Source organism: Methanomethylovorans sp., from assembly GCF_041447285.1.
Lineage (GTDB): Archaea > Halobacteriota > Methanosarcinia > Methanosarcinales > Methanosarcinaceae > Methanomethylovorans.
The window spans coordinates 57,672-115,342 of sequence record NZ_JBGMEB010000005.1 but is presented as its reverse complement, the minus strand read 5'-3'; the positions used below and the strand labels follow the sequence as shown (position 1 = coordinate 115,342).

Below are 57,671 nucleotides of genomic sequence, written 5' to 3'. Positions count from 1 at the left end.
AGAGATCAATTCTCAAAGTACCTCAATCCGGATGCACAAAGGATATGCACTGTATGAAATGGAAGAATATGACGAAGCAAATCAAGTGTTTGAGAAGGTTATAGAAATAAATCCTCAACATTTCGATGCATGGTATAGCAAAGGAAATGCACTAAGAGAGATGGGACAAACTGACTCGGCTATACAAGCATATGACAAAGCTATTGAAATTAATCCGAATTACGCTTTAGCCTGGTATAATAAAGGCATAGCTCTTGACCAAGCTGGAAAATATACCGAAGCAGCTTCATGTTATGCTAAAGCCAAAGAACTAGGATATGAAGGAGCCTAAGACACGGTCATAGAAACCGTGATCTTTTTTATTATTCCTTAAACAGCATATTTCTCTGAAATCGCAAGCCAGTATCCATGAAGCTGTTTTTCAAGAGTTTTGTGCTCATGGAATTTTGCCTGCACTATTTTCTTAAACCTGGGTCCGTGATTCATTTCTATTAAATGTACCATCTCATGGAATACAACATACTCTATCAGCTTTTCAGGCAAATATTTCAAATGGGTATTCAGATTGATGTTCCCTTTTGAACTACAGCTACCCCATTTAGTGCGCATCTGTCTGAATGCCACCTTCCTAGGAAACACACCTAGTTCATTTCCAATAGGAACTATTAATGACTCAACATATTCTTGCAATTGCCCTTCAGTCCTTCCTGAATGAAGTTCAAAATCAGCAGTAAATAAAACCCTCTGCTTATGAGCAACAAATCTTCGGTATACCCATGTTTTGTGTTTATTAACCAGCTTTTCATGCTCTTTAAAACCGGCAGGTACTATAAGTTTAAGATGACCATGCCGGTACTCCAGTCTGGGATACTTGATCTTTCTGGATATTACCTCATAAGGTATATCTACATCATTGATTTTAATGGATGATAAAATATTTTTCGTCATTTAACCATCAAGAGCACAGCTGTGCGATAATTCCGTAGGATAAGAACCTCATTCTTTTGGCACAAGTTCTTGCATTACTTCAGCCATGACTCGATGTCTTACAAGATATTCCTGTACTTTCTCAGAGGCTCTGCGCAGTGAGTATGTATCTTCTATCCAAGGGATCTCCATTGGATATTTTACTTCCATCAAAGTGAGACCATAAGATTGAGCCGGTTCCAGTCCTTCTTCATAGGATTCAGGATCAAGCATCTGTTTAAGCCATGACTCATCCCTTACACGACTTCCCACCATTGTAAGGGCAGTAACCATTTTTCGCACCATGTTCCAAAGAAAACTGTTTGCTTCCACATCTATCTTTGTCAGCATTCCGCTTACTCTGACATCAATCCTTTTCACATCACGAACTGTGCCTTTATCCTCGTCTTTGCTGCAAAAATTGGAAAAATCATGTCCCCCAACCAGGATCTTTGAAGCAGACCTGATACGTGAGATATCATACTGTTCTCCACTCAGGATATATCGATATAACCTACTGCTTGCATCTCTTCTTGGATCAAAATAATCCGGAACTTCTGCATGTGCCCATGCCCAAATAGAATTGGGTAATTTAGAATTAATCACCCTTGGAATAGCAAGGTTCGGCTTATCAGTATTAAATGCAACCACCTGTCCTCTTGCATGGACACCAGCATCTGTCCTGCCAGAGCTCTGGAAAGATGCTATTTTTGGATCATCAATTATTTCCAGCTCTTTTAAGGCATTAAAGAGCTCTCCTTCAATGGTAGCAACATCCGGCTGGATCTGTGATCCATGATAGCCTGTTCCCACATATGCGATCTTAAGTGCAACCCTCATTCAGTCTCACAAACACTCATAGAGACTTTTTTCTATAATATATTTCCCTTATTAGCATGAATAATATGACAAACATACAGCCAAAGAAGAACCAAACGCTTACATGCGCTAAAAAATCAGGGGGAATAAGACCCGGAGTGGTACCTGTAAGAGACGTTACGTCTCCAGATGTTGGATACTGTACAGGTGAAATGGTTGCATTCATATCTGTAGCATTCATTCCTGCCATATCCACGTAGGGCGTGGTCAAGCCTTCGGCAGGAGAGATTGAAGAAGTCGCATTCACAATCTGATCTGACACAACATTTCTAGCAGTATCATTAGATATTGTACTGGCCGACATTGGGGAGGCTCCACCGGATGCATTCGCCTGATCAAATGCATTAGCACCATATTCAAGGCTTTCATTAGCGAATCCAGCATATTCACTGGATTTCATAGCAGCTTCTTCAAGAACCACAGGAGAATAATTTGAAGAAGAATAGAAACCCATGCGACGTGTAAGATATTCTATACCAGTTGCAGCAAATACAGCGCCTATGAAAAGGCCTAGGTATTTTTTCAGCATACCCATTATAGATGATCGGTCAACATTCTTCGTTCCTGGAACTACTACTATGAGTTTCTGCACTGGCTCATAGATTTTGATCTCACGGCCTTTTTGACTCCACTTCGTCTCTTTTACTTTTATGAGATCAGCTTCGATAAGACTATCAAGATTATATTTGATAGTAGTAAGAGGCAAACCCATCTTTTCAGATAAAGTAGTAGCAGACATGGGTTTGTCTGCCAGCATCTCTAACATTTTAAGAGCTTTTTCATTAGAGAGGGCTTGTGTCACTTTTTTTGAATCCTCATTTAGAGGTAAGACCAATACTTTATCGGAATTATTGTTTTCATCCTCTGTTTTTTCCATATTTTACTATATTAGCCACGAACTTCATAACTTTTCCGTAAACTACCAAACAATTCGCAGTTATCGAATTATTCCGCAAACTTAAAAAATAGATAGAACAATATAATGTAACTTTTTGGGGCACAACAATGATAGAAAAAAACCAAATCATGAAAATCATCGAAACCTATGATCTGGATAATCTTGCAATTGCAACTGTATGCTCTCACTCGAGCCTTCAGATATTCGACGGTGCAAGAAAGGAAGGTTTCAAGACTATTGGTATCTGCGTCGGCAAACCACCTAAATTTTATAATGCTTTCCCTAAAGCAAAGCCAGACGAGTTCATTGTAGTAGATAACTACCAGGAAATTCCAAGAATAGCGGAACAGCTTGTGAAGAAGAATGCTATCGTTGTGCCACATGGTTCTTTTGTGGAATACCTTGGTACAGAGAAATTCATGGAGTTCCCGGTTCCAACTTTTGGTAACAGGAATGTGCTCGAATGGGAATCTGACAGGAATAAAGAAAGAGAATGGCTAGAAGGTGCGCGAATCCACATGCCCAAATTAGTTAAGCCCGAAGAAATAAACGGGCCTGTTATGGTAAAATACCATGGAGCTAAAGGAGGGCGTGGTTTTTTTGTTGCTAAGAACTATCAGGAGTTCCTAGAAAATGTGGATCAGACCCAGAAGTACAATATTCAGGAATTCATAGTAGGCACAAGGTATTACCTTCATTTCTTCTACTCACCCCTGAAGACAGAAGGCTATGCCCTAAGCACAGGTGTTCTGGAAATGTTAAGCATGGACAGGCGAGTAGAATCAAATGCGGATGAGATCTTCAGGCTGGGTTCCCCACGGGAGCTTGAAGATGCTGGAATCCACCCTACATACGTGGTCACAGGAAATGTTCCACTCGTTGCAAGAGAGTCATTGCTCCCTCTCATATTCGAACTTGGAGAAAGAGTGGTGGAACAATCATTAAAACTGTTTGACGGCATGATAGGCCCCTTCTGCCTTGAAACAGTATTCACGGATAAACTTGAGATAAAGGTCTTTGAGATATCTGCCCGTATAGTCGCAGGCACTAATCTTTATCCGGGAGGTTCTCCATATTCAGACTTCATAGAACCTGGGCTTTCAACAGGAAGACGGATCGCCCAAGAAATATCTCTCGCAAGAAAACTTAAACAACTGGATAAGATTTTATCTTGAGAAAACATACTGCACATTGTTCATATTTGAAAGGATGATGTGCATGACCTCTTCTTTTAACAGGCCTGAATATGATGTAATCATAGTAGGGGCAGGCCCTGCAGGCATGTTTGCTGCCAGAGAACTTGCCGACCATAAATTGAACGTACTGATTATAGACATGGGAAGCGATGTGAAAGACAGGCACTGCTCCCTGGAACCTGAGATGAAATGCACTCACTGTATACCTTGCGATATTATGTGCGGAGTCGGCGGTGCAGGAACTTATTCTGATGGCACTCTGAACCTCAGACCAGATATTGGCGGGGACCTGTCTGCTTTCACAAATGATGAGAACGAGGCTTGGAAACTTGTAGAAGAGGTTGATGAGATATTTTTGGGATATGGTGCCACAACCGAGATTTCCATGCCAGATCAACAAGAAGTTGAGATGTTGCAGCGTAGGGCAGCATCAGTGGGTGCCAAGTTCATAGAAATAAGGCAGAGGCATATAGGATCAGATGACGCGAAAGAGGTCATTTCACGATTCAAGCATGATCTTGATATCAAAGGCATTCGCTTTATGCTAAGAACAAGGGTTGACAATCTAATAATTATAGATTCTACATGCAAAGGAGTAATACTTGAGGATGGAACGCACATCACTTCAAAAAATGTATTACTTTGCCCAGGAAGAGTTGGCTGTGAATGGGTGAGCCAGCTGGTGGCCGAGCATTCTATAAAGGCAGGTTTTAGTGGAGTTGATATTGGAGTAAGGGTAGAGGTCCCTGCAATAATAATGGACCCGGTAACCAGCATAAACCATGACCCTAAATTCCACATCCGTACTTCCAGATATGATGATTTTGTGCGAACTTTTTGCACCAATGAACATGGATTTGTTGTGAAAGAAAATTATCAGGGATTCATCGCTACAAATGGACATTCCATGCATACTATGAGTTCAGATAACACAAATTTTGCTTTTCTGGTACATGTGGAATTAACACATCCGATGGAAAACACAATCAAGTACGCAAAATCAGTGGCAAAACTGGCTACTACCATTGGAGGAGGGAAACCAGTATTGCAGAGAATGGGAGATTTGCGTAGAGGACGCCGCTCCACTGAAGCAAGGATTGCAAAAAATAATGTAAGGAATACCCTAAAGGATATAACTCCCGGCGATATTTCCATGGCTCTGCCTCACCGGATAGTTATGGATATAATAGAAGGCCTGGACACCCTTAATATGATCATTCCCGGAGTCAACTCTGACTCTACGCTCCTGTATGCACCCGAAGTAAAACTTTATGCAATGGAAGTATCCGTAGACAATAATATGCAAACAAGTGTAAAAGGATTATTTGCTGCAGGGGATGGCACTGGTCTTTCCAGGGACTTGGTAAACTCTGCAGCAACGGGACTGCTTGCAGCCAGAGGTATAATTAAACTGAATTCATATAAAATATGAAAACTGAAGGTATTGAGTATAGTGAATAAACAAAATGACCTCCTTTTGATAAGAGAGTGTATATAAAATGACCCTTCTACTTTAGAAGTCATTTTTTGTCTCTATCAATAGTTTTGAAGCTTACTTGGGTAATATACCAGAGGATAAAATAAATATATAAATGCAGTATATTCTCCGTCTATGGATTCTATCTCTGATACTTTTGGAGCAGGCGTTGCCAAAAAACGATATGTTCTTGGAAGAAGAAATAAAGAAGAACAGGGACTTCTAAATCTTGGGAGATATCTTGCACTAGATGGCTCAGCTGGTTCTTATGTAGGATTGGATGCTCTTGGGCCGCATTGTATTCTTATATGTGGCAAAAGAGGATATGGAAAATCTTATACAATGGGTACCCTTATAGAAGAACTCACATTGCTTCCGGATGCTATAAGGAACAATATGGCGTCTCTTGTCATCGATACAATGGGAATATTCTGGACAATGAAAAAAGCCAATGAACCACAGGAAAGCTTACTTAAGCAATGGTCCCTGACCCCAAAAGAATTCGATATCAAAATATTTGTCCCTTTAGGCAGTGTAAAAAAGTACAAGGAACAAAACATAGAAGTTATTCCATTTTCAATACCTATCCATTCAATGGATGGCTATGCATGGTGCAAGATCTTCAAAATAGATGAAGTATCACCTCTTGGAGTACTGCTAATTAGAGTTATCGCAGAACTCAGATCAATGTACAGTAATTTTTCATTTGATGCTATAATGGACAAGGTATTGGAAGATGAAAGAACTGACATTGTGACAAAGAGTGCTGCTGAAAACTATATCAGAACCGCATCTTCATGGGGTGTTTTTACAGAAGAAGGAGTTCATATAAATGATCTTGTGCGCAGAGGTTGCACAGCTATATTGGATGTCAGTACCCTTAAGGATCTGGATATCAGAGCTTCCATAGTAGGGCATATCAGCAAGGAAATATACTACCAACGTTTAGAGGCAAGAAGATCCGAAGAACGCACATTAATGGGGAATGGACATGATAATACAGGCATACCCATGACCTGGATGTTCATAGATGAAGCGCATTTATTTATACCAACCAGAAACAAAACTCTTGCTTCGGAAGTACTTACCAATGAATGGTTACGGCAGGGCCGACAACCGGGGCTTTCGCTTATTCTTGCTACACAACGTCCTTCAGCCCTTGACCCGGAAGTTACTTCACAATCAGACATACTGATATGCCACCGCCTAACAGCAGCTGAAGATATCAATGCTCTTGAATCTTTCAGACCAAACTATATGAAGGAAGATATTGGCGATTCGATCCGAAAAATGGGAATGGAACAAGGAATAGCTTTCATACTTGATGACACCACTGAAGCGGCTCATGTGATAAGAATGCGACCGCGACTTAGCTGGCACGGTGGTAACGAACCAACTGCATTACCCACCCATAAACAGGAAAAAAACAATGAAACTTAATTCTGAGAGAAAATATACACTATTATCCACTTACATTAGTATTATTTAGGATTATTGTATTTAGGTAGTTGATGTCAGTTCAAAATCTGGCAATATTACAATCATAAATATTAGTATATGTCTGGCTGTGATAAATATGAAAGGAAAAGTTTGGAAATTTGGTGATGACGTAGATACCGATGCTGTGATCCCGGGCAGGTATCTTATAATGAACACACCCAAAGAACTTGCAGCACATGCTTTCGAGGGAGTAAGACCAGAATTTCCCAAGAAAGTGCAAGAGAATGATATAATTGTTGCAGGTAACAATTTTGGCTGTGGGTCTTCGAGAGAACATGCACCTTTGGCCCTCAAAGGAACAAAGATCGGCTGCGTAATAGCAAAATCATTTGCACGTATATTTTTCAGGAATGCCATCAACATAGGAGTTCCACTCATGGAATGCCCTGACACGGACAGAATAGATGATGGAGATACCCTTGAGGTGGACCTTGCCACTGGAGTCATAAAGAATATTACAAAGGGTGAACAGTATCAGGCCACACCACTTCCAGATTTTGTAAGAGGAATTGTAAATTCTGGCGGCCTGATAGAGTATGCCAAGAAGATGGTAGAGTAAAAAATAATATCTAGATTTAAAGGAATAAATATGACTCAGTACAAGATTCCAGTAATTCCTGGCGATGGGATAGGACCAGAGATCATTGCCGAAGGAAGAAAAGTAATAGAGACTGCAGGTGAGAAATTCGGATTTGATGTTGATTGGATAGAATTTCCGATGGGTGCTGACCACTACCTGCAAACAGGAGAACTAATTTCCCTTGATACTCTCAAAGAACTTTCAAATTACCCTGTGATATACCTTGGCTCCATAGGGGATCCTCGAGTAGCACCGGGAGTTCTGGAAAAGGGAATTCTTCTGGCGGCAAGGTTCTATTTCGACCAATATGTGAACCTCAGGCCTATAAAATTGCTCGAAGGTGTATGGACACCTATAAAGGATAAAACACCACAGGACATTGACTTTACTGTGGTAAGAGAGAATACCGAGGATTTTTACATAGGTATCGGTGGAAAAGCCCAAAAGGGTGTTAGTAAAAACCTGCTGGAAGTTAAAAGGAATCTTTATTCAGCGAAGTTCGGCCTGGATATTGAGACAGATAGCGAGGAAATTGCTTACCAGATTGGTATGATCTCAAAAGAAGGTACCCGAAGAGTGATCAAATACGCGTTCGACCTTGCTATGAAAAAGAAGAAGCATGTATCTTCAGTGGACAAGGCAAATGTACTTTCTGATATATATGGATTTTGGAGAAGTGAGTTCCAGGACATAGCTTCAAGTTATCCGGAAATATCGACGGACTTTAACTATGTAGATGCCATCACCATGTGGTTTGTGAAAAATCCAGAGTGGTTTGACGTAGTTGTTACTCCTAACATGTTTGGAGATATAATTACAGACCTTGGTGCAATGGTACAGGGCGGACTTGGACTGGCCCCAGGAGGAAATATCAACCCAGAGGGTACAAGTATGTTCGAGCCCATACATGGTTCTGCACCCAAATACAAGGGACAAAATAAAGTAAACCCCATAGCTACTATCTGGGCAGGTTCACTTATGCTGGAACAGCTTGGAGAAAAAGAAGCTGCAGATGCAATTGTTGCTGCTATTGAAAAGAACATTCTTAACAATAATGTGAAGACGTATGATATGGGTGGCACGTCAACAACATCCGATGTGGGCGACGATATTGCGAGAATAGTATCTTCAATGTAAAATGTAGTACCTGCAGCTGCAGGTATTGACATTCATTTATCTCTTTGGAATAATTTATTCCTTTTTCCCGATACAAGATAGTAATTTTTTATATTTTATGTTGTTTTGTTCACTAATAGTGGATTCGTACATATTATTTTTCTTTTTTTATATAATATAGTGGATAGATTATTGATAAACATTCAGCCCTCGACAGATTTAAGTACAACTTGGTTTTTGTCGAATATATTACAATGTTCCTGCTTAATCATAGAGGGATGCAGGAGGTAGTATTGTGCTAAAAACCAATATGGAAAAAACAAAGGACGATATTCTCTTCAGGATCAGGAAGTCCATCAAGGAATTTGATGAAAAGGAAATTAACTCAGCTGTAACAGAAGGGATAGATAAAGGCATAGATCCCGTAATACTTGCTGAAGAGGGATGCATAGCAGCTATGAGAGAAGTAGGAGATATGTTTGAGTCTGATGAAATACTGCTTCTTCAGGTACTTGCTGCATCCAGAGCTATGAAAGCAGGAATGGAGATTCTAGCTCCTGAAATTGAAAAAGCGCATGCTGAACTCAAGCATCATGATAAAGCCGTTATCAGCTCTCAAAAAGAGGATGAGGATTCAATTCGGAAGTCAATTTTAGAAGTAATGTTAATGGTAAACGACTTCGATGTTATAGAACTCACAGAAAACGAATCCATAATAGACTTCATTGAAAAAGATACTACTCTGAATATCCCCACAGACTGTAAAAGGCAACTGGATGAAGTAATACATTCCCATCCAGAAGCTGCAATATTACAACTATGTGAAAGTTAGGATAGAGTTTGCTAAATCCTCTATCCAAGCTTATTTTCTAACTTTTTTTCTTAGTATTTAGAGCTCTATACGCTACTAGCATCAAATACCTCATCATTATGACTATTAGTATATTGTTTTGTATAGAAATCCTTATATAATATATTTTGCTTTTTTCAACTAGAGCTTAAGTGAAAAGATAAGCCGTAATAAAACAAATTCAAAAAACGAAGGAAGCGATCGGCATGGACAAGACAATAACTGATCTTGAAAAGAACCTGGATACCCTCCATGAAATGTTCAAGAAGTATGCTTTAGTATCTCAGCAGTATCAGAAACAGATTTCTGATTCCAACATTAGCGAAGAAAAGAAGGCAGAACTGTTGGAAAAACTGAAGGCTGAAAATGAGAAGGTACTAAGGGCAAAGATGCAGATCCAACAGCTTGAAATGAATCTGGTAGCTTTGAAGGAATCAAGAAACAAAATAGGTTCAGTAACTACTGCAGAAACCGAGAAGAAAACAGAAGACACTGCTTACCTTGTAGCATATTGCTGATTATTTCTTCTCTCCTCCTGTGACAGGGTTCCATCCATTATACGGATAACTCTGTCACAGTGCTTTGCAACTTCCGGGTCATGGGTCACTATAATGATAGTCTGCCCTTGCAAACTTAATTCCTCGAAAATCTCTATGATTTTGTCTCTTGTGCTACTGTCTACCTCTCCAGTAGGCTCATCCGCGAGAATTACGGAAGGATTGTTTGCAATAGCTCTTGCAATGGATACCCTCTGCTGTTCTCCTCCGGAAAGTTCATTTGGCTTGTGATGCAGACGTTTTTCAAGTCCCAATCTCTGCAGCAGCTTTTCTGCTCTTTTAAGCCTCTCTTTTTTAGTAATACCTGAGAATCTCATAGCAAGCTCCACATTTCCAAGAGCCGATAATGCAGGAAGCAAATTATAGTGTTGGAATACAAAACCTATCATTTCCCGCCTGATTTGGGGCAATTCCCTGTCAGGAATAGCAGTTATATCAATACCATTTATCACCACCTTGCCACTCGTAGGTTTTTCAAGACAGCCCACCAGAGCCATCAAAGTAGATTTTCCTGAGCCGCTGGGTCCCATAATAGCAACAAGTTCACCCTTTTTAACGTTGAAAGTGACACCCCTTAATGCATTTACAAGGATCTTTCCTTGCATGTAGGTTTTGCAAAGATCTTCTACTTGCAATATTTGTTCAACCATGCCTCAGAGCCTCCATGGGGCTCATACTCGCTGCTCTATAAGCCGGGTAGGCTCCTGATGCCATCCCTATAAGAGTCGCAAAAAGCATAGCAATGAAAAGTAGCCTGTAAGTTACCGTAAACAAGATTATACCTTTGGCTGCAAGCCATGAATTGAGAGCATACGCTGCCGCAGTTCCAGCAATGATTCCAATAATTCCCCCTATGACACCCAGAAGAGCAGCCTCTCCCAAAGTAAGGAGTATTATGTCCTTTGTCTCTGCGCCCATTGCCTTTAGAATACCGAACTCACGTGTCCTTTCGGCAACAGACATGAGCATAGTATTCATCACACTCAACCCTCCTATAATAGCTGCAAGAATAGCAGAACTTATGGTCACTACGCTGAATATCAGCAAAGATTGCCCTGCCTGCTCCTTCAGTTCATTGGGGGAAATTGTGTTTACTCCTTTTACACTCAGCTCGATCCGTTTTGACAGAAGTTCAGCATCTACCCTTGGTGCTGGCTGGGCGAAGATATATGTGATGGAATTTTCAGCATTGTACACATCTTGAGCCGTATCAAGAGGAATAGTAGCATAGCTGTCAAAGATAGAACCCGTGTATTCCATAATGCCCACCACTGTGAACCTTTTCTCATTTAATACAAGGGTACTGCCTATATCCAGATCGTACTCACCGGCAATGTTCTTTCCCACCACTGCCTGGTATGTATCCCCCGCTGTAAGGAATCTACCCGCTTTGAGCTCCACAGGTTCTAGTACATTTCTCGATTTCCGCGGTGGAACTCCTAGGACCTGCTTGCCACTCATACCGAACTGGTCTTCATCGAACAATGTGACCAGCACCCCATAGGCATCCTCGACTCCTGCCACACGCCGTACATCTGAAACTTTATGCTCGCTCAGACCCCCGCCAAAAATACCGCTTTCTGCAAAGACCCTTATTTTGTCGCTTGTAAGGCTCATAGACTTTTCAAATGTCTGCCCAAAATTCTCGGACATAGCTCCCATTACCACCAGAGCGAATATGCCCAGTGCTATGCCACAAATGGTCAATGTAGTTCTCACCTTGCGTTGAGTAGCATTCTTGATGATGAGATCAAGCATCTTATCACCTTTTGATGCGTAATAGGAGAAAAACAGTCAAGAAAACTGCAATGCTGTTAACAATGTTCAGACCAGATAACTCTTTATTTTGTTCCGTCGGGATTGCAGGCAATTCTGTGATCCTCACGGCAGTCTCATAGCGATCAAGGGTCCTGCCTTCATTATTAATTGCAAGTATTTCCACAGTATAGTTCCCTGCAGGAATATCTTCCCAGAGAAAGCCGACAGTGTCCTCTTTGTTTAATGTGATAACATCGGTTTCTTCATAAAAGGAAATATTAGACTCACCGTTCATCAAATTAATACCTACCTTCCCGTAGAAAGGCACCTGAGACATACCCTGTAGTGTGATACTTGCACCATACTCATCCAATTCTACGTCATCAGATATTATTTCTACATCCTGCTCTGCAGTAAAAGTAGAAATGTAAGCTGATGTGATATCTGGTTCATGACTGTGTATTTTTAGCACCGTAACATACTCTCGTTCATTCTCAAGCAAAATAGGCCACTTTATGCTCTTCTCCATGGACTGGATTACAGAAACATCCTCTAAGGTCTCAGAATAAACTAACTCATTCGCCTTGAAGATCTCAAAGGTTAGATCGACTACAGAAGGGCGATAGACGTTAGTAGGACTGATAACAACCACTGAACCCTTATTATCAGAGTTGAAACCTGCAACTTTGAATTCCAGCAATGCTTCATTGCCATGTACAAATGTGATCTGCTGGCTATCAGCAAGCGCTCCGTTTACAAACACCTGTGCACGTAAAACATAGGTGTTCTCTTCGAGCTCATCATCCCACAAATCAATTCTGGTAATATTTCCTGCATGCACATTACCAAACTCAAGTATTTTGGAATTGATCAGCTGATTACTAGACATCAGATCATATCTTAAAGTTACATTACGTAAATCCTCTGAAAATCCAATAGTAACTTCACATAAATCTCCGTTTGCATATAAGCCTATGATGCGAGCCTCCCCTGATGCCGCAGCAGGAAAGACCAGTGTGATAAAAAAGAAAAAAACTGTAAGAAATATTCTGAGTCTCATAACGACCACAGAAGTTTATCCAATTATACGTGTACCTAGATGAACTCCTTTTTGAGATGCAGAGCCTTCCTTTTCCTGCATAATGACATTTGCTACGTTCTTTGGATCGGCACCGTGCATGACAATAGTATTTATGTTACAACGCTCTATGATCTTAGCTGCCAGAGGATCCACAGGTGATTGAGAACCAGCCTTCATCTCAGTAGAGATTACTATTTTTACAAGCTCTTTGGCAGTCATCGTTTCATACTTGACAGCATTAGGATCTTTCTTGGGATCAGCGGAATATACTCCGTCTACAGAGGTTGCAATAACAATCAGATCAGCTTTAAGGTATTCAGCAACTATGGCAGTTACAGCATCAGTGGTCTGTCCTGGAATTACGCCTCCCATAACAACTATCTTGCCTGAGGACAGAGCTTTCCAGGCTTCTTTGTAATCTATAGGGGGCTCTGGATATGCATCATCTCCAAGTGCAGTAATAAGTAGCTGTGCATTCAAACGGGTTATGGATATACCGATATAATCGGATGCGGCTTCATTAGCTCCCAAGCTTCTTGCAGTCCGGATATAATCCCTGGCAGCAACGCCTCCTCCGACGACAACAATTACTTTGTGTTCTTTCGACAGCTCCTTGAGCATATCGGCATAGGCACGGAAACCCTCAGGACTAAGGTCCTTTGCAAGAATAGACCCTCCAACTGATAATGCAATTAACATGATGATCTTGAGGTTTTAAGTCATTCATGCTTCATATATATAACTAATAATCCAAGAATAAACAAAGTCCAAAGACCCGTAAAACCGGGTATGAATGTACTAATAGACAAAGGAGGACGTTTTATACCCATCTGTTCACTATGCAGGCCACCACCATTGAAAAGGCCAGTTACACTTACTATCTCACCGGGCTTGAGATCAGTTGACCCATAGTAATATACGCGGATCCTTTGGTCACTATCCAGACTTGAAAGATCAACAATATACCCCCCCATTGTTGACTTGATCTCAGTTATATTGCCTGCCACCGTAACATATTTCCCGTTGAACTCTGATGCATTGGAAACAATAGCACTTATGTTTACCTCACCCATCTGTACGATAGGATAATGCATTGTATATTTAGGATAAAACATACTAGTACCCATGGGATCATATAGAAACTGGCCCGTGAGCTTGATACTATCTCCTACATTAAAACCTACAAGTAACTGATCATTAGTGTTGTCCACTTTTAGTTCATAATTATCCTGGTTAATGGTAACTAGATGTTTATCAATCTCAGATATATTTCCAATAACGCTGATCTTGCGATAAGCCATAGTACTATCATATGCTGTTGGATTATTGACAATCTCCGATAGTGGCACTAATTCAAGTTCAAAAATGGTGTTTACTTCCGATGCAACAGCAACTGATATTATCCCCATTGCCAGTAAAACTGTCAAGATGAATAATATCAGACGCGGCATCAGTTCTCACTAGATGTTTCTACGTTCAGAGCTTACCTTGCTTATGCAGGAGTTCAGCATTGAGCACACTAGCACCAGCTGCTCCACGAACAGTGTTGTGCCCCATCAGAACATAGCGTATACCTTCTCTGATACGTCCTACGCTGACGCTCATTCCTCTACCCATATTGCGGTCAAGGCGAGGCTGTGGCCTATCAGGCTCATCTCTTACAATAAGCACCTGCTCTGGTTCAGTGGGCAAGTCTCCCAAATGTGGATTGAAGTTGAGGAATTCCTGCCTTACCTGTGCAGGAGTTGGGTTATCCCTCATGGAGATCCATACACACTCTGTGTGGCCATCCATAACAGGCACCCTGTTACACGAGGCACTCATTTTGAAATCAGCATTTATGATCTCTGATCCATTGAACTCACCCAATAATTTGAGAGGTTCAGTCTCCATCTTTTCTTCTTCACCGCCGATATATGGAACCACGTTATCGAGAATAGCCATTGAAGGCACACCATCATAACCTGCACCAGAGATAGCCTGCATTGTGGCTACGGTTACATTCTGGATACCAAATTTCATAAGAGGTTTGAGTGTAGCTACCAGCATAATTGTGGAGCAGTTCGGATTTGTAATGATATACCCATCCCAGCCCCTGTTATCCTGCTGTACTTCAATGAGGCCAAGATGGTCCGCATTGACTTCGGGAACTACCAAAGGCACATCTTTCTCCATACGATGAGAAGAAGCATTGCTTGCCACAGCAAAACCATTTTTGGCAAAGTCTGCTTCCACAGTAGTTGCAAGACCTGCAGGCAATGCAGAGAAAACAACATCTGCATCAACCTTGGAAGGGTCCACAGGTACGATTTCCATATCTGCAACACTATCCGGAAGTTTTACATCCAGCCTCCAGTTAGCTGCATTTTTGTACTTCTTGCCAGCGCTTTTATCGGATGCAGCGAGGGATGTAATTTCAAACCATGGGTGGTCAGCAAGTGCCTGAATGAATCTCTGCCCGACGGCTCCTGTAGCACCCAAGATTCCAGCTCTGATTGGTTCTGCCATGTTATAACCTCAAATAAAGGATACTATACAAAAAATAGAGGAATAATAGAGACTTATTCCATTGATATAGCACTGGTTGGGCACACATCAACACATGCACCGCAGTCCAGACACTCATTTGCATCTACTACTGCAATGTTCTCACCGTTTAGTGTTATTGCCTCTGCAGGGCACTCATCAATACATGTTCCACAGCCTACACATTCACTGACATTGATTACTGCTACCATATTTCTTACTCTCCGTGCTTTTGTGAAAGTCATTACTATTTAAATAGCAACTATCGAATATACGATAAGCCAACTCAGATAAATACCTATCGATATTCGGGTGCTAATCACCGAAAACACATAAAGTAGTATAACACATAAAGTAGTTCTGAAAATACCAAATAATATTCAAGTTCACATTATTGAAACATCTACATCATGCCTACCTATAATAAGCCAAGTTTGAGCCCTACGAGCAGATACACTTGATGAGCTGGAACTAATTATATCAAAACCATTTTCTTCAAGATATCTTGCCCACTGGTTGGCATACACACTATTTATTTGAACTGTAACATCCACTTTCTCTTGAGGAGTAATGAGATCACTGCTGTTGTGTTCCATAGTTATACTTGTTATTCCATTACCGCCCGTTGAACGGTGGCCGTTGATATTCACCACGCCGATGGTTGTCATGTTGGCATTGTTTAGTTTGCTGGTGTAGATCGGGGGCTTTGATACCATTATTGCTCCTGAGGGAGGCTGTTTTGCCCATATTCCTCCATTTTCATACGTCAATACCTTCTCATCTTTGGTGAATTCAATCTCTCCTGTGTTGTAGAAGAGAGAATGATTTGTTCCATTAGCATAAAAATAGTTGATCAATATTGAAGAACTATCGTCTATAGACAGAGTTGAAGAGTGCAGTTTGATCTTCATTGTTTTCACAGGCACCTGCTCAAATGCAACCCTTTTCATGTCACTTTGCAATACAATGAAACTTTGCTGGGCATTTTCAAACACACTGGATTCAATATGTTTCTGCAGTATTGGATATCCTAATATGTAAATCATGCTCATAGACAATATCACGATGGAGAACATCAAAATAAAACCTACTGTTTCGGTAACAGCAGCATCATTTCTATTTTCTTGAGTCATAGCTGATCCTGTGATTTATAGTACTACTTGAAACAGTACCATTGATGGGTATTGTAGTTGCTATTCCGCTTATAGTAACGCTGGTTTCCTCGCCTGATGCAGACTCCAGTTCAAATATTTGGTCTGTCATAGCAAGGTTGGCATTTATAGTATATGCTTCTCCGCCAACTTCAGCAGGTATCATATAATCAGATTCGATTACACCATTTTCCGGAAGTATCAGGTACATGTCTGTTACCAGAGTGCTCATCATGTTACCAATGTCACTGAAATCATTCTGAATCACTGTTTCTTTCGGCCCATTCATCACTATATCGCCGAAACTCACGTATAACAGAATGAAAAAAGTAATGAATAACATTGAAAAGATGATATATTCCATAGTTACAGAAATAGCATCCTCATTTTTGAACAGATGTCTCATGGTCCCACCTCAATAATCTCTGGTTCGGAAGCGTAGTAGGTCATGCCATTGTTATACGTTATGTTAACCCAAACAGTACCCCCAGCTGAAGAATTGCTTCCAATAGATGTGAGGTTCATTTTGCTGAGGGAAAGAGTTACTTCTTCTCCATGAGCTGCATAAAGTATTGACATCTGTTGTTTATACTGATTAAAGAATGAATTGTAATTGTATTCTATACTCTGATTGTTACTCTGGTTAAGAGCAAGTTTTGTAATGCTCTCACAACTTTCCCTTGTTTGAGATGTAATATCCCTTATCTGCTGTTTAGGGAAATCCAAAACAGCGTTCGATGAATGAAAACCTGTGATCATTGCCTGGTTCACCAGCACTGCAAGAGTTACCAGCGAAATGCAGAGTACAAATCCAGAAAGGATGATCAATTGTCCCGAGGTGTTGTCTCTTAAACCTGCCATACTGTGAGCCTCACCTCCACCACTTGAAGTTCATTGGATTCTATATCCCACGCGCCATTGGCCTCAGCAACCTGAGGCTTTGTCAACATGACTGTTCTACGCGCAACCACAGCATCGTCTGTTGGATAACCGTTGAGAATAGCATTCTTTGTAACAAGGTTGCTATTATTAACATAAGAAAAATCCACATTATAGAGAAGTCCTGGCAACAAAAAGGAGAGTTCACTATCCAAATGAGGCATGCTGTTATGTTTCATGGTAGCTTGATTCATATTCCATCCCGCAACACATTCTGTGAGATTGGCACCCATTACATAAGACGGAGCAACATCCAACAAAGTTAGTACATCGTATGCCATTTGTTCAAGCTGTACATCAAGCATCATTTCATGCTGGGGCGTTATCACTGTGGCACTTTGTGTGATGATCACAACAGTCATTGTGATAAGTAAAGCAGCTCCAAGACCTTCTAGTGTCTGTAATTGAGCCCTATTGTCCATCACCACACCTCCACTACCAGCTGAGCAGATTCGTATATCTTCTGAATGTTATCTCCATAACTGGAATATGGTGAACCCTTTTGAGTAAAGGTCACATTATGGAAATTAAGCCTCACCTGATAAGATTTATTAGAAAGGAAAAGGTCTTTATTAAAATCAATGAGCAGACTATCATTGTTCAACAAGGTGCTTGAACTTGAATATGAACTGAAGTTACCATAAAGATGTCTTCTTAGTACAGTGTAGTCGGAAGAAGATAATGTTGAGCCGTTTATACTAGCATTAACAAACATAGCATTAGAACCGGAATTAAAATTTGTTATCTGGATAGTAAGATTCTCTGTTGCCGGACCGGCAAAATTTATATTTGCATGACCTGAATTATTCGAATCCGTAGTAAGAGACCTGCCATCGAAAACAGAGAAATTGCCCGTTTCTAACAGCACTACACGAATTATTTTTGCCATGTTCTGATCAGGGCGCAAAGGTTTGCCTCTTATCATAGTGTAGTTATCTAACACCAACGGCTGGCCATTCATCAGAAAAGAGATATTGTACTCGTAATTCATCTGTGTGCCTTTGACACTATCAAACAACCCTAGCTTGCGCACAACCTCAGTTTCAGATAATTGCTTGAACTGAATTAGTTTTTCCTTTGATAGCATATTTGGGGTATCTGTGAGTCTTGAATTAACATCATCATCTGCAGCAAGACCGATACGTTGAACACTTCCAGTATGTTCTTCCCAACCAGTGCCACTAGATGTGCTATTGGACCACCAGCCGGGATCCTCGGCAAGGATGCAGGAAGTCCGATATGCAGCATAACCAAGCTTTTCCTCTCCTGCAGAGCCGGAGATAAAAATACCTGGAACAAACTGCACTGTAAAACCTATAGCAATGAGCACCAATGAAACTCCAAGCAGGAAGTCCATGGCAATCTGACCTCTATCATCCATCAAGTATATTATACAAGTCTTTTTATAAAAATATTGTGACTTAAATAGTATTGAACGCTGAGACGGAATATAAACAATTCAAATAATATAGTGATAAGAGGATCGAATAAGTAATCATAGAAATCCTTAAATCAATCACATCCTTTAAGCACTTGAAATAAGGTGGGATAATGAAGAAAGCTATCATTGAGACCGAAAAAGGAAACATTGTTCTAGAATTGTTCGAAAAGGATGCGCCTAAAACTGTAGAAAACTTTGAAAAACTCATTAAACAGGGATTCTACGATGGACTGACATTCCACAGAGTCATTCCTAACTTCGTCATCCAGGGAGGATGTCCAAAGGGAAACGGAACGGGAGGACCAGGATACACCATCAAGTGTGAGACAAAAGGCAACCCACGCAAACATGGAAAAGGAGCACTTTCCATGGCACATGCCGGCAAGGATACTGGTGGAAGCCAGTTCTTCATCACCCATTCACCTCAGCCCCATCTTGATGGAGTACATACGGTTTTTGGCCAGGTAATTGAGGGCATGGATGTTGTCAATAAAATTAAGGCAAAAGACGTGATGAAAAAAGTCACTATCGTTGAAGAATGAGGTTATACCTCATTCCTGTTCTTCTTTTTTGCATGTATAACCAATTGATTGGGAATTACTCCCGGTTTTTCACTAACTTATAACAAAAAAAGCTTCCATCAAAACCTTTATCTATTTGCCTTCTCAAATATGAGATTCGTCTCTAATATGAGATGTGACTATTATGATGTATGCTGCAGAACCTTTAAAGAAATTAGCGCTACTTGGTGCTATTGAAAACCTTATAAAGATATCTTCTGCTGAGTTTGCGCAATATACTACAACCAGTTCCAAAACAGCAGCAAGGCTACTCAAACAACTTGAGGATGACAAATACATAGAACGCCAATTAGTTCCGGGCGGACAGAAAATAATGCTCACTCCCGAAGGCGTGAATCTACTGAGCAAAGAATACGCTGAATACCAACTCATATTCTGCAAAGATGATGCAGATATTAAACTGCATGGTAAGGTCATAGCAGGCCTTGGTGAAGGACAGTACTACATCGCACAAAATGGATACATGTCACAGTTCTCTGAAAAACTTGGATTTCAACCTTTTCCAGGAACTCTGAATGTAAAACTGAATGAAACAAGTATTGCAATACGCCAGCAAATGGATTGTGTAAAGCCAATATGTATACAGGGTTTCAATGACGGAAAACGTACTTTCGGTTCCGGGAAGTGCTATTTAATAAAAATAAACGGAATAAAGAGTGTAGTTATTATTCCGGAAAGAACACATTACCCAACCAATCTGTTGGAGATCATAGCTCCTGTAAACCTGCGGGAAACGCTTCATTTAAAAGATGGAGATGAAGTGAACATATTAGTGGAAAAAACAGGCAAATGCGAGGGATAAAATGATAGGTGAACAAAGATACACCAATAACATAGTAAAGGCCATAGATGCCATAAGGCAGGGTAAGATGTTTCTACTTTTTGATGCAGAAGGCAGAGAGGCCGAAACAGACCTTACAATCCTTGCTCAGGCTGTGACACCTGAAGATGTAAAAATCATGCGCAAGGATGGCGGGGGGCTTATATGTGTGGCACTGGATCCTGTAGCCTGTGAAAAGATGGATTTGCCTTTTATGGCGGATGTGGTTCGTTCCGCACATGAGTGCAGCGGTACCCTTGGAACCACCGTAGAAAGGGGAGGAGACCTAAGATATGATTCACGTTCTTCTTTCTCTATCTGGGTAAATCATAGAAATACTCGTACAGGCATACCGGACAATGACCGGGCCCTTACCATAAAAAAGCTTGGAGATGTTGTGGAAAAAACTCTTGCCGGAGAAAAAGTGAACTTTGGTTCTGAGTTCCGTACTCCTGGCCACGTAGCAACTCTTAGGGCAGCAAAAGGATTGATAAACGAGAGGCTTGGCCAGACTGAACTCTCCATTGCACTCGCAAAGATAGCCAATGTTACTCCAGCTATGGTGGTATGCGAGATGCTGGATGATAATACAGGCAGAGCATTGTCAAAAGAAGATGCCAAAGCCTATGCCGACAAACACGGAATGATATTTGTGGAAGGCTCAGAGGTTATAGAAGCATACAATATTTGGGCTTCGGCCATATCAACCCCATCGGAAAAAGAGATATACTACAATGTACATTAGGGTATGCTTGTCCCTAATGGGGCCGTAGGGTAGCCTGGACCATCCTACTAGACTGGGGGTCTAGTGACTGGAGTTCAAATCTCCACGGCCCCATATATTATAATTTAATTTTTTAGATATATTTGTTTGATTGATTATTTTGTCTGACACATATAAGACAAAATATAGACTTTTTAGAAGCAGCCTGTGACTTGAAGCGACGGCATGACACAAAAAAGAATTAAAGTCATCACGTCAATAGTCTTCAAGGAATCAAAATATCACTTATTGCATGGATGACACCATTGCTGCATTCGATATCTGGCTCTATTATGCTGGCAGTATCTATCAAAATACCACCATTGTGTTTTATTTTCAAGTCTTTACCGCTTATGGTCTTCAAATAATCAATTTTCTGGAGATCCCGGAGCATGTATTTGCCTTCAACTATATGATAATTTATGATTCCCATTAAGTATGGAGTATCAGCAAAGGCCTCTTCTATGACCTCTTCAGGGATAACATCAAAAGCTGATTCCACCGGCGCAAAAATAGTGAAAGGACCAGTATTGCTATATTTATCAGTTAATCCCAATATCTTTGCAGCTTTGAGAAGAGTCTGGAAAGATCTTTTTGCTTCTGCTGTCACAATTAGGTTCTGTAGCTGTGCCATTGTTAGCCCTGTAAGTAAGGAGGAAAGCTTCTGACATAAAGTTTTCGTAATTCAGTATCTCATCGAAAAGCATAAGAAGCTATCTCCCACCTTAATAATAAGGTGGTGAATATAAATTCTATAATCAAAGCAGAGGGGCTTGTGAAAAGATACGGTGCACTCACAGCTGTTGATGGCGTAACTTTTCAAGTGGAAGAAGGAGAGATGTTCGGTTTCCTTGGCCCAAACGGTGCAGGAAAAACAACCACCATGAAAATGATCCAGTGCGTTTCACCCAAGACATCAGGTAAGCTTGAAGTCTTTGAGATGGACGTCTCTGATCACCAACGTGAAATTAAAAAGTTAATGGGCGTGGTACCACAGGAGAATAACCTTGATCCGGATTTCACTGTGTATGAAAACCTTCGGAATTATTCAAGATATTTTGATATTCCGAGAGATGATGCAGAAAGGCGTATCGAAGAACTACTGGATTTTGTTCAGCTTCTCGAAAAAAAGAACGTTATGACTGAATCACTCTCAGGTGGGATGAAACGTCGATTGGTACTTGCCAGATCATTGTTGAACAATCCTAGACTGATAATACTCGATGAACCTACAGTTGGCCTTGATCCCCAGGCCAGGCACCTAATATGGGATAAACTGCGGTCTCTCAAAAAAAGAGGAGTCACTATTGTGCTCACGACCCATTACCTGGATGAAGCCGAGAAATTATGTGACAGGCTTGTGGTTATGGACTATGGAAAAATACTTGTGGAAGGAGAGCCCGGACAGATCATAAAAGACAATATTGGAACCGGAGTAGTGGAAGTAGATAATTATCCTGAGATTGTGGAATGCTTGCAAAAGAACGAAGCGAGCTATGAAGTGATGGGAGACATCATAGTGATATATACTAATGACCCAATGCATATTACGGACCAGCTCAGCCTGGAATGTGCCCTAGATAAAATCACCACACGAAAAGCTACCCTTGAAGATGTATTTCTTAAAATCACTGGGAGAAAGCTAAGGGAGTGAAAATTTGTCCTATTTGCAATATTTCCAAATCCCTGAACTTGACAGAAGACTCCTAAAGGTCTGGTTGAGAAATAAAGATGTTTTCATGAAGAACTTTAAACTTAATTTTCTGCCACCTTTCCTGGAACCTATATTGTACTTGCTGGCAATGGGATTTGGACTTGGTACCTTTGTGGACGAAATTGGCGGCGTTTCCTATGCACAATTTATAGCTCCTGCATTGATAGCAGTGTCTGTAATGTACGCTTCTTTCTTCGAATGTACCTATGGTTCGTATGTAAGAATGTATTACCAAAAAACATTTGATGCGATTATAGCCACTCCGCTGGTCATAGAGGATGTGATTGCAGGTGAACTGTTATGGGGAGCCACACGCAGCACCATAAATGCTTTAGTGATGGTACCTGTGATTGCAGCCTTTGGACTGATAGATCTTAAGTATTCGCTTTTAATAATTCCCTTTGCATTCCTGGGGGGGTTGCTCTTCGCCTGCATAGGTATGTGTTTTACGGCAATCACGCCAAACATCATGGCACTTAACTATCCCGCTCTGTTATTCATTACCCCTATGTTCCTGTTCAGCGGAACATTCTTCCCATTGGATGTGCTGCCAGAACCCATACAGTACTTTGCTCTGGCATTTCTGCCTCTCACTCATATAGTACGGGTGATAAGGACACTTGCTTACGGATATTTAGAGTTTGGCCTGCTTTTAGACCTAGCTTGGATCTTAATGGTATCTGTGCTATTTTTTGTACTATCCATGAATCTCATGAAGAAAAAACTTATAGTCTAGGATACTTGAAAGCGATATATTAAATTAATAATATGATATTTGATATACGATGAATAGACAAATCTTGCTGGTTGCCTGCTTCCTGGCAGTAATTTCCCTCTCAGGGTGCACAGATGTAGCAAAAACCCCTATAGCGCCTAATTCTTCGGTGTATGAATATGATGTATTTCTTAATGGAAGTGAGCTTAACGGCGGTTTTGCAAGGACCAGTACTTTTTATCTGTCTACAAATTCAAGTGTAAAAGTTGTGAACATAATCGATAATGAATCACTAATAGATATCATGCCTTTAGAAGATCTCACAAAAACAGATGCTGAGACATTATCAAACATAGTGGTCATAGGTGACTATGCCAATAATACCAGTTCCTCTATCGATCTTTTCGAGAATTATTCAACACAACAAAATGTATCAGCCCTTAACTACACGATCTCTGAAAAAGTAACGAAGGGACAAAAGCATATTTATCTTAATTTCACTGAGCCCATCAGAGGTTATGTAGCATATACAATGACCTCATCCACGGGTCAGGAATTCCTCCACATCGCACAGACACCATCGGTAGTCCGTGTAGTCCTCCCTGAGAGTTACACCACAGGTAATTTGCTGATCGGCAGAGCAAGACCTAAACCAGATCAAATATACTATGATAATTACGGAAGGATGAATCTGGTATGGAATAATACGAATGCAGACAAAAGCTCTTTAGTAACTATGCTTGAAACCACATTCAACAGAGAGATTCAGACACCTTCCAACACATTAAAGCTCATAGGAGTAAAGTTCTATAAAGAATCAGCACCCAGAAGTCTTCTGATTGTAGGAGTGATATTGGGTTCCCTTGCTTTAATAGTGATAATGGATTCTCTAAACAAGAGGAGAAAATTAAGAAAACTGAGAGAACAAATAGAAGCTCGAGCGAGTGGAAAAAAGCCGCGGATATAATTCAATTTATGACGTATTTGCCTAGAGGTCGATCTTCATTCCATCGAATCCCAATGGCAATTCTTTGGATGCAATCTCGTGTGGTGCAAAATAGTGGCTAAGATGAGTGAAAACAACTCTTTTTGCACCAATTGACTTCGCGAGGTCCAATGCCTCTTCAGAATTCATGTGCTTTTTAACTTCCACAGTTGGAGGCACTATTGCATCGGCGATCAGCAGATCGGGATCCCTGATCAGTTCAAGGCTCCTGGAACAAATATCGCGCTGTGTATCCCCTGTAATAACTACTTTTTTATTACCTTCTTTAATCATTACTCCAACTGGCTTCTTAGCCGGAGGATGCATGACCTCGAATAGTGTGAATTCCAGACCTATCAGAAAAAAAGGACTATACATATTCACTTCATGACGCTGAGGATGCATGAAATGCAGATATTCCAGTATATAATCCAAAGTATCTTTTATTCCATACACATCCACATTGTACTGTACCCTGTGGAACTCAGCAAAACCTGCGAAATGATCATAATGGGTGTGGGTCCAGATTACTCCATCAATATGGCGGATACCAATACCAAGTAACTGGGTGCGCAAATCCGGCCCTGTATCCACAAGTACCTTTCCTTTCTCTGATTCGATAAGGATCGAAAACCTTGTCCTCATGCTGCGTCCGCCGCTGTGGGCATCCATACAGGTTGGGCATGTGCATCCTATAACAGGGGTACCAGGAGCATCACCTGTGCCCAGAAGAGTGATCTTCATATGTGTTAGACCTGATCAGAATATTCGTCGGTTTTCATAACTGCCCTTTCGTTGAAAGAGTCAACCGCATTGAGCATATCCTGTTGGGTGAGTTCAGTTCTTTCTTCGATGAGAGCGGTCAGTACACTTTCCCTGATGACCATCCGCAAATCAGAACCACTGTACCCTTCAGTGAGAGATGCTATCTCAGAATTATCGAATTTTCCAGGTATAGATTTGGTGATTATGTCAAGTATGTGTTTTCTCATTTCCTCATCTGGTAGCGGGAAATTCATAATCTCATCAAATCTTCTCCAGGCTGCAGAATCAAGCATCTTTGGATGGTTCGTAGCTGCCATTAGCAACACTCCATCCCTTGTAAGACTTACATCATCGATAGCCTTGAGCAGAGTATTTACTGCTCTCTTAAGAGCTGCATGCTCGTCTGATGTACGTGTCTTGGCAACAAAATCAAATTCATCAATAAACAGAATGCAGGGGTTCAGCCTTTTTGCAAGGGCGAACACTCGGTCTATGTTCTTTGCAGTTTCCCCCAAGTATTGATCAGTGATCATGGAGAGCTTTACCTCTACAAAGGGTATTGCAAGACGTTCGGACATTGCCCTTGCAACACTTGTCTTGCCAGTTCCCGGCGGACCAACCATAAGTATCTTTCCGATATCATACAGGCCTATTTTGTTAAGATAATCCCTGTACTGAATAGCCTTTACGATCTTCTCTACCTCGCCTTCCTGTTCTTTGGTGAGCACAAGATCTTTCAAAGGCTGGACAATGTCTTCAGGGGCCTTGATCTGGACAAGTTTAAGCATATCCTCGCCCCCTTCCTCAGCAGCAATAGCGTTTACTAAGGATTCGATCCACTCTCTGTCGACTTCCTTAGGCCTGATCTTACTGCGGGCATCAGCATAATTTACACCTTCCAGCTTCTTCTTTTCATAGTAATATGCCAGACATGGATTATGCGCTATCTTTTCAAGGGCCCCTTCCCTTTTCTCAAACCATTCTGCAGCAACTTCAAAAGCCGTGAGACGGACACGAAAATCGCGGTCATTTGCATCTATGAATGGCAGTGATCTTATCTCACCCTTAAGTTCCTTTATCTCAAAGAGTTTTTCAATATCCGAATTAGAAACGGACAGAGGTCTGGAAACTGTTCTTTTTTCCCGGCTCCAGTAATTCTTTCGCACATTTTTTGGAAGATCGTTTATTTCTAGTTCCGGGTATTTGTTATATATATGAGTGGTAAGCAAAAGCTCAACTATATCAAGGGTTATGTCTGCCATGTTTTAACCAATCAAAAGTGTTCTGTATTTTCAGAAGTCCATCGCTTGGACATCTTAGATAAGTGTTCTTTTTAAATAAGCTTTTGTATAATTAAGACTGATTACAAGAAAATCAGACTTTCTTAATTCTCCCTTTTGCAGGAGAATAGACATTTCCGGCTTCCAACAACCTGGCAATAGTCTTCTTAATCACATCCTTATCAATATCTAATGATGCACATTTATTTTCCAATTCGTCAATACTCATTTCACCCTGAGAACTAATGTTCTCAAGTATGATAGAAGCAGGATCTTTACTACGGATTTTTCTGCTAGCTTCGAGTTTAGTTAAACAAATTTCGCCTACAGAACTAATGTTCTCAGGCTTATTACACTGGAAACTCTGTGCATGGACCGCATGAATATGCCGATCTGCTTGTATCTTTGCTTGTATCAAAGTGCGAGCCCTGACAATTTCCTCACGGTCCTCAGAAGTACTTAGCAATTGGAGCTTTCTTACCTGCAACCTGGCACCACACATCTGGCATTGCACAGTCCTGGAAACACCCACTTCTATAATCTGTGCGTGCAGCCTGCATTTGGTACATACTATTACCCCGTACATCGTAAACACTTCGAATGCCAGCTATAAATACTGTACTGTTCATAATGACCGAGGATGCACCTTATACGCAAGGCACAAGAAGAAGACATACCAGGAATAGTTACCATAGAAGAACTGTCATTTCCTATACCCTGGCCAGACTTTCTTTTCAGGGCTAATCTGAGTAATCCTGGTTTTATTGTATATGAAGAACAAAAGGAAATACAGGGATACGCGATACTGGGGGTATTCATAGATAATGCACACCTGCTCAGCATTGCAGTACATCCTGCATATCGAAGACATAGAGTGGGATCATTATTGTTGGAAAAATGTATGCACCTTGCCATCTATTATGGGTATGAGAACATGACACTTGAAGTTAGAGAAAATAACCTGGAAGGACAGGAATTCTACCAGGCACATGGATTCGAGAAAAAAGAAATAATAATGGGTTATTATCTTGATGACAATGCTGTTAGGATGCAGCGCAAAATGTGATCATTTTCCATATCTTCTCTGCCTTTTGCGGAAATCCCGAAGAATTCTTAGCAGATCGATCTTTCTAAAGCCACTCCAATTAACATCTGTAAAGAAAAGTTCTGAATATGCAGATTGCCAGATCATGAAATCCGACAGATGTTTACCCCCAGCTCTTATAACCATATCAGGCTCATGCTTTAACAGAAGGTGGGATTCTATGGTTTTTTCCTCAATTCTTTCAGGGCTAATCTTTTTGTTCTTCACATCTTCAAGTATGTTCCTTACAGCTTTTGTGATCTCGCCGCGCCCACCAAAACCGATAGCTACATAAACCATAAGCAACGAGCCATTTCTGGCCTTGACAGTCTCCCCTGTGGCATCATACATCTCGAACCCAATTTCTTTTGGCAGCTGGTCCATCATCAAACTAAGAGGATCTATCAGGCTGGCCATCGTTGCCAAGCGAAGATACTCTTCAGTATCCAGCACATCTACATAAATACTTATAACTCTGATGTGCAGTTCCAAACACCAGAGAATGTATGTTCTTACTTTATCCATTCCATTTCCATAAAGCAGGTCACTCTCTGATATTACCAAGGTGAGATTCCCAGGAATGGAATCCGGGCTGCGAGATAGCTCTCTTAAGAGATACTTTTCGTACACTGAACTGAATATGCCTATATATTTCATGTATCCAGCTTTTGTTTATTTTATATTGTTACTTTGCCGTGGAGACAATCTTTACTACTGAACCGTCTACAAGCTCATGTTTTTCTCCCAATCTCATCTTTGTCTTTGCATCCACTGCATATAGGAAACCATCTCCAATATCAGAATGGACCTTGTATGCAAGCTGATGAGCATTGGAACCTCTTTTCATAAGAAATGCATCTGGGAGCATTTTTCCATGTTTATCGGTCCATTTACCTTCATCTTCTACAGGATAGACAACAATTAAATCAAGCAATTCGAATACTGCTTTATTAATGCATTCCTGAATACCGGTATTGTGCATTTTGTGCAGGAAGCTGCGAATACTCTCAAGAGCCTTCTGCTGGGCAGGACTTAGATTCTGAGCAACTATAGAAAAATCACTGTCCCCTAGATCATACTTGATTGCTCCAGATTTGGAAGCTGACCGTAAAGCTAGCTCGGCAGCTGCACTTGTAGGTACAACAATTCCACCGATTGCCTTTAAATTATCTAAGTTTTGAACTGGTGCAATATCAGCTTTGTTGGCTGCAATTATCATAGGCTTGCTGATAATTCGTATCTTATCGCACAAATTGATTATTTCTTCATCACTCCATTTGGTGATGTTATGATCAAGCTTTGTCATCATAAGGGCTTCAATTACCTGAGATTCTTCAACACCTGCACCGGCTAACTGCTCTGCCAGCACTCTTTCAATCTTCAGGCCCTCTCCTTGGATCTTACGGGATATTTTCTGCCAATTACGTTTGAGTATACCCACCATCCACATGGTGATCTCATGATTGAGGAAGTTAATATCTTCCAGTGGGTTGTGGGATCCTACCTCAATAGGATTTCCCTCTATATCAGTAGACCCTGCCGCATCTATTACGTGGATGATGGCCTGAGCCTGTCTGAGGTCATCAAGAAATGTGTTTCCAAGACCTTTGCCCATATGTGCATCGGGTACAAGACCCGCAACATCTATGAGCTCGATGGGGACATAGCGCACCCCATCCATACAGTTACCACATCTGTGGTCTCTTTCTGTGCATGGGCATTTAGTCCTTACATAGGTGACCCCTTTGTTAGGATGAATAGTAGTAAACGGGTAGTTTGCTATTTCTACATCTGCGAGAGTGGAAGCTTTAAAGAATGTGGATTTTCCTGAATTGGGTTTTCCTGCAAGTCCTATGGTCATCGACATAATCCACTAAATTCGCTTGTCAGGATTTAACTTTTTTTGATTGAAATAGATTATTACTGTTGAATCAGACATTATCCACCAACAAACTTTTATCTCAATAATGCGTTAGACATGAAACCAGGTGTCCCGATAGGGTAGTGGATATCCTTGAGGCCTGCGGAGCCTTAGACCCGAGTTCAAATCTCGGTCGGGACGTAAATACTTCACTTCGCCATGTTTGATAGAAATTCAAAATGGTGGAGTGACTCTTTTTGTTTTTTCTGTTTCCAGATATACTAGGTATAACATACATGAATAATGTTGATCCAATTAGGGAGATATAATGAAGATCAATATCATATTCTATAGTCTTTATGGACATGTCTACAGAATGGCAGAAGCTGCAGCTGCAGGTGCAAGAGAGGTAGAGGGAGCAGAAGTAGAACTTTATCAGATACAGGAAACTTTTACCCCCGAGATACTGGAAAAAATGGGAGCCACTGACGCAAAAAAGTCATTTGCCCATATACCTGTGGCAACAGTTGATAAACTCGCAGAAGCTGATGGTATCATTTTTGGCGTCCCTACGCGTTTTGGAATGATACCTGCCCAAATGCAGGCTTTCATAGACAGGACAGGAGGTTTATGGTCAAAGGGTGCCCTTGTGGATAAAGTCGGTAGCATATTCACATCCTCAGCAACCCAACACGGTGGCCAGGAATCAACGATACTGGGATTCTCTACGGTGCTTTTTCACCATGGCATGATTATTGTAGGTGTTCCATATACTTACCCTGGGATAAGCGTACAGAATGAGATAAGCGGAGGTGGACCTTACGGCTCTTCAAGCATAGCCGGTAATGGAATCGGAAAACTTCCCACTGATAATGAACTCGCTACAGTACGTTTCCAGGGAAGACGCGTGGCCGAAATTACAAAAAAGATGATATGTAAATAATTGCCATATAATTCTGGAAATTCACTCATCAAAGAAATGAGATCAAAATATCCTCAATACATTATTGATCTGCTCAATAGCAGAGATTAAATCTTCAATGTGTTCTTTTCCAATCTTTCCTTGGTCATGCAAATCAGCAAATTCCAAGATGGTAACTTCAAGATTGTCAAATGCAGAACTTACATCAAGATCATTGTCCATGTGCCTGCTGAACGTGGGAACTATTTCCTTTATTAATTCTGAGGCGTGATGATTTTCTAAACCCTTTTCCAAGGAGGAATGTTTTAGTTTTTTAATTATTCCAAGGAGACTTTGCAAACGTTGAGTCCTTTGGTCCATCGCTTTGTGTGTAAAGTTCAAACGCTTACGGTAATGACCGTATATAAGGAAAAAGCGAATCTCTTTTCCAGAATAACCATTAGCAAGTAAATTATCGGGATATATGACGTTGCCTCTGCTCTTAGACATTTTCTTTCCTTCAACTAGCAGATGAGCACCGTGGAGCCAGAAACAAGAAAGTGTTTTTCCTGTTGCAGACTCCATTACTGCGATATTATAATCGTGATGCCTTACCAGATTGTCTTCACCTCCGCACCAGATATCTACTGTGGGACCCAGGGTATCACATAACATAGCTGGGTCCTGGATGTTCCATGAGGGCCTGCCCCTTCCTAAGGATGAATCCCAGGAAAAACCCTCTTCATTCCGATGTCCATGCCAAAGAACAAAATCACCTATGTTCCAGTTACTACCTGGATATGTGTCCTTGTGGAAGCGCCTTATCTTTGCAGGCCAGTCAGATTTATTAAGATGCCCTAGCTTTCCAAAATCTTTGAAAGAACGAATATCGAAGTATACATTTCCTTTGTACCAGTAAGCATGACCGTTATGAAGTAGCTTTTCTATAATTTTCACAGCCACGGCTACGGAAGTGGAAGACCTGGGATTGTAGTTGGGCTTTTTGATTTCAAGAAGATCAATGTCAGCAAAAAATTTTGCAGCACAACTGTTAGTAAGACTGAAAATATCAGTCAAATTCTTCTTTGCCTCACTTATGGTCTTGTCTTCGACATCAGTGAAATTGAGAGTTCTTTCTACATGATATCCGGAATATTCCAAATAGCGTACAAGAATGTCCTCAAAAAGAAATGTGCGATAATTACCAAGGTGTGCGGGCTGATAGATAGAAGGACCACATGTGAACATCTTTACTTTTCTCTTTTCTTTTGGTTCAAATACCTCAAGATCTAGTGTCATACTATTATATAATCTAAGCAAAGATGATCACCTGCATATTCTTTATTTTGGCATGAACTTATAAAGAATTATGCAGGACATGAACAGGAAAATGCGATAAATACATTACATGTTAAGCTGAAACAAAAAACGAGAAGATATAGTATAATATACATATATAACCGAATATGTCATTCTTTTTAGTTTACTCACTCTATTATTATAATGATACTCATATCATTTACTATGCATATCTTTATATAGCATCCTGAGAGATGAACATCTCTCCTTTTAAGAGAGGAGCATTAAAAACTAACTAAGTGGTATTTATCATGCAAAAACAGACCTCTACTTCTGTTGTACTTCCGGTCGCTCCAGTCGCATTGATGTTTTCAGAAAGCGATCTTATGTACCATCTCCCCATGGGTGAAAATGATTCACCAACCTCTAGCGTGATTTTTGGTGGTAGTGTATTACTGTCCGCAAACACAAGGGACTCATACTATACAAAATTGGCCAAGATCGTTAGCAAGATAACCGGAACTAGAGATGAAATTGCTGGTGAAACCGCTGAGACTGAGGTACGTAAATGCAACTCAAGTTAAGTGGACCAATTTGTTTTGGGCTTGCGTTATTTTGTATGATAATAATCGCAGGAATAGGATCAGCGGAAGAACTTAATGTTAACTTTGCTGGCCAATTTGATGAAAATACTTATGATGCTGCCGTTATTACAAACGCTTTGTTAACAGATGGACAGGACATTACCAGTCACTTTGGAGGAAGTATCTCCAGTGTTGTGGTAGTTGGAAATTACGCATATCTGGCACAAGGACAGGATATGCTAGTGATCGATATTGCTGATCCTTCTATTCCTTCAAGTGTTGGAAGCGTCACAACGCCAGCATTGATCAACAATATTGCAGTAGCAGGAAATTATGCATACATAGCCGATGGTGAGAATGGACTTGTAATAGTAGATATTACAAATAAGGCAACACCAACTATAAGAGGAACTTACGCTACAGATTCTGCTTATGGCGTTGCAGTAGCAGAAAATTATGCATATGTAGCTGATGGTGACAGTGGGCTTATAATTGTAGATATATCAAACCCAGATGCTCCAAACCTTAAAGGAACACGTAATACTGATGGACACTCGGCCAGCGTTACATTGTCAGGCAATCATGCATATGTAGCTGACGGGGTTGATGGCCTTGTGGTTATAGATATCACAAACCCAGCAAATCCAACAATTGCAGGAACTTGTGACACCAATGGAAACGCAGTAGATGTTGCGATATCAGGAAACTATACATACGTAGCTGATGAGTCCAATGGACTTGTAGTCATAGATACTATAAATCCAGCAAATCCAACAATTGCAGGAAATGTTAACACTGGAGACACTGCTCTTGGTGTTGCAGTATCAGGAAACTATGCATATGTAGCTAACAATAATGGTGGTCTTGTAGTAGTGAACGTTGCAAATAAAGATTCACCAACTATTGCAGCAGTATATACTGGCACTGCCGGATATGCATACGATGTTGCAATTGAGGGAAATTATGCATACACAGCATTTACCAGAAGCGGCCTTACAGTAGTTGATATCACGAACCCAAAATCACCAACCACAGAAGGAATCTATGATGTTGCAGGTTTTGCATCCGGTGTGGCCATAGTAGATAATTATGCATACGTAGCATATGGATATATGGGGCTTACAGTTGTGGATATTACTAATCCGGCATCTCCCACTCTTGCAGGAAGCTACATTACTACCGGGTATGCACATGACATTGCAGTAGCAGGTAATTATGCATACATAGCTGATGGAAACAGCGGCTTGGTAATTGCAGATGTGAAAAATCCTTCATCCCCTTCACTTAAAGGTAGTTATAATCCCAATACAGGAGGTCATGCATGGGGTATTGCCGTATCAGATAGCTACGCATATTTAGCTGATGGAAGTAGCGGTCTTTTGATTGTCGATGTTACAAATCCAGCATCACCAAGCCTTGAAGGAGGCTATAACACTGCAGGAAATGCTGAAAATGTGGTGATATCTGGCAATTATGCATACGTGGCAGATGGAGATAATGGTCTTGTCATTTTAGATATCACTAAGCCATCTGCACCAGTACATGAAGGAAGTTATGATACCTCAGGTCATGCATATGGAGTTAATGTAATAGGCAATTATGCATATGTTGCCGACGGCAGTGAAGGACTTGTAATACTGGACATAACAAACCCAGCCACACCAGCGTTGGTAGGCAGTTATGACACAAACTTTGCACAGAATATTGCAGTATCAGGAAATTACGCATATATAGCAGATGATAGCAATGGACTCGTAATACTGGAGATCACAAACCCGGCTGCTCCAACACTTGCAGGTAGCTACGATACTCCTGGTTATGGATACAGCGTTGCCGTAGCAGGTAATTACGCATACGTAGCTGATTTCAATAATGGGCTGGTCATTCTTAGTGTTGACAATGGATCAGACGTAAATCCACCGGCCTCTGTAACAAATCTGAATGAAATAACTGCAGGTCCAAGCTGGATAAGGTGGACATGGGTAAACCCCAGTGACGCTGACTTCAGCCATGTAATGGTGTATATTGATGGTGCATTTGTTGAGAATGCAGTTACAGGAGTTTACGAATTAACCGGCCTTACTGAAGGAACAACGCATACTATAAGCACAAAGACCGTAGACACATCAGGTAACACCAATCCCACATGGGTAAATGACTCAGCGGTAGCAACGACTATAATTCCTTCAGATACCACACCACCGGGATCTGTAGCAAACCTCGGAGAGACAGACTCAGATTCAGACTGGATCAATTGGAGCTGGACAAATCCTGAGGATGATGATTTCAGTTATGTGATGGTTTACATTGATGGTGAATTTGTTACAAATACAACTGACAGTTCTGTTAATTTCTACAATGCTACCGAACTCTCAAAAGGTACTACATACACTATAGGTTTGCAGACAGTAGACACTTCGGGTAACATCAATTCTGTCCAGGTAAATGATTCAGCTACCGCAATAAAACTTCCAAAGGTATCAAACCTCGCTGGAACAAACATCACAAAGAATTCTATCACGCTCCTGTGGGAAAATTCCGAGGACACCTCACAAGTGAAAATAAGCCGTAATGACATGGTCCTTGGGAATGTAAGCGATATAACATCCTATATAGACGGCAACCTTAGCAGCGGCAAGAGTTATACTTACACTTTAGTTCCATATAACGATGAGGGAGTGGAAGGAAAAGCAGTAACTGCTATATTGAGAACCAAGTCAGGGAGCAGCGGTGGCGGAGGAGGTGGCAGCAGCAGCTCAAAGAGCAGTAGTGGTGGAAGTGGAGCTGCAGCCTCTGTAGAAGACTTTTCAAACCTTGCACTGAAAGATGTTGCGAATGCTTACCTAAGAATTGATACGAATGTCACATATGAATTCACAAAGGAAGGAAACCCCATACAATCAATCAGTTTCTATTCCCTTAAGAACTCTGGCCAGATAACATCCACCGTAGAAGTACTTAACAACAGATCTAAACTGGCTAACAGTACTCCTGAAGGATCGATATACAAATATGTGAATATATGGCTAGGTAAGGCTGGCTTTGCAACAGCATCTAACATAAAAGATGCAAAGATACAGTTCAAGGTAAACAGTTCCTGGATACGAGATATGGGCTTAAATCCCGAGGACGTAAAGTTACAGAGATACAATGGAACTGCATGGGAAGTATTGCCAACTACTTTGGAAAGCAATACTACTGGCTATGTGTTATATGAATCTCAGACTCCAGGATTCTCGCCGTTCGCCATCACTGCTGAAAAAGAACTTGCTTCTTCTCCAAGTAGTGAAACTGAAGCCCAGAATGGCAGTTCTAATGATACATCTGTAGCAAAGGGAACAAAAGCTCCAGGCTTTGAGGCATTATTTGCAATTGCAGGTATGATTGCGGTTGCATACCTCATCAGAAAAAGATAAGTTGCAAAAAAAGAGAAGGTGCAGCACCTTCTTATATTTCTTTTTTTACTCTATTTTCTTCAAATGGTGAAGTATCAGCAAAATCTAACATATGGATACTCTCATAATTGCTGTAGTAGGATACGAAATCTGTACGAAATAATAATAATAATAATAATAATAATAATAATACACAGAGAATTTGTGTTGGATATCGCACATATAAATTTAATCTGTAATATCATCTCAAGAATATTAGTCTCTTTTAGAGTATGATTGTATCAACCACTCTTCTACAATATTAGAAGCGCTTTCGTAAAATAAAGATATGTTTATATATGTATACATCTCCTTTCAGACCGGAGTATTAAAAGTTTAAGTGGTTCGATCATGCAAAGACAGGTATTTATTCCTGTTGTACTTCTGATTGCTTTTATTATTAGTGTAGGCAATCAAAGGTACTGTTTTCAGAAAAGTGGAAATGCTTCACACATAGCTGCTACTTGTTTCAGCAGTAGCGATGTTGTACCACCGTTCTCAGGTGCGCTGGATTTACTTAATGAAAAAATAGATTCAGATGAAAGTAACACTTATCTAAATTATACTGACCATGTCAGTGATAAATATGAGGGGAATTCCAAGCCTTACACCATAATTGAGAATAGTGTGGTCCAATACTTTCTAAGTAGAAAAAATGAAAGTAGCTCCCACTGTATAATTATTCCAAAAAGTGAAACTGAAAATGAATCTGCTTTCGAAACCACTATAACTGGAGTGATAAAGTGCAACTCAAGTCAAGTGGATGTATCTATTTTGGAGTCGCAGTATTTTTGATGCTAATGATCGCAGGGATCGGGGCAGCTGAAGAGCTCAAAGTAGATTTAGTTAGTCAATATAATGAAAATACATACGATACCGCTATTACAAATGCAATTATCTCACAGGGCGAAGATTTTGTCAGCCATCGCGGTGGAAGCATTTATAACGTTGTTGTAAATGGCAACTACGCATACGTTGGACAAGGACAAGACTTGCTGGTTTTGGATGTTACTGATGTTTCCAATCCTGTAGAAATGGGAAGAGTCACTACTCCATCAGTAATTAACAACATAGTAATATCAGGAAATTATGCATACTTAGCTGATGGACAAACTGGCCTTCAGGTCGTAAATATAGAAAATCCAGCAGCACCAGCAATTGCGGGAAATTTTAGTTCAATTTACGCGGGAGGCGTAGCATTATCAGGAAACTATGCTTACATAGCCAGTGGAAGCAGAGGCCTTGTTTCATTGGACATTACAAATCCGGCAGCACCAACTCGTGTAGGTACCTTTAATACTACAGGTTTTGCTTCCAAAGTTGTTGTTGAAGAAAACTATGCTTACATAGCAGACGATAGCAATGGACTTGTTGTAGTAAACATAGCAAACCCCGGTTTATTAACTCTCACAGGTAGCTATGACACAACTGGAACTGCCTCTGATGTTTTCATATCAGGAAACTATGCATATATAGCAGATGGTGACAGTGGCCTTCAGGTAATCAATATAGAAAATCCTGCAGGACCGACACTTGCAGGCAATTACGATACATCTGGCTTTGCAACAGATGTGATGGTAGATGGAACCCACGCATACATAGCTGATGCAACAAACGGCCTTGTAATCCTAGACATTGCAAATCCGGCAGCACCAGCAAGTGCGGGAAGTTACACCATGGAGTCAATACATGCTTATTGTGTTGATGTGGAAGGTAATTATGCTTATGTAGCCTTTGGTAGAAGCGGTTTGTCAATTGTGGATATAACAAATATAGCAGCACCAACAAGTGCAGGAACCTATACTACAACTGCAGGATTTGCAAATGGTATAGTTGTCTCAGATAATTATGCATACGTTGCCAACGGTTATATGGGTCTCATGATAGTAGACATCGCAAACCCAGCAACTCCAGCAGGTGCAGGTAGTTATGTAACCCCAGGATATGCACATGATGTTGCAATCTCTGGAAATAATGCATATGTAGCTGATGGTAGAGGCGGTCTTATCATTGTAGATACAACTAATGCAACAACACCAACACTTAAAGGAAAATATACTGATACCATTAACCAGGCATTTGGAATTGCTGTATCTGGAAATTACGCATATGTTGCATACAACAGCAGCGGAATTGTGATCTTAGATGTCACAAACCCAGCAGCGCCTGTAGCCGTTGGAGGATATGACACTTTAGGAGCTGCAGAAGATGTTGTTGTAGAAGACAATTATGCATACGTGGCTGATGGTTCTAATGGACTTGTAGTACTGGATGTCACAAATCCAGCAGCACCAACACTTGCAGGTAGTTATGACACAGTAGGCTCAGCAGAAGGCATTGCTGTAGCAGGTAACTACGCATATGTAGCTGATGGTTCTAATGGACTTGTAGTACTAGATGTCACAAACCCAGCAGCACCAACACTTGTAGGTAGTTATGATACAAATTTTGCACATAGAGTTGTAGTATCAGGAAATTATGCATATATAGCGGATGATACAGCTGGAATTGTAATAGTTAATATTGCTAACCCAGCAGCATTAGTCGATGAAGGCAGCTACAACACGGCTGGAGTGGCATACGATGTTGCAGTATCAAACAATTATGTATACGTAGCTGATTTTGGAAATGGTCTTGTTATCCTTAGCGTGGAAGGAGCAGCTGATACAGTTCCACCAGCATCTGTTACAAACTTAAAAGAAAGAACTGCAAATGCAAGCTGGATCAATTGGACATGGACAAACCCCACTGATGCGGACTTCAGTCATGTAACAGTGTATATTGATGGTGCCTTTGTTACAAATACTTCTGAAGCATATTATAAATTAACAAATCTCACTGAAGGAAGTACACATACCATCGGTCTCAAAACTGTTGATACATCAGGGAACATTAACCCCACATGGACAAACGATTCAGCAAATGCAACAGAACTGTTGGTAGATACCATACCTCCGGCATCTGTAACAAACCTTGATGATTCAGATTCAGATTCAAGCTGGATCAATTGGACATGGGCAAACCCCTCTGATGCAGACTTCAGTTATGCAATGATATATATTGATGGAGAATTTGTTACAAATACAACTAACAGTTCCATCAATTCATACAACGCAACTGAGCTTACTAATGCAACTAATTACACTATTGGTATCTGCACAGTGGATGCATCAGGGAACATTAATTCTACATTGGTTAATGACACGGCCATAGCAATGAAGCTACCCAGGGTCTCCAATGTTGCTGGAAGCGACATCACAAAGAATTCAATTACATTGACGTGGAATGCTTCCAACGACACCAGCCGTGTACAAATAAGCAGAGACGGTACTATTCTTGGTAATGTTACAAACTCAACATCTTATGCAGACAGCGGATTGTCAACTGGCAAGACTTACACCTACACCCTGGTCCCATACACCAGCGATGAACTGGCAGGTAAGGCAGTAACTGCAGAACTCAAAACCAAGTCATCCATTGGTGGAGGAAGCGGTGGAAGCAGCGGCAGTAGTAGTGGAGGCAGCTCTGGTGCAGCTTCAGTAGAGGACTACACAAACCTTGCATTAAAAGACGCTAACACTCAATACCTGGAAATGAATGAAAATGTGACCTATCTGTTCACAAAGGAAGGAAACCCCATACAGTCAATCAGTTTCTATTCCCTTAAGAACTCAGGCCAAATAACATCCACTATAGAAGTATTGAACAACAGATCAAAACTGGTTAACACCACTCCTGAAGGATCCATATATAAATATGTCAATATATGGGTAGGAAAGGGAGGATTTGCTACATCATCTACCCTAAAGGATGCAAAGATACAGTTCAAGGTAAACAATTCCTGGATGGACCAGATGAATGTAGAACCAGAAGATGTGCAGCTGCAGAGGTATACTGCAAATGCATGGGAAGTGCTGCCTACTACTGTCCTAAACAGTACAGAAAGTTATGTAACGTTCGAGTCAGAGACATCTGGATTCTCTAACTTTGTAATAACTGCTCAAAAGACACTTGAGTCTCCTGTAAGCAGTGAAGTAGAAACCCAGACAGAAGAAGTGGCCACTGACGTAACTAGCAACGCTACTCCAACAACTGAAGAGCCACAAACACCAGGCTTTGAAACCTTGTTTGCAGTTGGAGGTCTTCTTGCAGTTGTATACCTTGTAAGAAGGAACTGAGTTTTAAAATGAGAAGGGTTTAAACCCTTCTTCTAACTTTTTTAGATTGTTTTCTGTAGATGGTCATACAGATACTAATGGTCGCTATCGCAAAGATAAAAATACTACACTAAATTCGACCAGTGTACCAAAAGTATTATCATACAGCCTCTATAAATGATATATTAGGGAATTTGCTGATTGGCACAAGAAAATAAAGACCAATCAGAGGATTTGACACAATTAACTTTTCTCTGTGTTATCATTTTGAATAATAGGATTACTTTATACTATGCTAATTTTCCCCAAAAATTGATAGTAGTTCAAAATATGGGAGGGGTAAAGATGAAGCGAACATTGGCAATAAATGCAATACTGGTATTCATAGTATGCCTGAGCTTGTTTGTTTCAGGATGTATGGACGACTCTTCTGATGATGAAGAAGATGAAAAAACAAATATGGCACCACCAGATGATGACAAAGTCAATGATCAGAATGAGACAATGCTCACAGAAGTAGAGACAGGCGAGAAAGCAGTTAAAGTAGAAGATGCAGTGGAAAATAAAACAGGAGAATATAGTCCTGTAATAAATCCTGCTGATTTTGTAGATAATATTGATAATCCCTATTTCCCATTGGTTCCTGGTACCACGTTCTTTTATGAAGGAGAATCAGAAGATGAAACAATAAGAACTGAAGTATTAGTTACTTCTGAAACCAGATTTGTCATGGGAGTTAACACTACCATTGTCCGGGATAGAGTATGGGAGGACGATGAACTTGTTGAAGAAACCTTTGACTGGTATGCACAGGATAAAAATGGAAATGTCTGGTACTTTGGGGAAGAATCCAAGGACTTTGAAGATGGAAAGCTTGTGAGCACTGAAGGTTCATGGGAAGCTGGGGTAAATGGTGCAAAACCAGGAATTCTGATCGAATGGAAACCACAGGTTGGTGACATATATCGTCAGGAATACCTGATGGGTGAAGCTGAAGATATGGCTGAAGTACTTGCTCTGAATGAATCTGTCTCAGTAGAGTATGGATCGTTTGAAAATTGCCTGAAGACCAAGGAGTGGAATCCACTTGAACCTGGAAATGAGGAAAATAAGTACTATGCCTCAGGAATAGGACTTCTGCTTGAGATGGAGACAAAAGGTGGATCGGAAAGACTGGAACTTGTAGACATTACCGTTCAGTGACCTATATATCCTCGAAGAGGATTGATAGCTGAGAAGGAAACGTGTTTTCCTTTTCTTTACTTTTTACTACAGAGGTATCATTTGATGCCATAGAACCCAATAATTAAATAGCCCTTTTGTTAAGTTTATATATTACATCATTTGAAATCCATTTTTGATTAATATAACTTCGAACTTTTTTGAAGTTTAAGCAAGGTATATACGGCAATTATACCCACTCTAACATATACGAATATGAGAGTTTGAGGGTAGAGATATGTCTAAAATCTTTAAATTACTAGTTTTGTCACTGATGTTGATATCTATCTTTGTTTCGGGATGCCTGAATTCGAAAGAACCATCTTCCAATATTGCCAGACAGTGTGGGGATGAATCTTCAGAATCTGATGATGAATTCCTGATACTTGCTCCAAAGACACTTTTTTCAGGAGGAGAAAGTGCTGTGACCATGGCTGCCTTCAATGATGGTCAGCCTGTAGTAAGGTGTGTGGAATACACGCTTACAAATGCAAATAACAAAGTGATTCCTCTAGTTCAGGCATCGACTTCTGAAGCAGGGAATGCAGTTGCTTCCTTTGAAGTGCCTGATATTGAAGAAGGACAGTATAATCTCACCGCCAAACCCGCGGGATCTGATGTCGAATTCACTGCTACCATACAGGTAGTGAGAAATAATCCTATTTTTATCGAAACGGATAAGCCTATTTATAAGCCCGGGCAGACCATCCACGGCCGCTTGATCACTGTGAACAACAACCTGCTTCCCGTAGAACAAGAGACCATGGTGGAAATTGCTGATGCAAAAGGTGTCAAGGTATTCAAGGAGAACCTTACTTCAAATGAGTATGGTGTAATATATTTTGACCTTCCCCTTGCATCTGAACTCAACCTGGGCACCTGGAAAATAAAAGCAACATCGGGCAGTTCCACTTCTGAAGTGGATATTCGAGTAGAAAAATACGTGCTGCCTAAATTCGATGTGAATATCTCTACTCCTAAAGACTGGAGCCTTGTGTCCGAACCAGTGACAGGTTCGGTATCTGCAGAATATTTCTTTGGGAAGCAGGTGGAAGGTAATGTGACCGTAGATGCCATGCGTTATGTAGGTACCTGGGAGCAATATGCCACCTTCAAATCTATGCTCAAGAACGGTTCAGTGGATTTCGAGCTCCCGGAAGTGGGCTATGCAGCAGGCACTTATGGTGCAGAAGGACAAGGCAGCCTCATGCTCAATGTCACCGTGACAGATACGGGAGGACATAGCGAGAAATCTACACAATTGCTTACAGTAGCACAGTCTCCTATTATACTGAAACTAATACCCGAGTCTAATTCTATAAAACCTAGCATGCCCTTGCAGGTGCTGCTTGTGACCCAAGATCCCGGAGGAAAGCCTCTGGATACAGAAGTCAAGATCACTGCAAGTTTCACTGATGAGAATTACAAACAAGAGACACAGCAGGATACCATAAAGACTCAGAATGGCACTTACCTGCTAACCTATGATGTGCCTGCCAATGCAAATGCGCTTGACCTTTCAGCAGAAGAACAGGATGCTTATACATCTGTAAACCTTAATGCCGTATATTCGCCTTCTGCAAGTTTCATACACATCACCCAGACCAGTGAGAGAATACCGAAAGTTGGAGAATCAGTCACATTTAAGGTGTATTCTACAAATCCAGGCACTGTGTTCTATGATGTGTTCGCTAACGGTAGGACTGTATACTCTGCTACCAGCAGCGAATCGGAGATAACTATTCCTGTAACACCACAGATGAGTCCAACAGCAAAAGTAGTGGCGTACATGATTAACCCCAATAATGAGGTCTCTGCTGACGTACTTCCTTTTGATGTGCAATTTGACACCCAGATGGACCTTTCTTCTGTTTTTAGTGAAGAATCGGTGGAGCCTGGAGACAATGTGACCGTGAATTTCAATGCAGGAAGCCAGGCCATGATCGGTGTATCCATTGTGGATGAATCGGTATACGCTCTTAGCGAAGGACGGCTTAACCTGCAACAGGTATTCAGTGAACTCGAAAAGCGCTTCATGGAACCTCTGGCTGAGGCTCATCCCACATACTACTGGTATCAGGAAGGAGCCTACAATGTACTGGATAATGCGGGTATGGTAGTGATGGCTTCACCTGAACTGAATGTTCCAAAAGTGGAAGTTCCGCAGGAAGATATGTTGATGGACGGATTTGGCGGAAAGGGTGTGGATATGGTTGTACAGGAAGAGGCGGTAGTACCTGCCATGATGCCTACTGCAACGGCAACAGATTCCACGGGAGCTGTAGAACCTTCTGAGCCCCTTGCCGAAGTGCAGAGGGTGCGTCAGTTCTTCCCTGAGACATGGGTATGGGAACCTGATCTGTTAACTGATAGTACCGGAAAAGCGGACCTTAAACTGAACGCACCTGACAGTATAACCACCTGGAGATTGCATGCGGTATCCTCGGGACCTCAAGGCATAGGCATCTCCGAAACCCAGCTTAAGGTTTTCCAGGACTTCTTCATAGACCCGGACCTGCCTTATGCTGTGATTAGAGGCGAGCAATTCCCAGTACAGGTGCAGGTGTATAACTATCTGGATAAGGAGCAACAGGTCTTCCTTACTCTGAAAGGAGAGGATTGGTTCCAGCTTGTTGGAGATGACAAGCAAGATGTCACGGTAGCTCCGAACAGTGTCAGTTCTGTGAGCTTCACCATCAGGCCAGCACAGGTAGGCACTCATGTCATTGAGATCATTGGGCAGACTACGGTGAAAGCGGATGCTGTGAAGAAGGACATCATTGTGGAACCTGAAGGTGTGACGAGGGAGGTAATAGACAATGGCATCCTTGACAACGCTTCTGTGGTGCTGGATGCAAGTCTGCCTTTTGATATGGTAAAGGATTCAGGCAAGATCCTGTTGAGCTTTACACCGAGCATTGTAGCACAGACCATAAGTGGAGTGGATGACCTGCTGGGAATGCCTTATGGCTGTGGTGAACAAAATATGATGCTGTTCTCTACGGATGTGGAAGTGCTGCGTTATCTGAAGGCCACGGGCCAGGAGAATCCTGAGATAAGGGCAAAGGCTGAAACATACATCATCACCGGCTACCAGCGGGAACTTACTTACAGGCATGCTGATGGTTCATTCTCTGCATTCGGAGAGAGTGATGAGGGAGGGAGCTTATGGCTTACAGACTTCGTATTGTCCCAGTTCAGCAGTGCCAGGGATATCACTACTATAGATGAAGATGTGCTGAAGCAGTCTGCCGACTGGATAGAATCCCATCAGCAGGGAGATGGCTCATGGGAGTCTGTGGGTTTTGTCATCCACCAGGACATGATGGGAGGCGTGAATGGCGCATACGCTCTGACGGCTTACACCACGCTGGCTCTTGAAGAATATGGAAATGCCAACCCAGAGGTGATGGCAAAGGCTCAGCAGTACCTCGAAGCGAATATGGCCTCTCAGGATGATCCGTATGCTCTTGCCATCGGTACGCTGGCCTTGCAGAAGCTGAACAGTTCCAAAGCCGATGAGGCTCTGGACAAACTGCTGGCGATGGCAAAGCAGGATGAAGACGGTACTTACTGGGGATATGATGAAGCTCCGGTGTCCAAACCTTATGGTTACGATACCTATGGCATAATAATGCCTTCCGGCAAGAATGTAGAGACCACAGCATACGCCACGCTGGCTCTTATTGAGGCAAAGGACCCGACTGCAAGCTCATCCCTGAAGTGGATCGCTGCACAGAGAAATGCTCAGGGTGGTTTCTCAAGCACTCAGGATACTGTAATGGCTTTCAGGGCACTGATGACTGCCGCGGCTTCGGCTGGCAGGGATATAGATGCCACTGTTTCTGTGATGGCTGACAATACATCGCTTAACGAGGTAAGGATCACTCCGCATAACTTCGATGTAGTACAGATAGTGGAAGTGCCTGTGGGTACTCAGCAGGTGACCCTGGGCATTGAAGGCGAGGGAGAGGTGAGCTACCAGCTGGTGCAGCGTTTCAATGTCATCCTGCCGGATGTAGTGGAGCAGAAGGAGATCGAGCTGAACGTGACATACGATGCCACGAGCGTTGCAGTTGATGACATCGTGACAGCAGACGTGCGGGTGAAGTACAACGGTATGCCTGGCATAGAGGCCATGGCAAATTCCAGCGGCATGATGATCGTGGATATTGCTGTGCCCACGGGTTTCACTCCTGTGACAACGAGCCTGGATGCCCTCAAGGATAACGGTGCCATTACCCGCTACGAAATAGCAGGCCGCAAGGTGGTGCTCTATGTCGATGAGATGAAGGTTGGAGAAGAGCTCAACTTCACCATGCAGCTGAAGGCACTCTTCCCTGTAAAGGCAGCAGCCCAGGAAAGCAAAGCCTACTCCTACTATAACCCTGAGGTCAGTGCCGAGGTGAAGGGAGTAGAGATGAACGTAACGTGAAGGGGCTGAGAAGTCCCTTTATATTTTTCTATTTTTAATTCGGCTTCTAACCAGAATATCTTTATCTAGAGCAGGATCATAGGTTTTCCATGCCTCTTGAATACAAAAGTATCGTACCATGGGGTCGTTCTCTCACAGAGTATATTGAAATGTTCAGCCTTTCAGATGAAGACCTGAAGGGTTTTATTCTGGGATGCGGGGATGGTCCAGCGAGCTTTAACTATGAGATGACTCAAAAAGGGCTATCAGTTGTTTCTGTTGATCCTATATACAAGTTTAACCGCGAACTTCTGGAGCAGAGAATCGATGAGGTCTATGATCATGTGCTAGAACGTACCCGAAAAAATATGGATAACTACATCTGGGAAAACATATCTTCCGTAGAAGAACTTGGCAAGATCCGCATGGATTCCATGAAGAAGTTCTTAGATGATTATGAAAAAGGTAAACTTGAAAATCGATATGTAGCTGGTGAACTTCCCTCCCTTCCATTTAAGGACGATTCTTTTGACCTTGCGCTTGTTTCTCACCTTCTCTTCCTCTATTCAGAGCAGTTATCACTTGATTTTCATATCAAATCAATAGATGAGTTATGCAGGGTCTCAAAGGAAGTAAGGATATTTCCTCTTCTGGACATGAACTCTAAGAGATCCATTTATGTTGATGAAGTTATTGAATATTTTTCAAAAAAGGGATACTCTGCTTGTGAAGAAAAGGTGAATTATGAATTCCAGAAAGGTGGGAATACAATGCTTAGAATAAAGAAAATTTAATTTTTTTCAACTTTGTGTACCAACTGATATGAATCATTTTTATAGGGCATTTGTTATATATTAAGATGTGCATAATATACACATTGAGCGATCATAAAAATCTCAAGTTCATATTGCAGTAATAATTGCCTGATTAAAAACTACATAATAAGGCTCATTTGAAAATAGATTTTGACAGAAGGAGTTGCATGGATGCTGAAATGATAATAGCCCTCATAGATAATGCAGCTTTACTTCTGGCCTTAGGTGTAGCCTATGATATTCTTTTTTCTAACACGAATATAAATACGCACCTAAAAAGCATACTTTTTGGAATTATCATTGGTCTGATAGGTATTGCTTTGATGTTGAATCCATGGGAGCTCTCATTTGGCTTATTCTTCGATACCCGCTCTATTCTGCTAAGTATAACAGGCCTTTTCTTTGGATTTATTCCCGCAGTCATCGGTGCACTCATAATCGGTTCTTATCGTCTCTATTTGGGCGGTGTTGGAGCATTGATGGGTGTTTCTGTTATTACAGGTTGTGTAATAATAGGACTATTGTGGAGAAAATACCATAATAGATTACAAAAAATGTTTGGGAGATTTAATTTATTCATTTTTGGTATTTTGGTTCATGTTTTTATGCTTGCATGCACACTGCTGCTTCCCTGGCCATTTGCCTTTGAAGTTATAAAATATATAAGTTTACCAGTAATGTTGATTTATCCGATTGGAACTGTGTTACTGGGGAGTATTCTGAATAATCAGTTGTCTCGCAAAAGAATTCAAGACAAACTGAAAGAGAACGAAGCAAAGCTTCAAAACTTCATAGACAATGTACCAGTCGGAATGTTCCGGATAAGTTCCGAAAGAAAACTGATTCAAACTAATCCGGAAATGGCCTACATTCTAGGCCTAAAAACTCCAGAACAGGCCATCAGATATATAGAGGAGGGAGGAGAGCAATTATTTGTTGATCCAAAAAACATTGAAGAAATAGTAGCCCAAATTCGAAAACAAGGATATGTTAAGCACTTTGAATTTGAGGCTTTGCGTTCAGATGGAAAGCGTATATGGCTATTAATGAACGCAAGAAAAAACGGTCAATTAAAAGGAGAATCATTTACAATTGATGGATTTGTCCATGATATCACTGAACGCAAAGTGGCAGAAGAAAAACTTAAACAAACTAAACAGAAGTATCGGCAGGCATGCAATTTATTGCAGGGAGTACTTGAAAGCCCGAAAGATGTTGTTATATTCGCTCTTGACAAAGAATACCGATATCTTGCATTCAATAAAAATCATCGGGTAACTATGGAACAGATATGGGGTGTCAATATTGAAGTTGGCATTAGCATGCTTAGTTACATCACATATCCAGCTGACAGGGAAAAAGCAAAAATGAATTTTAACAGGGCACTTGCTGGCGAAGAATTCACCCTTGTTGAAGAATATGGTGATTCTTCACTCAATAGGCTATGGTATTCCAATACTTATAGTCCTCTGAAAGATGATGATAAAAATATAATAGGCCTTACTCTTGTCTTAATAGATATCACAGACCGTAAAAAAGCTGAGATAAGAATTGCCGAAGAAGCAGCAAGAAGGCGTATCCTGATAGAACAGTCACTGGATGGAATAGTTGTTCTTGACCAGAATGGCAAGGTTTATGAGGTGAACCAAAAATTTGCAGATATGCTTGGCTACTCCCGGGAAGAAATACTTCAGTTACACGTTTGGGACTGGGATGCCAAATGGACTCGGGAAGAACTGATTGAAATAGTAAAGAATGTGGATGAATCAGGTAATCATTTTGAAACCTATCACCGTCTTAAAGATGGTACCACTATTAACGTTGAAATAAGTTCAAATGGAGCCCTTTTCGGAGAACAAAAACTAATATTTTGCGTATGCAGAGATTTTACCGAAAGAAAACTGGCCGAAGATATGTTGCTGAATGCTAAACTAGCTGCCGAAGATGCAAGCAGGAGCAAGGGAGAATTCCTGGCCACTATGAGTCATGAGCTGCGTACTCCTCTTAATTCTATTATAGGTTTTTCCGATATGATGCTAAGTGGAAATGTAGGTGACCTCAATGAAAAACAGGCGAAATACATTAATCACATTTCAACAGGCGGCAAACATCTCCTTGAACTTATTAATGACATTCTAGACCTTTCGAAAATAGAAGCAGGCAAAATGGAAATTCAGTATGAATCCTTCTCCGTTTCTGATGTAATTGAGGAGGTAACGATGTTAATAGCTCCTCTGGCACTCAAGAAGAAGATTGATCTGAATATCCAAGTAGAACCGCAGCTTGGAAGCATCAATGCAGATAAAATCAAATTCAAACAGATCCTCTACAATCTTGCGAGCAATGCCATTAAATTCACGCCTGAAAAGGGATATGTAGGCATCACTGCAAATCTTGTTGAGAATATGCTTGAAATCAGTGTGACAGATAACGGTATAGGTATATCAACAAAGGATTTGTGCAGGCTATTCCAGCCATTCCAACAGCTGAATTCATACATGACACGCGAACACGAGGGCACAGGACTTGGCCTGATTCTGGTCAAAAAATATGTTGAGATGCATGGTGGCAGTGTTTGGGTTGAAAGCGAAGTAGGAAAGGGAAGTACTTTCACTTATAGTATTCCTTATTGTTAAATGATAAGTAGTAGATTGCAAATCGAGAAGAATTAGCAGCTTTTTTTCAATGTAATTATTTATTTTAAAATCAATATTACTGCTAATGATTTTATATGTAATTAAGCCCCTATTAATGGTATGAAAGGATTTTGTATCGATATAGAAGATGCCACTTTGGAAAATGGCAATTTCCGTAAAGTTCTCTACACTTCAAAGCACAGCCAACTGGTACTTATGAGCCTAAAGCCTATGGAAGAAATAGGTATGGAAGTTCATGAGGAAAACGACCAGTTTTTCCGCTTTGAGAGCGGAGAGGGAAAATGCATAATTGACGGCAACGAGTATGAACTCAAGGACGGGGTTGCGGTAGTAGTGCCTGCAGGTGCACAGCACAACGTCATCAATACCTCTAAAACCGAGGACCTGAAACTGTACACCATTTATTCTCCGGCGCATCACAAGGATGGAATTGTGCGTGCCACAAAGAAAGAAGCCGAAGCCAACGAAGCAGAATTTGACGGACAGACTACAGAGTAAGATCATAACAAGCAACTTGAATTGATCTTTACCGACAAGTAGGAAAGTTAAAAGAATAAAATGAGTCAATTCTGGCTCAATAAAGATTTAGGAGCAGGGAAATTGTTCTGTCCTCATATCCCTGCTTTGGCACTGATACGCTCCGCATAGCTTATCAGGGATCTAACTTTCCCATATTTACAATCTCAAACTTTTGCCTGTACTTCTTTTGCAAATTCCTTTGCTTTCCGTACCCTAGATTCATCCGGCTGCCCTTTTGTGAGTGGACCCATCTCGCCAAACGCTTTCATTTGCGGATCATCAGACTTTAACAACATGTCAATAATAGGCTGAGCAAGCTCTCCCTGGCAATCAAATGCACCGACGATATCTGCACCAACTGCAGCCTGCTTGTAGGAGCCAGTCCATGAATGGATGGCCTCGAATCCTTCAGGAACAGCATGTGTCATGAAGATGGCAATTTTTTTGCCCTTAGTATTCGCTGATAAAAAACTCTTAACTACAGGCGGAATATCGAACTGAAGTATAGGGAACCCTATGAATGCAAGATCATATCCTCCAAGATCTTTGACCTCAGAGATGGATTTTATCTCCTTTTCTCCTTTAAGTTCACCATAAATGGCTTCAGCTATCTTCTTTGTGTTTCCGGTCTGACTCATGTATGTAACAAGTGTTTTCATATAGTATCTCCCCATATTTTAGTAAGTTACAATTACTGTTAGATACAGATATACATTACGCAAAGTATACGTTAGTTTTATAGAAGTTAACACAAAAGAAGAAAGACAGTTTTTAAAAAAGAAACGCAAGAGATTTTCTCCATATTCAAAGAAGGCACGAGACACGCCATATTTGCAAGCTGTGTTCTGGCCTCGTTAGAAATCCTCTCTTTTCGAGGAACTAATTTCATAATATGAAGTGGTTTCAAAACTAATCAAAAAGCACATAGAGTAAAGTCAATAACCAACAGTAATTACATCAAAAAAATCCTTAAAACCGAAATTTATTCCCCGGAAGACCGGGGATTTTATTAAAGCGCCCGAACCGGGATTCGAACCCGGGTCGAAGCCTCGACAGGGCTTCATGATAGGCCACTACACTATTCGGACGCGATGTTGCGAGCACCTCTAAAAGGCACTTGTTATATTTAAACCTTTCGTTGGAATTAGGTCCCGCCTCCCAGACTCGAACCGGGGGCATCGCGGTGCCTGCGCGGTAATGTGTGACTTACGTCACATGACCATACTACAGCCGCGCACTCTACCACTGAGTTAAGGCGGGACAACGCGATTAATCTTGGAGGACATGCCTCACGAGCATCACACTGATAAACATCATACTACTTATCCTTTTCGGAAAAAACAGATGTGAGCGTTTTTAAAACGGAGGGAAAGAAGGAGTAAGTTCTTCCTTCTTCACAAAATGGACATTAGAAAGTGTCCACTTCTCCCTTAATTATCAGCTTAGTGATGTCTGCCACATTAGCGAGGCCTTCATCAATGATGGCGTTAGCTTCAGACTGGACAGAAGCGAAGTGTGCTCCCTTCTTCGGGATGATCTGGGCACTTGCCACCAATGGCTGGTCTATGGGCTGACCGATCTGAGAAAGTATCCTTATGTACACATCCTCAACATCAGGGACTTCCTGAACGATCTGCCTTGCCATCTTTGTGGAAAGCAGGTTGTAAAGCTTACCAATATGGTTGATTGGATTCTTACCGCTTGTAGCTTCCATACTCATTGGCCTGTTCGGAGTGATCAGACCATTACAGCGGTTACCTCTTCCCACGGAACCGTCGTCACCCATTTCAGCAGAAGTACCAGTGACTGTCAGGAACACAGATCCGTGGTCCAGGTTGTCTGCAGTGTTGACATAGGTATTGACCTTCCTGTCAGTGTATTTCAGTGCCAGGTCGTGGACGTAGCTGTTCATCTGCTGCTTAATGCTGATATAACCATCCAAATCATCAATATGCCTGCCTACCATGGCACAGCCTACAGTAATAGTGATCTCATCGCCATCTCTCATACCCATGACCTTGATATCCGTGCCTATGCCCGGAACCTTCTTCTTCAGGTCATTGATGAGCTGCCTCTCTGTATTATAGACAATATTTTCAAGTTCGGAGAAAGGTGCATGTCCTACACCAAAGGAAGTGTCATTCGCAAAAGGCACTCTGTCCTTTCTGAAAACGTCCCTCAGGTCTGAAGAACCAGTACCAAGTTTACAGTCAATTATTATGTCCTTTTCCAGGTCCATATCAACAATGTGTTTCTTCAGATACTGCCTGGCAGCTGCAACTGCTACTGCATCAGTTGGTATTTCCACACCTTCGAATTCTTTTGTAGCCCTGCCCACAAGTAATGTGTATATAGGCTGTATGACCTCTCCGCCACCAAACTTAGGGCAGGAGCGACCTGCAACTATCTGAGTTTCATCAGTATTGTGGTGCAGCACAACTCCGCATTTTTTAATGTACTCAGCGCATAATGCACGGCTCACGGACTCGGAGAGACCATCAGCAATGCTGTCTGGGTGTCCAATACCCTTTCTCTCAACAAGTTCGATCTGCTGTCTGTTGACAGGAGTCTCTGTCAAAGGTTCGACCTTGATGTTCCTGATCATTGTAATCCTCTTTAAAGTAACAAATCCCGTTATTAATGTATTTTTATATTATTAAGGGAATTAGTATAATAACTAATGCATAGTCATATTTAAGAGTAACCACAAAGACAATTACTAACAGTAATAATAAGACACCATTGCATTTTAGTGAAAAATAACAAAAGTGAAAAGTATACTGGAATAACTTCACTCACTTATCCAAGACGACTTATACTATAGAGAGTATATGAAGCCTTATATGTCAGGAAAGTATTCCTCAGGTCAGTCAAAACCAGGAGAATGCACCCGGAAGTAAGAATAATGATACGCATTGCAATACCCAATAAAGGAAGACTACACGATCCAACCGTGGAACTGCTAAAAGAAGCAGGCCTGCCAGTGCTTGAGGGGGGTACTAGGAAGCTATTCGCAAAAACAACAGATCCTGATATTACCATCCTTTTCGCAAGAGCTTCAGATATCCCTGAATATGTTCAAGACGGCGCTGCAGATGTTGGGGTAACCGGCCTTGACCTGATCAGTGAAACTGGAGCACAAGTTGAAATGTTACTTGACATGGGCTTTGGACGCGCCAACCTCGTACTTGCTGTCCCGGAAGAATCAAACCTTACCACGCCCCAGAGTCTTGAAGGAAAAAGAATTGCCACAGAGTTCCCCAACATAACAGCGAGGTATTTCAAGAACCTAGGGGTCAATGTGGAGATCATTAAAGTTAGCGGTGCCTGCGAACTTACGCCACACGTTGGAGTTGCAGATGCCATAGTGGATATCTCAAGTTCAGGAACTACACTTGCAACTAACCATCTAAAGATGATCGATAAAGTATTTACTTCCTCTGTCTACCTCATAGCTAACAAGAAGACCAATGCAGACAACTGCAAGGTGGAACAGATCAGCACCTCTATTGAAAGTGTGATCAGGGCAAAAGGTAAACGCTACCTCATGATGAATGTGCCAGAAGAATCCCTGGAAGCCGTCAAACAGGTACTCCCCGGTCTTGCAGGTCCCACGGTCATGAAAGTAGAATCCTCACAGTCCATCCTTGCAGTACATGCCGTAATAGACGCGGACCTAATCTTTTCCACAGTCAATAAGCTAAAGGCCGTGGGTGCAAAGGATATACTAGTTGTACCCATCGAAAGGCTCATGCCGTGAGGTCATAGTATGGATTTTGAAGTTATCCCTGCAGTTGATATGAGAGGTGGCAAATGTGTCCAGCTGGTACAGGGAGTTCCCGGAAGCGAAATGGTCTCTCTGGATGACCCGGTAGCTGTTGCACTGGACTGGATAGCCCAGGGAGCAAAGACCCTGCACCTCATAGACCTGGATGGAGCACTGGACGGTAAAAGGGTCAACGCACCCATCATCGAAAAGATAGTGAGTGAAGGCAAGGAAAGGAGAGTAGTAATCCAGATAGGAGGAGGTATACGCTCCTTTGAAGACGCTGCACATCTCCTTAAACTTGGAGCAGATAGGGTAATACTGAGCACAGCAGCCCTTAGAGAGCCAGAACTCGTAAAGAGGCTGGCCGATGAGTTTGGAAGTGCACACATCAATGTAGCTCTGGATTCAAAGAACGGAAAAGTAGCTATAGAAGGCTGGAAGAAACTCTCAGAATTCACCGCAGTTGAGATGGGACAAAAGTTCGAGAAACTAGGAGCAGGCACTCTGCTTTTCACAAACATCGATACAGAGGGACTCATGAAAGGAGTGAATCCCACACCAACTGCCGAACTGGTGAAAGCCGTAAACATACCTGTAATTGCCTCAGGAGGGATTACCACCCTTCAGGACATACTTACTATTAAAGCAACAGGTGCATGTGGAGTAGTTGTAGGCAGTGCATTGTATACAGGTAAGTTCACCTATCCCGAAGCCCTCAATATTCTGAAAAAGAAGCACAAATAGCCACATGATCTTATATCGTCTGTGTGAAATAGTCTACTATAAATAGTTAAAATTGATAAAATAGGTAAGTGAAACTTATGAGGAAAGTAAATATCTCCCGCAAGACCAAGGAAACCGACATACAGATGGAACTTAACCTGGACGGGAGTGGTATTTCCGACATTTCCACAGGCATAGGTTTCTTTGACCACATGCTGCACGCATTCTCAAGGCATGGTAATTTCGATCTTGTGATTAAAGCCGAAGGCGACCTCATTGTAGATGATCACCATCTTATAGAGGACACAGGCATAGTACTGGGTCAGGCAATAGCACAGGCTCTAGGAAACTGTGCAGGTATAGCCCGTTTTGGCGAAGCCAGGATACCTATGGATGAAGCTCTTGCTTCGGTTTCCCTTGATATAGGAGGGCGCAGCTATCTTGTATTGGATGCTTCCTTTACTTCTCCGAAAGTAGGAGACTTCAGCACCCAGATGGTGAAGCATTTCTTCGAATCCGTAGTGAATAATGGCAAGATAAACATGCATGCAAGCGTGTACGGAGATAATGATCATCATAAAATAGAGGCTCTTTTCAAGGGCTTTGCATATGCCCTGCGCAGAGCCGTAGTGGTTGAGGGGGGAGGCATCAAGAGCACAAAAGGCGTGCTCTAAGATCATTTTTCATTTCTATCTCAGAACTTGCTTTTCAGCCTCTCATAAAAGACATGTTCGTTACCGTTCGTTCTGCGCAGCAGTCTTTCTACAATTAGTTCAGGAGTACTCCTTGCAACATAATTATAGCGTGGAGTTCGGTCCACGATTAGATTAAGATCACAGTCCAAGCCACTTGCCTCGATGCCATCTACCCTCACATTGCTTTGTGTATTTTCCAGGATGAGTTCAGACAGATGGGATACAAACACAGCCAGACTTTTTTCGTTCTCAGACAGCATTTCCAGTATACCTGAGATTATTCTTGCAGAAGCACCGGGTTCTGTGATCGACTCCAGTTCATCTACGAGCACGATCTTGCCTGAACCATCGGCAACCACTGAAAAATCGATCAGTGTGGTTTCAAATGCACCTGCATCCAGAGTCCCCTTGGATTTTGCAAAATAGTACAACCCATCAGTCAGTCCTATTTCCATATCAGCGGCTGGTACAGGAAAGCCCATATGGGTCAGAATGATGCATTGTGCCAGCAATTCCAGAAGTGATGTCTTCCCTCCCGAATTCACACCACTGAGGAGCACTATCTTGCTCATATCTTCCTTAGCACTAAATGAGGTTTCACCAACTGCATAATCTATTGGTACCACAGTGCCATGCCTGGATCTAAGGAACAAGTTCTCTGCATTTTTAAAACCTATTCCAGTTCCTTCTATAAGCCTGGGAAGAGAAAGACCATATTCGCAAGCGAAACATCCGATAGTAAAACCAACATCAAAATCCAGTACCTCTTTTAACATTTTCCGGATAGTCTCACGAAGAACAACAAGCGAACGCGCCACTTGTCTCTTATGTTCTATTTTTCTTTTCTCTATCCTCTCTTTTACATACTGCTTCATGGCAGTTACCTGTGTCTTGTCAGCTTCCACCGGGTGGCTGATACTTTGAGAGAATAGCGCATCTAAGAAAAGGATTTCTTTCTTTTGCAGTGAAAGTGTTGTGCAAATATTTTTTCTGGCTTTTTCGATCACTGAAACATAATTATGCCGCAATTGATTCTCCAGCACTGATTTAAGTTCACTGTTATCTTGCATCATCCTCAGCATGTCCTGACCACTGAGAACTAACTGGCTTTCCTTGAGAGCATTCCCAAGCTCCTGATTGGCAAAGGTATTTGCACTTACTACCGCAGCATCTATTCCGTTAAGTATCAATGTAAGTCTGTCGATCTCAGGATCTGTACCTGCCCGCACGTCACCGTTCTCATCCAGCATCCAAACGGCTTTTTCCAGCTTATCCAAGGTTAAATCATCTACTTCCTGTAGAAAAGTCATACCCGAAATCCTGATCAAGCGGGTAACTTGAATGGAACTCTCTATGACCTTCAGGTTCCGTGATACCTGAGAGATCTCATTCTCAGGAACTATCTTCCAATCCTCACAGGTTTCCAGATCAGCAATTATCTCGATTTCCACATCCTCAGGTAATTCACAGGAGAATAGATCGTCATCCGTTGCCATAACATGAGAATAACCCCTTGCTGAATCCACAATTTCTGTGAGAGAATTGACAAAGTGGATGTCCAGATAGTCTCCAAACCGCTTTTTTGCCTTTTCAAGCTTCTTTGGATCAGTGGTAAGTATCACACGATCTCTTATTCTCACGGGCTTCTGCTTCACATTTAGAGGTTTCACACCACTTAGTAAACATAAAAAACCCTCATTTTCTTTGAGGATAGCAGCATGTTCGATGTGCTGTGCCACTGAGCTCCTTATAGATTCGATCCTGTCCCTTCTTGAGGCAGGATAAGGGAAGAAGGTATGCATCTTCTCCCTGGCATAACCTGTGTGGGCAAAGAGCTTGATAATATCCAGCAACCTCTCATAGATATCCATAGCCTCACGGGTTTTCAGGAAATCCTGTACTCTGACACCTTCTATTTTGGAGCTTACCTCCTGCACCAAGGAGATCGCATATCTCTGACCCACTCCTTCCATGCACGATATACTTGCTACATCACCGCTAAAGATAGCTTCAAGGGCATTCTGTTCGCTACCGAAATGTTCTATGAAACGTCTGGCCATTTTTTCCCCGATGCCGGGGATGTCATTCAAGGAACGTATGTTTTCTTTGTGTTTCATGCTCTCACGTACTTATATATCAAAGAAATCCCCCAGTTTACAGGGAGAGATCCCCCGTTCCACCTTATACCTGTCTTTCATAGACATTCCACTGACAGAAGAAGTGGCCTTGGGCTGGAACTTCTTAGCTTGCTTCTTATTTCTTCTGCTGTCTATCATTTGGGAATCATAGTAGATGTCCCATAGTTCCTCCACTTCATCCGATGCATTCATTGCTGTCAGATTCCCCATGAATGAAGAACTGACAACTATGAACCTGTCAATACCTACAAAATGACCGTTGCCTATCCACGCTTTGTCCCCATGGACCACAGCAACAGGCAGGTCCGGATTTTTCCGGGCCAGCCACCTGCAGAACATATCTTCTATTCGGTGTTCCGGCCTGATATCGGCTGTAAGTATCCCCCTCACAAAAGTAGGCCTTGCAAACATGCAAAGTCTGTGATATGAAAGGCTGACCTCCCTCATGCATCTGTAAAATCTTTTTTGGAGTTGTGTCTTGCCTGAAAAAAGAGACGCAACATCTTCGGATAAACTCAAATTTCTCACCAGATCGGAAGGATCGCAATCCGCATGCCTGAGCACCAGATCTATAAAATAGATGGGGTCGGGTTCTTTCCTGCGGGAGAACTTCACATGACTATTCCAGTGCTCTCCAAAAACACGTTCTGTAAGCTCCATAGCTGAAGCTGTAGCTCCAAACCCAACAAGATCAACATCCTTTTCGATTCCTGCAAAATCGATCTTCCTTTGAAGTTCTTCCAGATCTTCTGCAAACATAAGGTGTGCATCAGGCAACTGCCGCAGTTTAAGGGAAGCAAGCAACACCCCCTCAACGGTTGTCCTAAAACCAAATATCAGGAACATACCTCCATAAAAGCAG

55 protein-coding genes and 4 tRNA genes (2 of these 59 cut by a window edge) are annotated in these 57,671 nt (G+C 41.5%); 30 read left to right on the top strand and 29 right to left on the bottom strand.

Annotation, left to right across the window (positions count from 1 at the left end):
- On the top strand, positions 1 to 331 hold the 3' portion of the coding sequence (locus ACC612_RS02325) for a tetratricopeptide repeat protein (RefSeq protein ID WP_371852856.1). 1,184 nt of this gene lie to the left of the window's left edge; 331 of the gene's 1,515 nt are visible here — the last part of the coding sequence; its start codon lies off the left edge, out of view; the stop codon is at positions 329 to 331.
- Between the two features lie 38 nt (positions 332 to 369).
- On the opposite strand, the gene ACC612_RS02320 is transcribed toward ACC612_RS02325, so the two are convergent.
- Genes ACC612_RS02320 through ACC612_RS02310 form a run of 3 tightly spaced genes read right to left on the bottom strand, consistent with a single transcriptional unit; the run spans position 370 to position 2,722 of the window.
- Positions 370 to 948, bottom strand: coding sequence for a M48 family metallopeptidase (locus ACC612_RS02320; RefSeq protein ID WP_371852855.1), 579 nt, complete (start codon positions 946 to 948; stop codon positions 370 to 372).
- Positions 949 to 996: 48 nt separating this feature from the next.
- Positions 997 to 1,806 (bottom strand): tRNA pseudouridine(38-40) synthase TruA, encoded by an 810-nt coding sequence (gene truA, locus ACC612_RS02315; RefSeq protein ID WP_371852854.1) that lies wholly within the window; start codon positions 1,804 to 1,806, stop codon positions 997 to 999.
- Positions 1,807 to 1,822: 16 nt separating this feature from the next.
- Complete coding sequence (locus tag ACC612_RS02310; protein WP_371852853.1) at positions 1,823 to 2,722, bottom strand: ArsR/SmtB family transcription factor; 900 nt, start codon at positions 2,720 to 2,722, stop codon at positions 1,823 to 1,825.
- A 128-nt stretch (positions 2,723 to 2,850) separates the two neighbouring features.
- On the opposite strand from ACC612_RS02310, the gene ACC612_RS02305 reads away from it, so the two are divergent.
- The 7 genes from ACC612_RS02305 (at position 2,851) to ACC612_RS02275 (ending at position 9,980) form a co-directional block, all read left to right on the top strand.
- Positions 2,851 to 3,918, top strand: a complete 1,068-nt coding sequence (locus ACC612_RS02305; protein ID WP_371852852.1) for a formate--phosphoribosylaminoimidazolecarboxamide ligase — start codon at positions 2,851 to 2,853, stop codon at positions 3,916 to 3,918.
- Positions 3,919 to 3,961: 43 nt separating this feature from the next.
- Positions 3,962 to 5,371, top strand: a complete 1,410-nt coding sequence (locus ACC612_RS02300; RefSeq protein ID WP_371852851.1) for an NAD(P)/FAD-dependent oxidoreductase — start codon at positions 3,962 to 3,964, stop codon at positions 5,369 to 5,371.
- Between the two features lie 180 nt (positions 5,372 to 5,551).
- Positions 5,552 to 6,856 carry an ATP-binding protein gene (locus ACC612_RS02295; protein ID WP_371852850.1) on the top strand — a complete coding sequence of 435 codons (1,305 nt, stop codon included), beginning with the start codon at positions 5,552 to 5,554 and terminating at the stop codon, positions 6,854 to 6,856.
- A gap of 136 nt (positions 6,857 to 6,992) precedes the next feature.
- Positions 6,993 to 7,475, top strand: a complete 483-nt coding sequence (locus ACC612_RS02290) for a 3-isopropylmalate dehydratase small subunit (RefSeq protein WP_371852849.1) — start codon at positions 6,993 to 6,995, stop codon at positions 7,473 to 7,475.
- 30 nt (positions 7,476 to 7,505) lie between these two features.
- Positions 7,506 to 8,633, top strand: coding sequence for an isocitrate/isopropylmalate dehydrogenase family protein (locus ACC612_RS02285; protein ID WP_371852848.1), 1,128 nt, complete (start codon positions 7,506 to 7,508; stop codon positions 8,631 to 8,633).
- Between the two features lie 274 nt (positions 8,634 to 8,907).
- Positions 8,908 to 9,444 (top strand): B12-binding domain-containing protein, encoded by a 537-nt coding sequence (locus ACC612_RS02280; protein ID WP_371852847.1) that lies wholly within the window; start codon positions 8,908 to 8,910, stop codon positions 9,442 to 9,444.
- Positions 9,445 to 9,668: 224 nt separating this feature from the next.
- The gene (locus tag ACC612_RS02275; protein ID WP_371852846.1) at positions 9,669 to 9,980 is read left to right on the top strand and encodes a hypothetical protein; all 312 of its coding nucleotides are present in this window, start codon (positions 9,669 to 9,671) and stop codon (positions 9,978 to 9,980) included.
- On the opposite strand, the gene ACC612_RS02270 is transcribed toward ACC612_RS02275, so the two are convergent.
- The 12 genes from ACC612_RS02270 to ACC612_RS02215 all read right to left on the bottom strand — a co-directional run bounded on the left by ACC612_RS02270 (position 9,959) and on the right by ACC612_RS02215 (position 18,855).
- Positions 9,959 to 10,669, bottom strand: a complete 711-nt coding sequence (locus ACC612_RS02270; protein WP_371852845.1) for an ABC transporter ATP-binding protein — start codon at positions 10,667 to 10,669, stop codon at positions 9,959 to 9,961. The two genes, ACC612_RS02275 and ACC612_RS02270, sit on opposite strands and share 22 nt — an antisense overlap.
- Positions 10,662 to 11,777 carry an ABC transporter permease gene (locus tag ACC612_RS02265; protein ID WP_371852844.1) on the bottom strand — a complete coding sequence of 372 codons (1,116 nt, stop codon included), beginning with the start codon at positions 11,775 to 11,777 and terminating at the stop codon, positions 10,662 to 10,664. The genes ACC612_RS02270 and ACC612_RS02265 overlap by 8 nt, the downstream gene beginning before the upstream one ends.
- 4 nt (positions 11,778 to 11,781) lie before the next feature.
- Complete coding sequence (locus ACC612_RS02260; RefSeq protein WP_371852842.1) at positions 11,782 to 12,837, bottom strand: hypothetical protein; 1,056 nt, start codon at positions 12,835 to 12,837, stop codon at positions 11,782 to 11,784.
- A 15-nt stretch (positions 12,838 to 12,852) separates the two neighbouring features.
- Positions 12,853 to 13,557, bottom strand: a complete 705-nt coding sequence (gene pyrH / locus ACC612_RS02255; protein WP_371852841.1) for a UMP kinase — start codon at positions 13,555 to 13,557, stop codon at positions 12,853 to 12,855.
- Between the two features lie 20 nt (positions 13,558 to 13,577).
- Entirely contained in the window at positions 13,578 to 14,309 is a 732-nt protein-coding gene (locus ACC612_RS02250) for a hypothetical protein (protein ID WP_371852840.1), read from the bottom strand.
- Positions 14,310 to 14,334: 25 nt separating this feature from the next.
- Positions 14,335 to 15,366 carry an aspartate-semialdehyde dehydrogenase gene (gene asd / locus ACC612_RS02245; protein ID WP_371852839.1) on the bottom strand — a complete coding sequence of 344 codons (1,032 nt, stop codon included), beginning with the start codon at positions 15,364 to 15,366 and terminating at the stop codon, positions 14,335 to 14,337.
- A gap of 53 nt (positions 15,367 to 15,419) precedes the next feature.
- The gene (locus ACC612_RS02240) at positions 15,420 to 15,596 is read right to left on the bottom strand and encodes a 4Fe-4S binding protein (RefSeq protein ID WP_371852838.1); all 177 of its coding nucleotides are present in this window, start codon (positions 15,594 to 15,596) and stop codon (positions 15,420 to 15,422) included.
- 174 nt (positions 15,597 to 15,770) lie between these two features.
- A complete protein-coding gene (locus ACC612_RS02235; RefSeq protein ID WP_371852837.1) occupies positions 15,771 to 16,517 on the bottom strand; it encodes a hypothetical protein in 747 nt (248 codons plus the stop codon).
- Entirely contained in the window at positions 16,501 to 16,941 is a 441-nt protein-coding gene (locus ACC612_RS02230; protein WP_371852836.1) for a hypothetical protein, read from the bottom strand. The genes ACC612_RS02235 and ACC612_RS02230 overlap by 17 nt, the downstream gene beginning before the upstream one ends.
- Positions 16,938 to 17,396, bottom strand: a complete 459-nt coding sequence (locus ACC612_RS02225) for a hypothetical protein (protein ID WP_371852835.1) — start codon at positions 17,394 to 17,396, stop codon at positions 16,938 to 16,940. Before ACC612_RS02225 ends, ACC612_RS02230 begins: the two co-directional genes overlap by 4 nt.
- The gene (locus ACC612_RS02220; RefSeq protein ID WP_371852834.1) at positions 17,384 to 17,896 is read right to left on the bottom strand and encodes a hypothetical protein; all 513 of its coding nucleotides are present in this window, start codon (positions 17,894 to 17,896) and stop codon (positions 17,384 to 17,386) included. The genes ACC612_RS02225 and ACC612_RS02220 overlap by 13 nt, the downstream gene beginning before the upstream one ends.
- Positions 17,896 to 18,855 (bottom strand): hypothetical protein, encoded by a 960-nt coding sequence (locus ACC612_RS02215; protein WP_371852833.1) that lies wholly within the window; start codon positions 18,853 to 18,855, stop codon positions 17,896 to 17,898. The genes ACC612_RS02220 and ACC612_RS02215 overlap by 1 nt, the downstream gene beginning before the upstream one ends.
- Before the next feature lie 170 nt (positions 18,856 to 19,025).
- On the opposite strand from ACC612_RS02215, the gene ACC612_RS02210 reads away from it, so the two are divergent.
- The 4 genes from ACC612_RS02210 (at position 19,026) to ACC612_RS02195 (ending at position 21,154) form a co-directional block, all read left to right on the top strand.
- Positions 19,026 to 19,457 (top strand): peptidylprolyl isomerase, encoded by a 432-nt coding sequence (locus ACC612_RS02210; RefSeq protein ID WP_371852832.1) that lies wholly within the window; start codon positions 19,026 to 19,028, stop codon positions 19,455 to 19,457.
- 166 nt (positions 19,458 to 19,623) lie between these two features.
- A complete protein-coding gene (locus ACC612_RS02205) occupies positions 19,624 to 20,298 on the top strand; it encodes a winged helix-turn-helix domain-containing protein/riboflavin kinase (RefSeq protein ID WP_371852944.1) in 675 nt (224 codons plus the stop codon).
- Position 20,299: 1 nt separating this feature from the next.
- On the top strand, positions 20,300 to 21,061 hold the full coding sequence (gene ribB, locus ACC612_RS02200) for a 3,4-dihydroxy-2-butanone-4-phosphate synthase (RefSeq protein WP_371852831.1): 762 nt from the start codon (positions 20,300 to 20,302) through the stop codon (positions 21,059 to 21,061).
- Between the two features lie 18 nt (positions 21,062 to 21,079).
- Positions 21,080 to 21,154 (top strand) — tRNA-Pro (locus ACC612_RS02195).
- 151 nt (positions 21,155 to 21,305) lie between these two features.
- On the opposite strand, the gene ACC612_RS02190 is transcribed toward ACC612_RS02195, so the two are convergent.
- A complete protein-coding gene (locus ACC612_RS02190; RefSeq protein ID WP_371852830.1) occupies positions 21,306 to 21,713 on the bottom strand; it encodes a fasciclin domain-containing protein in 408 nt (135 codons plus the stop codon).
- Positions 21,714 to 21,815: 102 nt separating this feature from the next.
- On the opposite strand from ACC612_RS02190, the gene ACC612_RS02185 reads away from it, so the two are divergent.
- The 3 genes from ACC612_RS02185 (at position 21,816) to ACC612_RS02175 (ending at position 24,475) form a co-directional block, all read left to right on the top strand.
- Positions 21,816 to 22,733 (top strand): ABC transporter ATP-binding protein, encoded by a 918-nt coding sequence (locus tag ACC612_RS02185; RefSeq protein WP_371852829.1) that lies wholly within the window; start codon positions 21,816 to 21,818, stop codon positions 22,731 to 22,733.
- 85 nt (positions 22,734 to 22,818) lie between these two features.
- Positions 22,819 to 23,529 carry an ABC transporter permease gene (locus tag ACC612_RS02180; RefSeq protein WP_371852827.1) on the top strand — a complete coding sequence of 237 codons (711 nt, stop codon included), beginning with the start codon at positions 22,819 to 22,821 and terminating at the stop codon, positions 23,527 to 23,529.
- A gap of 49 nt (positions 23,530 to 23,578) precedes the next feature.
- Positions 23,579 to 24,475: a DUF5803 family protein gene (locus ACC612_RS02175; RefSeq protein ID WP_371852826.1), complete on the top strand. Its 897-nt coding sequence runs from the start codon at positions 23,579 to 23,581 to the stop codon at positions 24,473 to 24,475.
- A 21-nt stretch (positions 24,476 to 24,496) separates the two neighbouring features.
- On the opposite strand, the gene ACC612_RS02170 is transcribed toward ACC612_RS02175, so the two are convergent.
- The 3 genes from ACC612_RS02170 to ACC612_RS02160 all read right to left on the bottom strand — a co-directional run bounded on the left by ACC612_RS02170 (position 24,497) and on the right by ACC612_RS02160 (position 27,124).
- The gene (locus ACC612_RS02170) at positions 24,497 to 25,237 is read right to left on the bottom strand and encodes an MBL fold metallo-hydrolase (protein ID WP_371852825.1); all 741 of its coding nucleotides are present in this window, start codon (positions 25,235 to 25,237) and stop codon (positions 24,497 to 24,499) included.
- Positions 25,238 to 25,242: 5 nt separating this feature from the next.
- Positions 25,243 to 26,520, bottom strand: coding sequence for an ATP-binding protein (locus ACC612_RS02165; protein WP_371852824.1), 1,278 nt, complete (start codon positions 26,518 to 26,520; stop codon positions 25,243 to 25,245).
- A gap of 112 nt (positions 26,521 to 26,632) precedes the next feature.
- Complete coding sequence (locus tag ACC612_RS02160) at positions 26,633 to 27,124, bottom strand: DUF5817 domain-containing protein (protein ID WP_371852823.1); 492 nt, start codon at positions 27,122 to 27,124, stop codon at positions 26,633 to 26,635.
- Between the two features lie 54 nt (positions 27,125 to 27,178).
- Between ACC612_RS02160 and rimI the strand changes: the two genes are divergently transcribed.
- Positions 27,179 to 27,604 carry a ribosomal protein S18-alanine N-acetyltransferase gene (gene rimI, locus ACC612_RS02155; RefSeq protein ID WP_371852822.1) on the top strand — a complete coding sequence of 142 codons (426 nt, stop codon included), beginning with the start codon at positions 27,179 to 27,181 and terminating at the stop codon, positions 27,602 to 27,604.
- Here rimI and ACC612_RS02150 read toward each other — a convergent pair whose 3' ends face one another.
- Both ACC612_RS02150 and ACC612_RS02145 read right to left on the bottom strand, forming a co-directional pair.
- On the bottom strand, positions 27,605 to 28,279 hold the full coding sequence (locus ACC612_RS02150) for an undecaprenyl diphosphate synthase family protein (RefSeq protein ID WP_371852821.1): 675 nt from the start codon (positions 28,277 to 28,279) through the stop codon (positions 27,605 to 27,607). It lies immediately after the preceding gene.
- Positions 28,280 to 28,307: 28 nt separating this feature from the next.
- A complete protein-coding gene (locus ACC612_RS02145) occupies positions 28,308 to 29,489 on the bottom strand; it encodes a redox-regulated ATPase YchF (RefSeq protein WP_371852820.1) in 1,182 nt (393 codons plus the stop codon).
- 123 nt (positions 29,490 to 29,612) lie between these two features.
- Here ACC612_RS02145 and ACC612_RS02140 point away from each other — a divergent pair.
- Together ACC612_RS02140 and wrbA are read left to right on the top strand one after the other, a co-directional pair.
- A tRNA-Arg gene (locus ACC612_RS02140) sits at positions 29,613 to 29,684 on the top strand.
- Between the two features lie 127 nt (positions 29,685 to 29,811).
- Positions 29,812 to 30,426 carry an NAD(P)H:quinone oxidoreductase type IV gene (gene wrbA / locus ACC612_RS02135; RefSeq protein WP_371852819.1) on the top strand — a complete coding sequence of 205 codons (615 nt, stop codon included), beginning with the start codon at positions 29,812 to 29,814 and terminating at the stop codon, positions 30,424 to 30,426.
- Between the two features lie 42 nt (positions 30,427 to 30,468).
- Here wrbA and ACC612_RS02130 read toward each other — a convergent pair whose 3' ends face one another.
- Positions 30,469 to 31,683: a class I tRNA ligase family protein gene (locus ACC612_RS02130; protein WP_371852818.1), complete on the bottom strand. Its 1,215-nt coding sequence runs from the start codon at positions 31,681 to 31,683 to the stop codon at positions 30,469 to 30,471.
- Between the two features lie 311 nt (positions 31,684 to 31,994).
- Between ACC612_RS02130 and ACC612_RS02125 the strand changes: the two genes are divergently transcribed.
- The 9 genes from ACC612_RS02125 to ACC612_RS02085 all read left to right on the top strand — a co-directional run bounded on the left by ACC612_RS02125 (position 31,995) and on the right by ACC612_RS02085 (position 49,463).
- Positions 31,995 to 32,267: a hypothetical protein gene (locus ACC612_RS02125; protein ID WP_371852817.1), complete on the top strand. Its 273-nt coding sequence runs from the start codon at positions 31,995 to 31,997 to the stop codon at positions 32,265 to 32,267.
- Positions 32,252 to 35,683 (top strand): PGF-pre-PGF domain-containing protein, encoded by a 3,432-nt coding sequence (locus tag ACC612_RS02120; RefSeq protein WP_371852816.1) that lies wholly within the window; start codon positions 32,252 to 32,254, stop codon positions 35,681 to 35,683. Before ACC612_RS02125 ends, ACC612_RS02120 begins: the two co-directional genes overlap by 16 nt.
- A 369-nt stretch (positions 35,684 to 36,052) precedes the next feature.
- Entirely contained in the window at positions 36,053 to 36,496 is a 444-nt protein-coding gene (locus ACC612_RS02115) for a hypothetical protein (RefSeq protein WP_371852815.1), read from the top strand.
- Entirely contained in the window at positions 36,445 to 39,879 is a 3,435-nt protein-coding gene (locus tag ACC612_RS02110; protein WP_371852814.1) for a PGF-pre-PGF domain-containing protein, read from the top strand. Before ACC612_RS02115 ends, ACC612_RS02110 begins: the two co-directional genes overlap by 52 nt.
- A 324-nt stretch (positions 39,880 to 40,203) precedes the next feature.
- On the top strand, positions 40,204 to 41,061 hold the full coding sequence (locus ACC612_RS02105; protein ID WP_371852813.1) for a hypothetical protein: 858 nt from the start codon (positions 40,204 to 40,206) through the stop codon (positions 41,059 to 41,061).
- Between the two features lie 292 nt (positions 41,062 to 41,353).
- Positions 41,354 to 45,514 carry an alpha-2-macroglobulin family protein gene (locus tag ACC612_RS02100; RefSeq protein ID WP_371852943.1) on the top strand — a complete coding sequence of 1,387 codons (4,161 nt, stop codon included), beginning with the start codon at positions 41,354 to 41,356 and terminating at the stop codon, positions 45,512 to 45,514.
- Positions 45,515 to 45,603: 89 nt separating this feature from the next.
- Positions 45,604 to 46,287 carry an SAM-dependent methyltransferase gene (locus ACC612_RS02095; RefSeq protein ID WP_371852812.1) on the top strand — a complete coding sequence of 228 codons (684 nt, stop codon included), beginning with the start codon at positions 45,604 to 45,606 and terminating at the stop codon, positions 46,285 to 46,287.
- A gap of 188 nt (positions 46,288 to 46,475) precedes the next feature.
- Positions 46,476 to 48,944 (top strand): PAS domain S-box protein, encoded by a 2,469-nt coding sequence (locus ACC612_RS02090; protein WP_371852811.1) that lies wholly within the window; start codon positions 46,476 to 46,478, stop codon positions 48,942 to 48,944.
- 120 nt (positions 48,945 to 49,064) lie between these two features.
- Positions 49,065 to 49,463 (top strand): cupin domain-containing protein, encoded by a 399-nt coding sequence (locus tag ACC612_RS02085; protein ID WP_371852810.1) that lies wholly within the window; start codon positions 49,065 to 49,067, stop codon positions 49,461 to 49,463.
- A gap of 185 nt (positions 49,464 to 49,648) precedes the next feature.
- Here the strand turns inward: ACC612_RS02085 and ACC612_RS02080 are convergent, their stop codons facing one another.
- The 4 genes from ACC612_RS02080 to ACC612_RS02065 form a co-directional block, all read right to left on the bottom strand.
- Positions 49,649 to 50,143 carry a flavodoxin family protein gene (locus tag ACC612_RS02080; RefSeq protein WP_371852809.1) on the bottom strand — a complete coding sequence of 165 codons (495 nt, stop codon included), beginning with the start codon at positions 50,141 to 50,143 and terminating at the stop codon, positions 49,649 to 49,651.
- A 356-nt stretch (positions 50,144 to 50,499) separates the two neighbouring features.
- A tRNA-Asp gene (locus ACC612_RS02075) sits at positions 50,500 to 50,572 on the bottom strand.
- A gap of 61 nt (positions 50,573 to 50,633) precedes the next feature.
- Positions 50,634 to 50,744, bottom strand: a tRNA-Tyr gene (locus ACC612_RS02070).
- 148 nt (positions 50,745 to 50,892) lie between these two features.
- Positions 50,893 to 52,089, bottom strand: a complete 1,197-nt coding sequence (locus ACC612_RS02065) for a methionine adenosyltransferase (RefSeq protein WP_371852808.1) — start codon at positions 52,087 to 52,089, stop codon at positions 50,893 to 50,895.
- 300 nt (positions 52,090 to 52,389) lie between these two features.
- Between ACC612_RS02065 and hisG the strand changes: the two genes are divergently transcribed.
- The 3 genes from hisG to hisB all read left to right on the top strand — a co-directional run bounded on the left by hisG (position 52,390) and on the right by hisB (position 54,650).
- Entirely contained in the window at positions 52,390 to 53,244 is an 855-nt protein-coding gene (gene hisG / locus ACC612_RS02060) for an ATP phosphoribosyltransferase (RefSeq protein WP_371852942.1), read from the top strand.
- A 9-nt stretch (positions 53,245 to 53,253) separates the two neighbouring features.
- Entirely contained in the window at positions 53,254 to 53,997 is a 744-nt protein-coding gene (gene hisA, locus ACC612_RS02055; protein ID WP_371852807.1) for a 1-(5-phosphoribosyl)-5-[(5-phosphoribosylamino)methylideneamino]imidazole-4-carboxamide isomerase, read from the top strand.
- Between the two features lie 77 nt (positions 53,998 to 54,074).
- Positions 54,075 to 54,650: an imidazoleglycerol-phosphate dehydratase HisB gene (gene hisB, locus ACC612_RS02050; protein ID WP_371852806.1), complete on the top strand. Its 576-nt coding sequence runs from the start codon at positions 54,075 to 54,077 to the stop codon at positions 54,648 to 54,650.
- A gap of 20 nt (positions 54,651 to 54,670) precedes the next feature.
- On the opposite strand, the gene ACC612_RS02045 is transcribed toward hisB, so the two are convergent.
- The 3 genes in view from ACC612_RS02045 to ACC612_RS02035 are tightly spaced (at most 12 nt apart) and all read right to left on the bottom strand, a layout consistent with a single transcriptional unit that may run on beyond the window.
- Positions 54,671 to 56,788 carry a helix-hairpin-helix domain-containing protein gene (locus tag ACC612_RS02045; RefSeq protein WP_371852805.1) on the bottom strand — a complete coding sequence of 706 codons (2,118 nt, stop codon included), beginning with the start codon at positions 56,786 to 56,788 and terminating at the stop codon, positions 54,671 to 54,673.
- Between the two features lie 12 nt (positions 56,789 to 56,800).
- Complete coding sequence (locus ACC612_RS02040; protein WP_371852804.1) at positions 56,801 to 57,655, bottom strand: DUF4130 domain-containing protein; 855 nt, start codon at positions 57,653 to 57,655, stop codon at positions 56,801 to 56,803.
- Positions 57,646 to 57,671, bottom strand: the final stretch of a protein-coding gene (locus ACC612_RS02035; RefSeq protein WP_371852803.1) for a radical SAM protein. It continues 1,117 nt past the right edge of the window; the window shows 26 of its 1,143 coding nt (coding positions 1,118-1,143); the start codon falls outside the window, past its right edge; it ends in the stop codon at positions 57,646 to 57,648. The genes ACC612_RS02040 and ACC612_RS02035 overlap by 10 nt, the downstream gene beginning before the upstream one ends.

Bases quoted from the DNA above. Each gene is read 5' to 3' on its own strand.
- ACC612_RS02235 (WP_371852837.1), bottom strand. From the start codon at position 16,517: ATGACTCAAGAAAATAGAAATGATGCTGCTGTTACCGAAACAGTAGGT.
- ACC612_RS02150 (WP_371852821.1), bottom strand. From the start codon at position 28,279: ATGAAATATATAGGCATATTCAGTTCAGTGTACGAAAAGTATCTCTTA.
- ACC612_RS02045 (WP_371852805.1), bottom strand. From the start codon at position 56,788: ATGAAACACAAAGAAAACATACGTTCCTTGAATGACATCCCCGGCATC.
- ACC612_RS02170 (WP_371852825.1), bottom strand. From the start codon at position 25,237: ATGAAGATCACTCTTCTGGGCACAGGTGATGCTCCTGGTACCCCTGTT.
- ACC612_RS02100 (WP_371852943.1), top strand. From the start codon at position 41,354: ATGTTGATATCTATCTTTGTTTCGGGATGCCTGAATTCGAAAGAACCA.
- ACC612_RS02080 (WP_371852809.1), bottom strand. From the start codon at position 50,143: ATGAAAACACTTGTTACATACATGAGTCAGACCGGAAACACAAAGAAG.
- asd (WP_371852839.1), bottom strand. From the start codon at position 15,366: ATGGCAGAACCAATCAGAGCTGGAATCTTGGGTGCTACAGGAGCCGTC.
- ACC612_RS02310 (WP_371852853.1), bottom strand. From the start codon at position 2,722: ATGGAAAAAACAGAGGATGAAAACAATAATTCCGATAAAGTATTGGTC.
- ACC612_RS02265 (WP_371852844.1), bottom strand. From the start codon at position 11,777: ATGCTTGATCTCATCATCAAGAATGCTACTCAACGCAAGGTGAGAACT.
- ACC612_RS02275 (WP_371852846.1), top strand. From the start codon at position 9,669: ATGGACAAGACAATAACTGATCTTGAAAAGAACCTGGATACCCTCCAT.
- ACC612_RS02130 (WP_371852818.1), bottom strand. From the start codon at position 31,683: ATGACACTAGATCTTGAGGTATTTGAACCAAAAGAAAAGAGAAAAGTA.
- ACC612_RS02215 (WP_371852833.1), bottom strand. From the start codon at position 18,855: ATGGATGATAGAGGTCAGATTGCCATGGACTTCCTGCTTGGAGTTTCA.
- ACC612_RS02250 (WP_371852840.1), bottom strand. From the start codon at position 14,309: ATGCCGCGTCTGATATTATTCATCTTGACAGTTTTACTGGCAATGGGG.
- ACC612_RS02095 (WP_371852812.1), top strand. From the start codon at position 45,604: ATGCCTCTTGAATACAAAAGTATCGTACCATGGGGTCGTTCTCTCACA.
- ACC612_RS02270 (WP_371852845.1), bottom strand. From the start codon at position 10,669: ATGGTTGAACAAATATTGCAAGTAGAAGATCTTTGCAAAACCTACATG.
- ACC612_RS02180 (WP_371852827.1), top strand. From the start codon at position 22,819: ATGAAGAACTTTAAACTTAATTTTCTGCCACCTTTCCTGGAACCTATA.
- ACC612_RS02040 (WP_371852804.1), bottom strand. From the start codon at position 57,655: ATGTTCCTGATATTTGGTTTTAGGACAACCGTTGAGGGGGTGTTGCTT.
- ACC612_RS02210 (WP_371852832.1), top strand. From the start codon at position 19,026: ATGAAGAAAGCTATCATTGAGACCGAAAAAGGAAACATTGTTCTAGAA.
- ACC612_RS02305 (WP_371852852.1), top strand. From the start codon at position 2,851: ATGATAGAAAAAAACCAAATCATGAAAATCATCGAAACCTATGATCTG.
- ACC612_RS02300 (WP_371852851.1), top strand. From the start codon at position 3,962: ATGACCTCTTCTTTTAACAGGCCTGAATATGATGTAATCATAGTAGGG.
- hisG (WP_371852942.1), top strand. From the start codon at position 52,390: ATGATACGCATTGCAATACCCAATAAAGGAAGACTACACGATCCAACC.
- ACC612_RS02320 (WP_371852855.1), bottom strand. From the start codon at position 948: ATGACGAAAAATATTTTATCATCCATTAAAATCAATGATGTAGATATA.
- ACC612_RS02285 (WP_371852848.1), top strand. From the start codon at position 7,506: ATGACTCAGTACAAGATTCCAGTAATTCCTGGCGATGGGATAGGACCA.
- ACC612_RS02260 (WP_371852842.1), bottom strand. From the start codon at position 12,837: ATGAGACTCAGAATATTTCTTACAGTTTTTTTCTTTTTTATCACACTG.
- rimI (WP_371852822.1), top strand. From the start codon at position 27,179: ATGCACCTTATACGCAAGGCACAAGAAGAAGACATACCAGGAATAGTT.
- ACC612_RS02295 (WP_371852850.1), top strand. From the start codon at position 5,552: ATGGATTCTATCTCTGATACTTTTGGAGCAGGCGTTGCCAAAAAACGA.
- pyrH (WP_371852841.1), bottom strand. From the start codon at position 13,557: ATGTTAATTGCATTATCAGTTGGAGGGTCTATTCTTGCAAAGGACCTT.
- ACC612_RS02205 (WP_371852944.1), top strand. From the start codon at position 19,624: ATGTATGCTGCAGAACCTTTAAAGAAATTAGCGCTACTTGGTGCTATT.
- wrbA (WP_371852819.1), top strand. From the start codon at position 29,812: ATGAAGATCAATATCATATTCTATAGTCTTTATGGACATGTCTACAGA.
- ACC612_RS02175 (WP_371852826.1), top strand. From the start codon at position 23,579: ATGAATAGACAAATCTTGCTGGTTGCCTGCTTCCTGGCAGTAATTTCC.
- hisA (WP_371852807.1), top strand. From the start codon at position 53,254: ATGGATTTTGAAGTTATCCCTGCAGTTGATATGAGAGGTGGCAAATGT.
- hisB (WP_371852806.1), top strand. From the start codon at position 54,075: ATGAGGAAAGTAAATATCTCCCGCAAGACCAAGGAAACCGACATACAG.
- ACC612_RS02115 (WP_371852815.1), top strand. From the start codon at position 36,053: ATGCAAAGACAGGTATTTATTCCTGTTGTACTTCTGATTGCTTTTATT.
- ACC612_RS02120 (WP_371852816.1), top strand. From the start codon at position 32,252: ATGCAACTCAAGTTAAGTGGACCAATTTGTTTTGGGCTTGCGTTATTT.
- ACC612_RS02290 (WP_371852849.1), top strand. From the start codon at position 6,993: ATGAAAGGAAAAGTTTGGAAATTTGGTGATGACGTAGATACCGATGCT.
- ACC612_RS02105 (WP_371852813.1), top strand. From the start codon at position 40,204: ATGAAGCGAACATTGGCAATAAATGCAATACTGGTATTCATAGTATGC.
- ACC612_RS02190 (WP_371852830.1), bottom strand. From the start codon at position 21,713: ATGGCACAGCTACAGAACCTAATTGTGACAGCAGAAGCAAAAAGATCT.
- ACC612_RS02240 (WP_371852838.1), bottom strand. From the start codon at position 15,596: ATGGTAGCAGTAATCAATGTCAGTGAATGTGTAGGCTGTGGAACATGT.
- ribB (WP_371852831.1), top strand. From the start codon at position 20,300: ATGATAGGTGAACAAAGATACACCAATAACATAGTAAAGGCCATAGAT.
- ACC612_RS02165 (WP_371852824.1), bottom strand. From the start codon at position 26,520: ATGGCAGACATAACCCTTGATATAGTTGAGCTTTTGCTTACCACTCAT.
- ACC612_RS02065 (WP_371852808.1), bottom strand. From the start codon at position 52,089: ATGATCAGGAACATCAAGGTCGAACCTTTGACAGAGACTCCTGTCAAC.
- ACC612_RS02220 (WP_371852834.1), bottom strand. From the start codon at position 17,896: ATGGACAATAGGGCTCAATTACAGACACTAGAAGGTCTTGGAGCTGCT.
- ACC612_RS02160 (WP_371852823.1), bottom strand. From the start codon at position 27,124: ATGTACGGGGTAATAGTATGTACCAAATGCAGGCTGCACGCACAGATT.
- ACC612_RS02090 (WP_371852811.1), top strand. From the start codon at position 46,476: ATGGATGCTGAAATGATAATAGCCCTCATAGATAATGCAGCTTTACTT.
- ACC612_RS02085 (WP_371852810.1), top strand. From the start codon at position 49,065: ATGAAAGGATTTTGTATCGATATAGAAGATGCCACTTTGGAAAATGGC.
- ACC612_RS02125 (WP_371852817.1), top strand. From the start codon at position 31,995: ATGCAAAAACAGACCTCTACTTCTGTTGTACTTCCGGTCGCTCCAGTC.
- truA (WP_371852854.1), bottom strand. From the start codon at position 1,806: ATGAGGGTTGCACTTAAGATCGCATATGTGGGAACAGGCTATCATGGA.
- ACC612_RS02145 (WP_371852820.1), bottom strand. From the start codon at position 29,489: ATGTCGATGACCATAGGACTTGCAGGAAAACCCAATTCAGGAAAATCC.
- ACC612_RS02225 (WP_371852835.1), bottom strand. From the start codon at position 17,396: ATGGCAGGTTTAAGAGACAACACCTCGGGACAATTGATCATCCTTTCT.
- ACC612_RS02230 (WP_371852836.1), bottom strand. From the start codon at position 16,941: ATGAGACATCTGTTCAAAAATGAGGATGCTATTTCTGTAACTATGGAA.